Source organism: Gordonia tangerina, from assembly GCF_021556435.1.
GTDB classification, from domain to species: domain Bacteria; phylum Actinomycetota; class Actinomycetes; order Mycobacteriales; family Mycobacteriaceae; genus Gordonia; species Gordonia tangerina.
The window spans coordinates 1-57,070 of the sequence record NZ_JAKGCU010000022.1; the positions used below are offsets into that span (position 1 = coordinate 1).

Below are 57,070 nucleotides of genomic sequence, written 5' to 3' on the forward strand. Positions count from 1 at the left end.
GGACCCTGACCACCGCCTGACCCCGCGGGGCAAGCGCCCGAGCAACACTCGCCCGTGATCAACAGACCCAGCATTACCGACGGCCAGCCGCACACAGACCACTTCTTCAGCAGCCTCCTAGGCGAGCGGCGTATCGAGACCACGTGAGCCGCAAGCGATCTCGATACGCCCTCGCCTAGCGGCTCGGGCTACGCGATCAGCGGGAGTGGTGCCAGCGGCTCGGACTACGCGATCAGCGGGGTTCTGCCTTCGCGCGTGCCAGATGACCCCGCATTCGCCAGACTTCACGAACGATCGCTCGGTCGTCGAGTACGTTGAGTCGGTGACCTCTCCGACCGAGCAGACCGCCGAACAGCACATCGTCCTCGAACGCGACGGTGACGTCGCGATCATCCGCCTCAACCGGCCCGACCGGCTCAACGCCTTCACCCACCAGATGGGGGAGGAGCTGATCGCGGTTTTCGACGAGACCGACGCCGACGACACGGTGCGGGCAGTGGTGATCACCGGGACCGGCCGTGTCTTCTGCGCCGGCGCCGACCTCGGTGGCGGCGCCACCACGTTCGAACTCGAACAGCAGGAACCGGGTGAGGTGCCCCGTGACATGGGCGGGCAGGTCACCCTGCGCATCTTCGAATCACTCAAACCGGTGGTGATGGCCGTCAATGGTGCGGCCGCCGGCGTCGGGGTGACCATGACCTTGCCCGCCGACGTTCGCATCGCCTCCGACGACGCGAAGTTCGGTTTCGTCTTCGCCCAACGAGGATTGGTGCCCGAGGCGGCCTCGACGTGGTTCCTGCCGAAACTGGTCGGACTGCCGACGGCCCTGCAGTGGACGATGGGCGCCAAGATGGTGCCCGTCGCCGAGGCGCATGAGCGGGGGCTGGTGCAGCAGGTGGTGCCCAAGGACGAGGTGCTCTCCACGGCGATCGCCACGGCGCGTGAGATGACGTCGACGACGGCTCCGGTCTCGGTGGCGTTGACCAGGCAACTGCTGTGGCGGATGGCCGGCGCGCCCAGCCCGTGGGACGCCCATCGCGCCGACTCCAAAGCGATCTACTACCGCGGCACGATGGACGATGTCGCCGAGGGCGTCACCTCGTTCTTGGAGAAGCGGCCCGCCACCTTCACCGACCGCGTCTCCACAGACCTGCCGGACATCTTCTGACGGTTCGGGGTGTCACGTCGGCAGGGGCTGTGCGTCACGCTCCCGCAGCATCAGTGTCATCTGGCCGATCTCGTCGCCCTGCTCCCCGATCATGGTGAGCGCGAGCTGTTTGGTCGGCGAGCTCGACCGAGGGTCGTTGTATGCCGCCTGGGCCATATCCAGCCCTCCACGATGATGTCGGATCATCAACTGCAGGAACAGAATCTCCGCGTCGCGGCCGTGTGCGGCGGCCAGTCGGTCCAGTTCGTCGATGCTGGCCATGCCGGGCATCGGCGGTGCGTCGGCGGTCGGCGCGTGGGAGTGCCCGTCGGTCGTGGCCATCCAGGACATCGGTTGCTCGGTGGTCACGGGCAGTGAGAACCAGGTCAGCCAGCCGCGCATGGTGGCGACTTCCGCGGCCTGCGCAGCCGTCATGCGGTCGGCGAGTCCGCGAATCCGCGGGGCAACATCACGGGACAGGCTGGTGCACATGAGAATCGCCTGATCGTGGTGTGTCGACATGTCCTGGGCGAAGCCCACATCGACGACGCTCGGCGCCGGTGGCTGTGCGTCGGAATCACGGTGGGTTTGCCAGGCCATGCCGAACACCACACCCACCGCGACCAGCAGTGAGGCGACGCCCAGGGCGCCGACGATCCGTACCGCAGAACTCATCCGAGATACGAGTCCTGGTCGGGCGGCGGGGTGTACACCCGGGGGCTCAACGTCATGGCATAGAAACCGCCGTCGGCGCAGGTGGTCCAGATTTGATTGCCGCGCCACTCCGGTGGTGAGAAGCACCAGTCGGTGGCCATGTCGCCGCCGACCAGCATGCCTGTGCGCGGCCCGATCATCTCCTCGAACCGGACCTTCCCATTCAGGATCGACATGCCCAGGCTGAGAAACTCGACGGCGGGCACACCCGACGCCGACGCCAACACATGCGGAGAGTTGGGTAGGTCGACGACGGTCGCGTTCTTCTGGGCCGGCGGATTGAAGTAGCCGATCTCCTTGATCTTCTTGATGTTCTGGATGTCGAACACGCGAATGCCCGACGACTCCCAGGAACAGGCGAGTGCGGTGGGGTTGTCGCGTCGGTCGACCGCGCAGTAGTGCGGGTTGCTGCTGAAGACGCCGCCGCCCATCGACGACCGCAGGTTGGTATCGAGGTTTTCGGGCAGGTTGATCTCGAGTTTGATCTGGGCGACGTATCCGGGCTTGTTCACCCGGCTCACATCGAAGAATTTCACACCGCCGGAACCGAGTTCGTCGACGGTGATGATGTGCGGGCGGCCCCGGTAGGTCACCGGGATGGTGTGCTGATTCACCTGCCCGTCCGGCCAGAGGTATGCCGCCTCGTGCGGCACCTGCGGGTAGGGCGCGCGGCGCTGTACGTCGCTGATGTCGAGGACGGTGACACCGGCCGCGTTGGACAGGAACATCCGGTTACCGTCAGGGGTGATTCCGAACCCGTGTCCGACGAAGCTGTGCAGTCCTTGCCAGATCACGTGTGGTGCAGCCGGATTAGAGATGTCGATGGCGGTCAGATGGCCGGGGGAGATACCCGAGGCCCAATAGGTTCGGCCATCGGGGGAGAACCCGCCCTCGTGCGAGGTGAACGGCAGCGGTGTGGCCGTGCCGGGGCCGTGGTTGAGCAGTTTCGGGTGCGCGCAGTCGGAGATGTCGTAGACCGAGAAGAATCCACCGCCCCACAGCAGCGGAACGGAGGTGGCGGCCAACAGTTTGCGTTCCTCGTTGACCTTGAGCGTCTCCCAGGTCCCGCCGCGCATGGCGGGTTCGGTCAGCGAGCCGACGATCCTGGGATTGCGGGGATTGGCGACGTCGACCACCTGCACGCCCGGCTGCGGCACCAGGTTGGTGCCGGGGAACAGGCTTCCGGTGTAGCTGCAGTGGTCGAATGTCGCCGAGACGATACCGCCGCCGGAGCCACGCACCTGACCGACTTCTGTCATGTTGCAGCGGTAGCCGAGGCGTGTTCGACCCGAGTTGCGGTCCTCGGCGCTGACGTCACCCTGCAGACCACGTTCGGGCAGGTCGCCGGGGCCGCATTCCGCTCTCGCGACCGACTTCTCCGAGATGTCGGGGAAGTAGTGGGTCGCGGCGCTCGCGGCAGCGGCGCCCATCGTCGCGAGCGTCACGGCAATGGCGAACAGTGCGCACGACACCAGCGCCCGGTGGCCGGGCGAGGATCGATGCGCGTCGATGAGTAGCGATCGGTGGGACACAGCCGACTCCCCCCCAGAGTAGGACAGTTGATCCGCTCAACCTAACTGCACGAGTCGGTTTCCATGGGCGGTTTCGTCGATATCGGCACGACCGGATGACAGGTCATTGAGAGCACCGGGAGCGTGCGAGCGTCGCGAAGGGAGTCCCTTCGTGACGGCCCTCCGCAGGCTCCGGGCCTCCTCAGGGATCAGAGAATTCTCACCTGGTCCCTGAGGCGCCTTCCTGAGGTGCGAGCTTGCGAGCCTCGGAGGGAGCGAGCTTGCGAGCGTCACGAAGGGCCACCCTCCGTCGACCGCATCCGCACCGGTCGACGACGATTCCCGCGCCGCCACACCGCGGCACCGAGCGCGGCCGCGACGAAGCACGAGACCGCGCCCACTCCGAGACCCACCCGCGCATCGGTAACCTCACAGATGGCGCCGATGATCGGTCCGCCGATCGGGGTCGACCCCATGAACGCCACCGACCACAGCGACATCACCCGGCCGCGCATCCGCGGATCGGCGTTCAACTGCAGCGTCGCATTTCCGGTGGACATGAAGGTGACGCTGAGCCATCCGACAAAGAACAGTGCGGCGATGGCGATCGGCAACGACGGGGCGATCGCGGTCGCGGCGATGGTCACGCCGAAACCGGCCGCCGCAATGGTCAGCGGGCGCAGGCCGGTGGTGCCACGTGCGGCGACGAGCAGGCCCCCGACCACAGCGCCCACCCCCATGGCCGAGGTCATGAACCCGAGGGCCTGCGGTCCGCCGTCGAACGTGTCCGCTGCAGCGGCCGGCAGCGACACCTGGAACTCGTAGGCCAGCGTGCCGACGAGGGCCATCATCACCAGCGGGATCCAGAGGGCGGGAGAGCCGCGAACGTAGCGCAAACCCTCGCGGAGCTGGCCCTTGGCGCGGGCGATGGGCTCCTCGTGTTCGATCGTCGTGGTGTTCATCGCGACGAGCGAGACGACCACCGCGACGAAGCTCAGCGCGTTGATCGCGAAGCACCATCCGGCGCCCACGGCCGCGAGGACGAGACCGGCGACGCCGGGGCCCACGGCTCGGGCCGCGTTGACCATCACCGAATTCAAGGTTACGGCGTTGCGTATCAACTCCTCGCCCACCACCTGATGGATGAACGCCTGGCGGGCCGGGTTCTCGAAGGCGTTGTTGAGGCCGACGAGCAGAGCCAACACCGCGACATGCCAGATCTGCACCCACCCGCCGAGTGTCAGTGCCGCGAGGATGCCGGCGAGAATCCCCATGATGGTCTGCAGCACGATCATCAACCGGCGGCGATCGACCCGGTCGGCAATCACACCCGCGTACGGGCCGAGCAACAGGATCGGCAGCGCCTGCAGGGCGACGATGGCACCGAGCACAGATGCCGACCCGCTGAGCGTCAGCACGAGCCAGGCCTGGGCCGTCATCTGCATCCAGGTACCGGTGAGTGACAGCGTCTGCCCGGCGAAGTACAGCCGATAGTTCGGATTGGACAAAGAGGCCAAAGCGCCCTTCGGTGCCACGCCGTCCGTACTCACTTCGGGCGTACGACGGAGGGACACAAGGATCCATCCTATGCCGCCGAATGCCGGTCACCCGATCCGCGGATGAGTGCGGTCACCGTGCCGACGCACCCACCCAGGGCGTCGACGAACGTCCGGTCCAGTTCGCCAACCGTTCGGTCGGCCCGGCCTCGGGGCGAGGCTCGACGACCGGTCCGAACGGTACCTCGGGGTTCTCGCGGATCTCGGCCGGGATGAACTGGCGCGCGATGGCCAGTACCGGTTCGACCACGGCCGGATCGGTTTCGGCCGATTGGCCGGTGGCGACGGCCAGGTCCCAACCGTGTACCAGGGTCTCGCTGACGTAGCCCCACAGCGCACCTGCTCCCGGGACCTCACCCCACGGGACAGTGACGGGGGTAGTCAGGGTGGCGTCGTCGGACCACAGCTCGATGGCTTTGCCGACGGTGACGGCGTATGAGTGTGCGTCATAGGTGTCGGCGAGGCGGGGCAGTGCGAGGGCGTCGGCGCCCTCGGCGAGCGCGACCGCTCGGTTGGCCGTGGCGATCAGGTGTGCGGCGAGCGTGCGGACGTCGAACTCGTCGCACGGTGTGGGGGCCGACCATTGATCTTCGGACACACCGATGAGCAGTTCGGTGACCCACGCGGTTGCGGCGGCGTAGGCAGGGCGAGGGTCACCGATCGTGGCGTTCGTCATTGTGGTTCCTTCCTCCTGATGCGTGTTCGGTGATCCCAGTCAAGCTCCTAACTACGACACCCTCTGTCATGTTTCTGCGTGATGCTCCAACTCGTTCGAGTCGAATGCTTGCGCGGTCTGCGCGATGGGCACGGGTGCTGGTGGTCCTCGTCGGATGCCGGTGATCGTCGTCGAGACTGCCGATAGCCGACGGACGAGTCGCAGGCGGCGACGGCCTCGGTTGATGCATCGTCGGCCACCGGCGCCAACGCCACTACGGGCTGATGGACCCAGTAGGCATGCTGAAATGTGATGTGCCATGTCGCGGCTGCGTCGTGGAAATCATCGAACGTGACGACGACGGGTCCGGAATGTGTCGTCGTCCCCGCCGGATCTGTGATAACTGGGCAGGTTGCGGTGTGGGTCAGTCGATCAATGACGCCGGTGCCGAAGCGTCGTAGACAACCGTGGCCTCGCCGACGGCCGACAACGAGGGCATCGATACCTGCCGAGACCCGTTGGAGCAGAGTTAGAACCAGGGCGGATTCTGAAATGTTCGTAGCCGGACGTCCGGATGATCGCGCTGGATGGCTTCAGCGATCGAATCGAGGAGCTAAGGGTTTTGTGCATGACGTCCGGCGAAGTCGGTGTCGGCGTACGGCACCCGTGAAACCGAGCGGTAACCATGGACGAGCAACAGCTGCCCCTGCGCCTGAGTCAGACTCGTGGCCGTCCAGCGAACGGCTCCGGTGAGCGACGTCGGCGTCGCTCACCGGAGCGCAGCCGGCGCACAGTCGGTGAGGTCCTCCGGTGTCACACCAGCGATGCGGTCAGGCCGCCGTCGAGGACATAGCTGCTGCCGGTCACCCAGCTCGCGCTGTCTGATGCCAGGAATGCAACCACGTGGGCGATATCCTCCGGTGTGCCCAGCCGGCCCTGTTTGGCAGCGACCAGGTCACCGAATGGGACCTGGGTGGCGGCCTCGAAATCCGGTACGAGCCTCGAGACCATGGCGGTGTCGGCAAAGCCCGGACACACTGCGTTCACCCGGACTCCGGCGTCGCGCATCTCGATCGCCGCCACCCGCGTCAGCTGGATGAGCGCGGCCTTGCTGGCGCAGTACGACCCCAACAGCGGGCTTCCCCCCAACCCGGCGACCGAGGCCATGTTGACGATGTTGCCCTTGGATGCGACAAGGTGTTCGGCTGCCGCCTTCATCGCCACAAACGGCCCACGGACATTGATCTGATGGATCAGGTCGAAACTCTCGGTCGACTGTTGCAGCAGCGGTGAGGAGATCTCGATTCCGGCGTTGTTGACCAACACGTCGAGACCGCCCAAGATCCGGACAGCCTCGGCGATCGCGGTCTGGACTTCCGGTTCGCTGGTGACGTCGCAATTTGCGATTCCGGCCGCACCGATCTCGGCGGCGGCCTTCTCGGCTGCGTCCTTGTCGCGGTCGCTGACGACCACACGCGCGCCGCGTTCGGTGAACAACGTGGCGATGGCTTTGCCGATGCCGGCGCCTGATCCCGTCACGAAACCCGCTTGCCTTGCAGTTCGGACATGGTGTTCCTTTCAGATCTCATACCGTGAGAACAGTGATTTCCAGGTGATTGGTGGTCGGATCGGTCATTTCTGCATCGACGCGCGCACCTCGTTCTTCAGGATCTTGCCCACCTTCGATCGCGGCAGGTCGTCCCAGATCTCTATCTCCTTTGGTGCCTTGACACTTCCGATTCGCTTCTTGACGAAGTCGATGAGCTCCGCATCGGTCACTGGTCGACCGGGGCGAAGTTGCACCGCTGCGGTGACGCGCTCGCCCCATTTGTCGTCGGGTAGACCGATGACCGCGCTTTCCTTCACCGCCGGATGGGCCAGTAGGGCTTGTTCGACCTCGGCGGAGTAGACGTTGAAGCCGCCGGTGATGATCATGTCCTTCGCGCGATCCACCACGAAGAGGAAGTTGTCTTCGTCGAGGTATCCGATGTCGCCGGTGTGATGCCAGCCGAAACGATTCGATTCCTCTGTTGCAATGGGGTTGTCGTGGTAGCCGTCCATGACCAGCGGTCCTTTCACGACGATCTCACCGCGCTCCCCGCGAGGCAGCAGGGTGCCGTTGTCGCCCATGATCGCCACCGTGGTGAGTGGCGTCGGACGACCGGCAGAGCGTAGTCGTTCCGTCGCCACCGAACCGTCCGGTAGGAAGTGCTCGGCCGGCGCCAGGGTCGCAATCATGTTGGGCGCCTCGGTTTGACCGAACAGCTGTCCGAGGACCGGACCGATTCGCGTCAATGCCTCTTCGAGGCGTGTCGGTGACATCGGCGCGGCGCCGTACCAGAGGCACCGCAGGGAGGAGAGATCCGTGTTGTCGAGCGCAGGATGATCGAGCAGTCCGTAGATCACGGTCGGGGGCAGGAACGCGTGGGTGATGCGATGCCGCTGCGCAAGCGCCAAGAATTCCCCCAGGTCCGGCCGAGGCATGACGACCACTTCGCCGCCCAGACTCAGGATCGGGAAAGTCAGCACACCCGCCGAATGGGTCAGCGGAGCAAGTGCGAGGTAGCGGGGACGCTCCCCGAACGGATAGCTCATCAGCGCCAGTGCGGTGGACGTCATCAGGTTGTCCGCGGTGAGACGCACCCCCTTCGGCTTGCCGGTCGTGCCCCCGGTGCCGGCCAGAAGGCACAATCCGTTCGGTGGGTGCCTCCCCTCGTCCGGTTCGCCGCTGTGCTTCGAGAGCCAGGTGTCGAAGTCCATGGCGTCGTCGAACTCACCGTCGAGACAGACGAGCCATTCGAGCTGCGGCAGGTCGGTTCTGATACGGGCCACGAGTTCGCCGAACTTCTTTTGGAAGAACAGGAATCGACAGCCGAACAGGTCGAACAATTGCCGGTTCTCCTCGGCTTCGTTGCGAGGATTGACCGGGCACCACACGGCACCCGCCCGCGAGATTCCGAACACGCACGTCAAGGCCAGGGGATCGTTCGTCGACAGCACCGCGACGCGATCGCCGGTCTCGATCCCGGTGCGCTGCAACGCCCCGGCGACCGCGATGGTCTGCTCTCGGACCTCGCCGTAGGACCGGGTCACGCCGTCGGCGGTCAGGCATGGGCGGTCGAGTCCCAACGACGCGCCCTTGTCGAGGTAGTCCGCTAGTCGCATCGCCGAACTCAACTGTGCGCGGTCACGATCGGATCGAGCACGAGGCCGAAGGCCTTCAACACTCCGAGCAGTTCCCGGTACCCGAACGCCTCGCAGCTCGATGCGAAACCGACCGCTCGCGGTGGTGCCTTCAACAGGTGGGCGGCGGCGTGCACGTTGAGCAGCGCGGTCTGCTTGTAGTTGCAGTTGCCGTGAATCACGCAGTGCACGCGGCCAAGTGGGCCGGAAGCGTACACCGAATCCAGTGAGGTGTTGATCCGCGGGTTCTCCCGCGGCGGGGTCTCGCTGCGGATGGAACCGGAGATCGCGTCGATGATCTGGTACTTCTCGGTCTCCGTCTTTCCTTCCATCTCGGCCAACGCGGCGGCCACCATCTGGGGGACGCCCTCCATCAGCGGGCGATTGAACACTCCGCCGAGTGCACGGGCATTCGCGACGCGGGGATCATTCTTGAACCACACGGGGTGCGAGGTTCCGCCCCACGGCAAAGCCAGTCCCAGTTCGTGCTGCCCCGGCACGACGACCTGGGTCAGGCCGTCGTCGGCAGGCCATTCGACGTACTCGTTCTGCTCGAGGTAGTACGCCTTGGAGAAAGCTGCGTTGGTCAGGATTGTGTTGGTGGATGCGACGGTTGGATGGCCCTTCCAGAACACCTCGATGTCCAGCGTGTCCAGACCGGGGGTCTCGAGGCAGATATTCGCGGCGATCTCGCCGATCGAGTACATCTGGGCCAGCCCCGGAGTGAGGACGAGGCCTCGGGAGGAGAACTCCGCGGAGTACTTCGCCTCCACGTCGATCATCCAATTCTGTTCGCCGTTGCTGTCGGTGTAATGCGCGCCGATCTCCAGGCAGGCCTCGACGACCGGATGACCCCACCGCGCGAACGGGCCGACCGTATTGAGCACGACATCAGCACCGCGAAAGGTCTCGACCAAGGCATCCTTCGAGTGCTCGACCTCCACGATCTCGTGGTCGACGGTGTCGATGCCGGGTACCGCCTCGACGACACTTTTGAGGCGACTGAGGCTTCGGCCTGCAGCAAGGAACGGAATGTTGTATTCGCGCAGGTACTCGCAGATGAGACGGCCGGTGTAGCCCGAAGCGCCGTATACGACGACGCGCTTGTCGGTTGCCATGTGAGTGTTCCTCTCGTCTTCGGAGCTCGGCCGCGACCCGGCCGGAACCGTAGATGCGCACAGGGGAGTGATGCGCCCTGAAGTCGACATCGGATGTGCCGTGGCTCACACTAGTGATAGAGCTTGACAGTCGTCAAGAAAAATCTTGACGACTGTCAAGATGTCCCGCCGGCGGGTGGAGCTAGACTCGCTGCCAGGCACGAGGTGGATAGGCAGTGCAGGACGGAGTTCGGTATGACGCAGGTCGTCGACCCCAAGGCGCGAGTTGAGGAGCGTGCGCGCGACAAGTTTCACGCCAAGCGTGCGGAGTTGGCCGCAGCCACCCTCAACACGCTCGCCGAGCTCGGCTACGCGCGCACAAGTCTCCGTGAGATCGCGCAGAACTCCGAGTATTCCCACGGGGTCTTGCACTATTACTTCTCCGACAAACTCGACCTGATAGCGGAGGCGGTGCGTCAGTTCGAGACGCTATGTGTCACTCGCTACGACGAAGTCGTCGCCGATGCGGAGACCGCGGAACAGCTCCATGAGGCGTTCCGGGACAAGTATTTCGGCACGCTCGTCATCGATGCGCCCGTTCATCGCCTCTGGTATGACCTGCGTAATCAAAGCTTCTTCGATGACGCTTTCCGGGCAGATGTGCTCGAGATCGAGGTGCGCCGGGAAGAGATGATCTGGCGGGTTGTCGCACGATACTGCGAGCTACGACGCGTCGAACCCGCGATCGACTCGTCGACCGCATATGCGGCGCTCGACGGCATCTTTCAGCGCGCTCTCTTGCAGCATTTTGCAGGACGTGCGGCCGGGGTCGATGCGGCGAGAACGCAACTCGATGCGGTGTTCACCGCGGCCGTGGGTGGAGCCACACGCGGACAATGAGGCTCGCCGGGGTTGCGAATCGCTGCGCGATGTCAGCTGCCGCTCTGCGTCGCGTCGCGCTTGGCACGCGGACCCATATTGCGGGAGAACACGACCCCGGCCAACAGGAGCGTGGCGACCACGATGATGAACACACCGGTGCGGTGTAACCCGGCGTCACCCAACCGCGCCGCCTGCGGTGAGTTGAAGGACCGCCACCACGAGGGTGGCGCCGACGAATGAGACGGTTCGGTACATCCCGATCGCGGTGCCCACCTCGCCGACCGGGGTGACCTCGTTGAGTAGGTTCTGATCGCCGAACTGCAGCCGCTGCGGGATGCCGAAGTACACGCAGTAGAAGCACATATACGTCAGCAGGGTCGTGCAGCATTACCTCCTCTGATACGTGACACTACTTGTCGTGATTTTCTGGACAATGGCTACATGCGAGCCGAACGTCTCATCGCGGTGCTGATGCTGTTAAAGAAGCATGAGCGGCTCACCGCTGCGGCCATCGCCGAAGAACTCGGAGTCTCGGAGCGGACGGTGCTGCGCGACATCGACGCGCTGTCGTTGTCCGGCGTGCCGGTGTATGCCGAGCGTGGTCGGCACGGTGGTTTCGCGTTGCTGCCGGGCTATCGCACGGATCTGACGGGGCTGACGGTCGACGAGGCGACATCGTTGTTGGCCGGCACCGGGCGACTGGATTCACCGGCATTCGCCAGCGCGATGCGCAAGGTGGCCGCCGCGCTGCCCGAGGCTCATCGTAGCCGGGCGGTCGACGCGGCTCAACGTGTCCTCGTCCGGCCCGAGGGCTTCGTGCGTGAACCAGAAGAGGTGAGCGCGTTGGGGGCCGTCCAGCAGGCGGTGTTCGATGGTCGACGACTGCGGGTCGGCTATCGCAGACGCGGCGATGATGAAGCACGCAAACGCGTTCTCGATCCCATCGGTCTCATTGTGGCCGGCGACACCTGGTACCTCGTCGCGACAGTGGACGGTGACGAACGCATGTATCGGCTGTCGCGGATGTCCGCCGTCGAGGTCCTCGACGAGCCGGCTCAGCGGGACCATCAGGTCGACCTCGACGAGATCTGGCAACGACATCGGAGCGCGTTTCGGGCATCGTTCGAACCGGTCGATGTGGTGATCGACTGTGCTGCCGAGGATCTGGATCGGCTCGGGCGTGCCGTGGCGATTCACGACACGACGATGCCCAGCGCGGCGACCGTGCGAGCCCGGCTACGGTACGGCGACCGGACCCGCGCATTGAGAATGGTGTGGGCTCTGCTGCTCGAGCACTCCTTTGAGGTCGTCGAGCCCGACTGGATGCGCGACGCCATTAATGCGCGGGCGCGCAATGTGTTGCGGAAGCCGTGACCCGCCGACGAGGTCGGCGGCAGATGTCGATCAATTACGCGACGCGTGACGCATCCGATACCGAATAGGATCTGGCAAGCATCTGTCCCGCCTGAAAAGGAGATCGACTCATCATGCCGAGACGGCTGATCGTGTGTTGCGACGGCACCTGGAATGTGTTCGGGCAGAAACACCCGACGAACGTGGTCAAGCTGTATCAGGCGATCGCCGGCACCGACGATGCCGGCGTCATCCAGGACTCCGTTTATGTGGCCGGAGTCGGGACCAAGCCATGGCACAAGGTTCGCGGGGGAGCGCTCGGTCTGGGACTGTCCAAGAATGTGAAGAACGGGTATCGCGAACTCGTCGAGATGTACGAACCCGGCGACGAGATCTTCCTGTTCGGGTTCAGCCGCGGCGCGTACACGGCGCGTAGTATCGCCGGTTTCATCCGCAACGCCGGCCTGCTGACGCGAGAGCACCGCGGCCGTCTCGACGAGGCCTTCGCGCTGTACCGCGATCGGGACCGGTCGTCGGCGCCGAGCGGCGAACGTGCCGTCGAGTTCCGTGAGCAGTATTCACATGAGGTGCCGATCCGCTTCATCGGGGTGTGGGACACCGTCGGCTCGTTAGGAATTCCACTCAGCGGCAAGGTCTTCGAATGGATCAATCGACGGTGGGCATTTCACGACACTCAGCTCAGTTCCACCGTCGCGGCCGCTTATCATGCGTTGGCCATCGACGAGAAGCGCGGACCGTTCAAGCCGACGCTGTGGCGGGCGCAGCCGGATGCCCCGGACAGCCAGATCATCGAGCAGGTCTGGTTTTCCGGAGTGCACTGCAACGTCGGCGGTGGCTATGCCGACAGCAAGATCAGCAACATCCCACTGGTGTGGATGATGGATCGGGCGCGGCGTCACGGACTCGCGTTCACCGACGACAAGGAAGCACCGGCATCGGGACCGGCGACCGTCGGGGTAATCAGCGCGATCAGCCAATTCCTCATCGACACCGACGCGTTCGCGGTCCCGCTGCAGGAGTCGCGGAAAGGTCTCTACCGCTTGATCGCTGGACTTTCACGCCCTATGGGGGCCGTCGACTCCGGGCATGAGTTCGTCGCATCGAGCGCGGCCCGCCGGATGGACACCGTCGCCGCCTACGGTCCGGCGAACCTCGCCGCCTATCGGGAGAATGGTGGGCCAGAGCTGAAGGTCGATTTCCACCTGACGGCGACCTGAGCCAGTCTGGTCGGAATTTCCGGCCGCAGTTCCAGGTTCCGGCTTGGAGTCGGAACTGCGGCCAGAACCCGCAGGTGCGGCCAGAACCGTTGCGCCGCAGACGGCGGGCGACTCCGGCTACGACGTGGTGGCGATGAGGCGTGAATCAGCCAGTGCTGCAGTGCGATGGCGCGACAACGACTGGTACTCGGGGTCGGTGACCATGTCCAGGAACGCTTTCGGATTCGGGTAGCGCACCATCAGTATCGAATCCCACGTTTCGTCGGCCGGGCCGATCACGGTGGGACCACAGTCGCCGTGGTACACCACCTCGGCGCCCGCCTTCTCGATATGGGGCGTCGCCGCCGCACCGTAGCGGCGATATGCCTGCTCGCCCGAGATCGGCTGCTCGGGGGCGAGATCATCGGCGGCCGAGTAGTCGGCCACATCGCGATACCGCAGCAGATTGAGCATCGTGACCGGCTGATCGGCAGGCAACTGCATGACCTCGGCGAGCTGGTGACGGCGCGGATCGAGGGTGCGGCGGTCGGTGGGTGGGAGGTCCGTGCTCATTGGTCCACTGTAGGTTGTCGCTCCCCGGCGATTGCGACGAATAGGTCGCCAAGGCTGGCACGGCCAACCCGCCTCCCGCGCAGTAGCGATCTACCACATGGAGAACTGACATCCACACAGGGTTGTAACCGCCGTGGATGTCAGTTCCCCGTGTGGTTGGCGTCGGGTCCGCACACCGGTGGAAACGACGGACCACCATCGACGTGGCGTCGAACGCGCCGAGCGGTTACCGAAGCACCGAGGCTTCCTCCTGCGTGAACATCGTGACTCCGCCGGTGGCGAAATTTGCGACGTCGGCGCCGGCGGCGGCCATCTCCTCGGAGCCCGCAGCCGCCATCAAGGCCTCCTGATCGGCGAAGTAGAGGTTCGCAACGGCGTAGTACGGCGGCTCCGAACCGTCGAGCGTTGCGACCTTGCCCCAGGTGTAGTCGGTCAATCCGGGCACCTTCGACGCGAGGGGGATGTGGACCTGCTCGTAGTACTCGTCAAATGCGGCGGGATCGTTGGGTTGGCAGTAGCAGACGGCGACGCGGATGGTCATGTGGGTACTCCTTATCGACGGTGGGACCTCGTGGCACTGTCCCGGTGAGCTCACCGTAGGTGGGTGGACTGAGTGACAGGGCCGGGATCGTCGGAAGAGATCGGCGGCAAGCGCATCGGCGGCCACGTCGGTGCGAACGAGGCCACCTGCGTGCGGTCTACCCGGCCGCTCGCATCCCATCCGGCAACGCCCGATAGCGTTACCGCGGTGACCACGGAATCCCGCGCCTCTGCCGACGACCTCGAAGTGGGCCGTCGTCACGAGTTCGAGACCTTCACCATCAGCGAAGGCGACCTGGTGGACTTCGCCGCCCAGTGGGACCCGCAGAGCTTCCACGTCGACCGAGAGGCAGCCGAGTCGGGAGCCTTCGGCGGACTCATCGCCAGCGGCATCCACACCTTGGCAGTGTTCCAGAGGTTGGCTGTGAGTGCGGTCTTCGATCACTGGCAGGTGATCGCCGGACGCCGCCTGGTCGACGTCGCCTTTCTGCGTCCGGTCCGGCCGGGCGACACCCTCACCGGGTCGATGACCATCGACGCTGTCACCTTCGACAAGCCCGGTCGTGCGCTGGTGGTCTGCGCCGGACGCCTGGTGAACGGTGACGACCGCGAGGTCCTGTCGACGACGATGGAGGTGTTCGTTCGCGCCCGCGTCTGAGGGGCCCGGGACCTGCCCTGTACTCCTTTACTAGGATATGCAACTATCTGATGGGTAATCGGACGAATCTGCGCGAGGGAGATCTGGTCATGGTGGACGAACCGTCGGTGCTGTCTGTGATCGACGACGGGGTCGCGACCCTGACGTTGAACCGGCCGAAATCGATCAATGCGCTCGACCATCCGATGGTGACCGCCATGGACGAGCTGTTGCGCGATTGGGCGGCCGATGCGCAGGTCGGCGCGGTGGTGCTGGTCGGTGCCGGCGAGCGCGGCCTGTGTGCCGGCGGCGACATCGTGGCCATTCACCGTGACGCCTCGGCGCTGAGCAGCTCCGGTGCCGGTGACGCCGAGGCCGCAGCGTGCCCATCCGCACTGTTCTGGGCCGACGAGTACCGGCTCAACGCCGATATCGCGCGCTACCCCAAGCCCTACGTCGCCATCATGGACGGCATCGTGATGGGTGGCGGTGTCGGAGTCTCTGCCCATGCCAACACCCGGATCGTCACCGACCGCACCCGGCTCGCGATGCCTGAGGTCGGCATCGGATTCGTGCCCGACGTCGGCGGCACGCATCTGCTCGCCCGCGTGCCGGACAACCTCGGTGTCTACGCCGGGCTCACCGCGGGGCAACTATCGGGTGCGGACGCACTCGAGCTCGGTCTCGCCGACCACTACGTGCCTGCCGGCGATCTCGACGCGTTCCGACGGGCCATCGGGGAGACCTCACTCGCCGATGCGCTCGCCAAATACGCACAAGAACCCCCGGAGTCGAAGATCGCCGGGCAGCGGGAGTGGATAGCTCATGCGTTCGCCGCCGACTCCGTCGCCGCGATCATCGACCGATGCCGGGCCGTCGGCACCGAGGATGCCGTGAAGACCGCCGACACCGTCGCCGCGAAAAGTCCGCTGGCGCTGGCCGTGACCCTGCGATCGCTGCGTCAGACCGAACCCACGCTGGCCGACACCCTCAAGCGGGAGTTCCGGGTGTCGATGCGCAGCCTGCTCAACCCCGATATGGCCGAGGGGATCCGCGCTCAGGTGATCGACAAGGATCGCAACCCGGCGTGGCGTCACACCGATCACACCGCCGTCACCGTCGCCGAGGTGGACGCCTTCTTCGCGCCACTGCCTGCCGGTCTGGAATTGACCATCAACCCTGCTCCCCGGGAGGATTCGAGTGTCTGAGCACGAGACCATCATCGTCGAGCGTGAGGGGCGCGTCGGCGTCATCACACTGAACCGGCCGAAGGCGCTCAACGCGCTCAACACCACGCTGATGACTGAGGTCGTCTCCGCTGCAACCGGGTTCGACAAAGATCCGGACATCGGTGCGATCGTCATCACCGGTTCGGAGAAGGCATTTGCCGCCGGCGCCGACATCAAGGAGATGTCGTCGAAGTCCTACAGTGACGTCGTTGGCGAGCAGTTCTTCGCCGCCTGGGACGATCTGGCCCGCCTGCGCACGCCGATGATCGCATCGGTGACCGGGTACGCCCTCGGTGGTGGCTGCGAGCTGGCGATGCTCTGCGACATCCTGATCGCCGGTGACAACGCGGTGTTCGGTCAGCCGGAGATCAATCTCGGTGTGATCCCGGGCATCGGCGGCTCGCAGCGCCTGACCCGCGCGGTCGGCAAGGCCAAGGCGATGGATCTGATCCTCACCGGCCGGAACATGAAGGTCGACGAGGCCGACAAGCTCGGCTTGGTGTCGCGGGTGGTTCCAAAGGAGAACTGCCTGACCACGGCCAAGGAAGTGGCCGAGACCATCGCATCGAAGTCGTTCATCGCGGCCTCACTGGCCAAGGATGCGGTCAACCGCGCTTTCGAGTCCGGCCTCGGCGAGGGGATCCGCGCCGAGCGGGCACTGTTCTACTCGACATTCGCCACCGACGACCAGACCGAGGGGATGGCGGCGTTCGTCGAGAAGCGTGAGCCCAAGTTCACCCACTCCTGACAGATACTCCCAATCGCCAACGCCACCTTGCTTCCGAAGCAAGGTGGCGTTGGCGATTCGGGGTGGCGTCGCCCAACCGGGCACCAGGTGACGGCGTGGGACATCCTCACCGTGCGAACATTGTCCGTAGTGCCGGCGCAACATCGTGATCAGTGCGCACCGGGATGCACCGTCCGTGCCCGACGGCGGCAAGGTCTCGACCGAGGTCGATGTCGTGCTCACCGGAGATGTCGAGCAGGACGTCGAGCCGCGGCATCGAGGCGGCAACCGAACGCGGGTCTGGCCCCGCGTTGTGCACACAGTCGCTGAGCAACAGAACTCGGGAGTCGCGCGCCGGGGTTGCGCGCAGTTCATCGGCGGCCGTGGCCAACGCGAACGAGATGTTGGTCAGTCCTCGTGCGGGCAGGGACAGTAGTTGGTCGATCACCTGGTCGGGCTCCACCGGTTCGCCGAGTGGAGACAGGATGGCTGCCGCCGACCAGAAGGCGATGACGCCGACGGCATCCCGGTTGAGTTCGCCGACCAGGGCGCCCACCGTTGCGGCGGCCGCGCGAACTTGTTTGCCACGCGTCGAACCCGAGAGGTCGACGACCAGCACCACCGATCGTCGGCGCCGAACGCGTTGCCGGACCAGGATGTCGTCGTCGGACGGGATCGGGTTGGCGGCCACCGCCTCAAGGGTGGCGTCTAAGTCGATCTCGTCGGAATCTCCTCGCCAACGCCGGGTGGCCAATAGGCCGGTGGCCGATCTAGGTGTTTCGGAGGTGGCCAGCACCTGGGACAGGGCCAGCTTTCGAGCGATTCGGCGCGCGCGGGCGCGCGCGTCCGCATCGCCGTCTGCGGTGCCCGATTGCGGCTGATCGAGGGTGCCGTCCTCCTCGGTGGCACCGGCCGGTCCGGTCGGTCCGGAGGGCGCGGCGCGGCGACCGTCGCGATGGCTCGGCGATCCGGCGAGCACCAACCCGCCCCCGCCGTGAGCTGCGATGAACAGTTCAGGAGCTTCGTCGAGCTGTTTGGGTTTGCGACGTAGGGGTTTGAGTTGTGCTCGAGGCGACTGGTGCAACGCGTGCCGGGTCAGCGGCGAATCAGCCTCGACGGCTCTTCAACCCGGCTCCGCGGCCGCGGGTGATAGGAGGAAGTGATCCTGCCAGATCTCGGTTAGAACGCCTTCTGCGGTGGTGAATGCGGTGTCGTCCAGATGGATTCGTCCCGACAAGGTCACGAGCATCGCGTCGAGGAAGGCGCCCGTGTAGTCGGTGGGTAGATCTCTCGATGGTGTGGCCGAAGGGTCCTCGGGCACCTCGACGCGACGCATCGCGCACAACTGTGTGGCCACCAGCGCGAGGTCGATTGCACCGCGTACGCTGCTGCCTTGCGCGATGTCGTCGCGCTTGCGGGTTGCCCGCGTGACCGCCACCGCATCGGCGCAGACCCGAACCGAGGCAGTGTCAGCCCGGCGGACGACGATCTCGCGCTCGGCGTCCGCATCCTGATAGTCGACAACCAGGCGGCACATGCGGTCGTGCACCGATGTGGACAGTCGCGTGGTGCCGACGTTGTCGTATGGGTTCATCGACGCCACGACGCGAAAGGTCGGATGTGCGTCAACCGCGCCCACCCGCGGCACCGTGATGACCCGTTCGGCCATCGCGGTCAGCAAGGTGTCGATGGTGTCCTCCGGTGCACGATTGAACTCCTCGACATACAAGAAGCCGCCGACCCGCATGGCCTGCAGCAGCGGGCCATCGACAAAGTTGTCCGGGCTGTAGTCTTCCCGCAGCACGCGAGACGGGTTGTGATGACCGACGAGTCGGCTGGGAGTGAGATCGGCATTGCCTTCAACCAGTACAAAGGGCACATCCCATTCCGAGGTGATCGCGCGCAGCAGGGTGCTCTTCGACGTCCCGGGTGGTCCCTCCAGAATCAGATCCCGCCCTGCCGCAACGGCGGCGAGGATCAGATCCAGTTCACGCTCGCGACCCACGACCCGCGCCGCGATCCGGGATCTGATCGCGGCGAGGTCGGTGATCGGGGCCACCGTACTCGAGGTCGCCGAAGTCACTGCACCGGTTCCTGATTCACACCTGTCAGCAACATGTGGCCGGCGTCGACGGGAATGGTTACGCCGGTGACGGTGGCAGCGAGATCGGAGTTCAGATACAGTGCCGTGTTCGCGATGACCTCCGGCGGCATGAACGTGGTTCCCTTCAACGCGTGGAAACTGTAGCCTCCGGCGATCAAATCGTCGCGAGTGCCGCCTTCGTGTCCGGCAAACATGTCCCAGGCGGCCTGCTGATTGGTCATCGGGGTGAGGATCGCACCCGGATTGATCGAGTTGCAACGGATTCCATGCGGTGCCAGTTCCAGCGCGATGTTCTTCATCAAGCCGATTACGCCGTGTTTGGTGGCCACATAGTGGGCGTAGTTCATTCCGGGTTCCAGACCGTTGACCGACGAGGTGATCACAATCGATCCGCTCTGTCGGTCGATCATGTGTGGGGTAACCGCCTTGGCCGACCTCCACACGCCGGTGAGGTTGACGTCCACCATGTCCTGCCACATCGCATCGGTCATCTCCCAGAACGGCGCTCGGGTCCAGATGCCGGCATTGGCGATCAGGACGTCGATCTTGCCGAACTCGGCTATGCCCGCCGACACCACTTCATCGAGCTGCTGCTGATCGCGGACGTCGGCGTCGAAGGGCAATGCTCGCCGGTCGAGTTGCTCGACCTGACGAACGGTTTCGGCCATGTCGTCCGCAGTGGCGAGGGCGTAGTTGGCCGAGTCGATCTGCTCGGTGATGTCGAGCAGGATGACATCGGCGCCTTCACGTGCCGACGTCACCGCATGTGCGCGGCCTTGGCCGCGTGCTCCGCCTGTGATCAGTACGGTCTTTCCATCCAAGAGGCCCATCGATACTCCTTGTCGTGTGGTCCGGGCTCGTCGTGGCGTGCGGCCGAGAACTCAGAGGCGTCCGCCGGCATCGACGACGTGGGTGGTGCCGGTGACATAGCGACCCGCGTCGGAGACGAGATAGAGGATGGCGTTGGAGATGTCGACGGGTTCGACCATGGCGACGGGCATGGTGTTCATCTCCCGTGCGGCTTCCTCATAGTCGGCTCGCGTGGGATGGTCCAAGTCGGGTCGGAAGAGTTGATAGGTGGCGTCATTGAGCACCATGTCCGTGGCGACCGTGGTGGGGTGGACGGTGTTGACCCGGATATTCTGTGGGCCGAGCTCTTTGGCAAGTGTGCGCATCAATCCGATGAGTCCGTGCTTGGCTGCGGAGTAGTGGGCGATGTTCTCGTATGCGATCACTGCCGCGAGTGAGCTGGTCAACACCACAGAACCGCCGCGCCCACCCTCGACGATGTGGGGAACGGCGGCCCGCACGGTCTTCCACACGCCGGTGAGGTTGATCCCGATCATCGTGTCCCACATCTCCTCGGACATCTCGAGTGTCGGTGCCATTGTGCTGATTCCGGCATTCGCCAGCACGATGTCGAGGCGACCCAGCGCCGCGACTCCGTCGCCTGCGGCCTTCTGTAGGGCGCCGAGATCGCGGACGTCGACCTCTGAGGCGATGATTCGACGGTCGAGTGCCTCCACCTCCTTCACGGTCTGCTCAAGGTCGCCCGGACGCGCCGTGTCGTAGGGGACGGTTGCAATCTGCTCGCTCACGTCTACGGCGATGATGTCCGCCCCCTCTTGGGCGAGGCGGATGGCGTGGCTGCGGCCCTGTCCACGCGCAGCTCCGGTGATGAAGGCGACTTTGCCCTCGAGTGTGCCCATCAGAAACTCCCTCCGAATATATGATGTGGATCTCAAGTCGAGGATATGTCACCGAGTGTCACAACGCCAGGCCTCGTTGTTGCGATGCCGATGCTCGGGGAGTGGGACCATTGCCAGATGGTGGAGGATGCGGGGGCTTCGGCGAATATCGAACTGGACCGGGGCGGTCGGCCGGCCAGTACCAGTGCTCATGCGTTGGCCGCGGCAGCGCAGCGCTTGTTCCTCAGGAACGGGTTCGACCAGACAACCGTCGAGGACATCGCCGCGTCAGTCGGTGTCAGTCGACGCACGTTCTTCCGATACTTCGCAACGAAGGCCGATGTCGTCTGGGTCGAGTCCGACACGGAGATGGCGCATTTCTGCGAGTTGTTGGCTACGGCGCCCCGATTCGCGGATCCCGTCGACGTTGTCGAAGACGCGTTCATCGCCGCCGTCGATCACCGCGGTGATGAACTCGAGTGGGCTCGTGGGCGGGCCGAGTTGATCCTCTATGCCCCGGCGGTGCAAGCACACGCCAACGCTGTCTACCGGCAGTGGCGCGTGGTGATCGCTGATTTCATCGCCGAGCGCACAGGTGTTGCGGCCGACTCGGACCATCCCCGTGCTGTTGCCTACGCGGTCCTCGCTGCTTCGATGGCCGGGCATGAGCGCTGGTTGTCGGATCCCGGCAGTGATCTGGCGGACTGTCTCCGAGCCATGTTCGCCCTGGTCATTCCGCGAGGGTCGGGCTCGACGGGCGGTTAACCGTCACGAACGCCTAACGAGAGGCGCCCTTCGGCTGTTGGTTGAGCTGTTCAACGGTTAGCATCTGTGACAATTGTGGCGGGTGAGGCTGAAGGGACTTTTCGTGAACAATGTTGGACGACGTCGGTGGCTGGCCGGCATCGCCGCTGCGACGGCGGTGACCGTAGGGCTCACGCTTGGCGCGGCCGCCGCCTCGGCCTTGCCTGAGCCAGACCGGGCGATCTCCCGCATCGACACCGTCATCCACGACAACCCACAGCACACGACGCTGATCGTGTGGTCGGCGTCGATGCAGAAGATGATTCCGATCACCGTGCTGCGCCCGCGCAACACCAGCAAGCCGCGTCCGACGCTGTACCTGCTCAACGGGGCCGGTGGTGGTGAGGACTCCGCCACCTGGACGGCCAAGACCGACTATGTGAAGTACTTCGCCGACAAGAACGTCAATGTGGTCACCCCGATCGGTGGCGCGTTCTCCTACTACACCGACTGGCAGCGCGACGATCCGGTGCTGGGTCGCAACAAGTGGCAGACGTTCCTGACCAAAGAGCTTCCGCCGCTCATCGACAAGGAGTTCGAGACCACCAAGGTCAACGCCATCGCCGGGATCTCGATGGCCGGCACGTCGGTGCTGAACCTGGCGATCGCCGCTCCCAAGTTGTATCGGTCGGTGGCCGCCTACAGTGGCTGCGCGCGGACCAGTGATCCGCTGGGACAGGCCTACATCCGGATGGTGGTGGCCGACCGCGGGCAGGGCAACCTCACCAACATGTGGGGGCCGGTCGGTGGACCGGGTTGGCGAGCCAACGATCCCTACCTCCGGGCGGCGAAGCTGCGCAGCACCAAGGTGTACATGACCAGCGGTACGGGTCTGCCAGGAAAGTACGACCAGATGAATGCCGAACTGGTGCAGGGAAATCCGCTGGTACTGGCGAATCAGGTGGTGCTCGGCGGCGCGATCGAGGCGGCGGTCAACCAATGCACCCAGGACATGGCGGCGCGGCTTCGGTCGCTGCGCGTGCCGATGAAACTGATTGCGCGACCCAACGGGACGCATTCCTGGCAGTACTGGGAATCCGACCTCAAGCGCACGTGGCCGATGATCGCGGCGGATCTGCGGCGGTAGGAAGCGGCTGATCTCGATACGTTCTCGCCTAGCGGCTCGAACTACTCGATCAGCAGTTGGGTTCGGGCTCTAGCGAATAGACCGGATGACTCCGCAGACCTATTGAATCCGATCCTTCAACAGCAGCCGAACCGTCAGCTCGAGGCGGTTGGTGACGTCGGTGGCCGAGGCGCGGCGGGTCAACCACTGCACCAGATTCGACATCCACACATCGGAGATGACACGGGCGATCGCCAGATCCTCTTCGCCGGGCTCACCGTCGTCGACCATCGCGCCCGCGAGGAGCCGATCGATGATGCCGGCGACCTGATCGACCTCCGCAGTGGCCGAGGCGTCGGCGAACATGAACGCCCGCGTCATGGCCTCGGTGAGCAGCGGATCGCGTTGCATCGCATAGGTGATCATGTCCAGCACATGACGCAGCCGCTCGATTGCGTTGTCGCCGCGCAGCTGTGAGCGATCCACTCGCGACTCGACGCGTTCGAACTCGCGCGCGAGGGCGGTGACCAGCAGATGCACCTTGGAGGGAAAATATCGGTAGAGCGTACCCACGGCGACGTCGGCCTTGTCGGCGACGGTGCGCATCTGGACCGCGTCGTAACCACCTTTGGATGCCAACGCCAGCGTCGCATCCAGGATGCGACGACGCCGTTCGCGCTGCGCCGCTGAACCGGTCTCGGTGCCGCTCGACGCTGAACCAGCTGCCGAGGCGGTGGGGGCCGCGGGCTCGACGGGCGCCTTGGCCGCTGCAGATCGTGCCATGTGCTCGAAGACATCCTCACGTGGTCGGTTCGAACGGTGCCTACCGGTTGGCAAACACCCATGGCATATTAGAACAGGTTCTATTTGCCCGTCACAACCTGACATACAGAGGATTCACGTGACAATCGCCACGTCAAGCGAACAGATCGCCGTCTGCGACGCGATCGATACCTGGGCGCGCAGCGTCTCGACCACCGAACTGGTCCGTGCCGACATCGACAAGCCTGCCGACCAGTGGACCGGTCTGTTAGCGCAACTCGCCGAGTTCGGTGTCTTCGCGGGCGCCCTGCCCGAGGACTCCGGCGGCTTCGGTGCGACCTTCATCGATGTCGCCGCCATGATCGAGCAGTGCGGTATCAGCCTGGTGCCTGGCCCTATCGGTCCGATGGTCGCTGCCGCGCTCGGGCTCTCGCGGTCCGATGACGCGCGCGCCGGTGACCTGCTTGCGCGGGTCGCCTCCGGGGCAGTGGCCGTGGTCGCTCCGGCAGCGGCGTACGCCGAGATGGCGGCAAATCCTCCGCACGACGGTGCGCTCGACCTGGGCCTGGTGCCCGGTTACGTCGACGGCTGCGCGGTGGTGATCCCGTTCGAAGACGGAGGCGACGGGGTCTCCTGGCGAATCCTGCCCCCGGGCGTTGGTGCCACCACCGCCGAGGCACACGGCGTCATCAGCGGCACCGTGTCGGTGTCGCGGGTGCAGGTCACCGGCGTGCAGGGTGGGGACCTCATCGACCTGCCGGACGGTGATCTGGTCACCGCGAGTCTGTCGGCCGCGACCGCCGCCTACCTGAGCGGCATCGCTCGGTGGTCGCTGGACACTGCCGTCGACTACGCCAGGGTGCGCACCCAGTTCGGTGCACCCATCGGCTCGTTTCAGGCGATCAAACACATCTGCGCCGACATGCTCTGCCGCAGCGAAGAGCTCACCGCGGTCGCATGGGATCTGGCGCGCGCGGTGGACGAACGTCTCGCGACCGACGACGAGGAGGTCATTGCCCAGCTCGCCGTCAGCAGGTGCGCGGCGGACGTCATCGCGGCCGAAGCCGCCACGACCAATGCCAAGGACTGCGTGCAGATCCTCGGTGGCATCGGCTTCACCTACGAACACGACGCTCATCTCTATTTGCGGGCAGCGCTGACCGCTCGCGCCGCCATCGGCCAGGGAATGTCGTCGGCTCGGGAACTCGCCCGGCTCGGAATGGCGGGGCACCGAAGGAACTTTCGGATCGATCTGTCCGCAGTCGAGGACCGGCGCGCGGAGGTCCGGGCATCAGTGGACGACATCGCCGCCCTCGATCCGTCGCGACGTCGGGCGCGACTGGCCGATTCCGGCTATCTGATGCCGCATTGGCCCGCGCCCTATGGGTTGGGTGCCGGCGCGGCCCTACAACTGCTCATCGACGACGAGTTCGAGCGCGCGCGGATCGAGCGGCCCGACCTGGTGATCGGCGCGTGGGCGATCCCGACGATCCTCGAACACGGCACCGACGAACAGCGGCAACGATTCGTGTCGCCGACCCTGACCGGCGACATCGTGTGGTGCCAGCTGTTCAGCGAGCCCGAGGCGGGCTCGGACCTCGCGGCGTTGCGTACCAAGGCCACTCGCGCCGACGGCGGCTGGCGGCTGCAAGGGCAGAAGATCTGGACCTCCCAGGCGCACAACGCATCCTGGGGGGTGTGCCTGGCGCGCACCGACGCCGACGCACCGAAACACAAGGGCATCACCTATTTCTTGATCGACATGAACACCTCTGGTATCGACATCCGGCCGCTGCGTGAACTCACCGGCCGCGCGAACTTCAACGAGGTGTTTCTCGACGACGTGTTCGTCCCGGACGAGTGCGTCGTCGGCCCGGTCAACGGCGGCTGGCGGCTGGCCCGTACGACCCTGGCCAACGAACGCGTGGCGATGGGCGGTTCGGGCTTGGGCAAGGAGATGGATTCCCTGCTGCGTCAGGCCGAGGCGATGGCCCGCGAGCTGACTCCCGACGAGTTGGCCGGCCTCGGGCACCTGGTGGCCGAAGCCCACACCGGTCGCGTCATCGATGCCCGTGCGGTCACCCGGCGTCTGGAAGGTCACGACCCGGGGGCGTTGTCGAGCGTGCGCAAACTGATCGGCGTCCAGCATCGTCAGTCGGTTCCGGAATTCGCTTTCGATCTGCTGGGCGTCGACGGGGTGGCCGCCTCCGACGCGTCGGACGCATTGCTGCAGAACCGGTGCCTGTCCATCGCCGGGGGTACCACGCAGATTCTGCGGACCGCAGCCGCGGAACGGATTCTCGGTCTGCCCCGCGGCTGACCTGTGACGACGCCCGGAGCGCGCGGGAAATCTGCAGTTGAGAGGCCATTACTCCCACACCGGACACGCCATCTGATACAACTAGAACAAGTTCTAATTTGTGGCAAGGAGGCACCGGGGTGGACTTCGCCCTCGACGACACGGCGGTAGCAGTTCGTGATGCCGCCGCAGAGGTATTCGCGCGGCACCAACCGGACTGGGAATCCACGTTCGGTCGGCGCGATCGGCAGAGCAACGCGCCCGGCGGATTCGACACCGCGTTGTGGCGGTCGGTTGTGGACGCCGGACTCGCCGCGCTCGCATTACCTGCCGATGTCGGAGGCGACGACGTCTCCGTGATCGACCTACTGCCCCTGCTCCGACGCATGGGGGAGTCGGCGGCTGTGACGCCAGCCGTGGGATCACTCGTGTCGGCCCTGGCGCTTGGTGCCGCCGGGCGGTCGGTCCGCGGGACGTGGTCGCCTACGGTGGCGAACGGCGCCTGGCATGCCATCGCCATCGGCGAGCTCGGCGATGCCCTCACCGAGACGCCGCGCACCACCGTGCGCGACGGCCGGCTCACCGGCATCAAGACGGGAGTCCTGCATGCGGAGGGATCGTCGGCGCTGCTGGTGACCACCGACGATGGCGCGGTGTTGGTGGCCTCCGACGCGGACGGGGTGAGCATGACGCGCACACCGACCTCGAGCGGGTGGGGCGAGTACACCGTGCGCTTCGACGGCGTCGCGGTCGGCACCGACGACCTCGTCGCCACCGAAGCCGGAGCCGTTCGCGATCGGTATCGCCTGCTGCTGGCAACGTATGCGCAGGGACTCGTCGCCGGTGCCGCTCGACTCACCGCCGACCACGTCACCCATCGTGAGCAGTTCGGCAAGCCGATCGCGATGTTCCAGGCCGTCGGACAACAACTCGCCGACATCTATGTGGTCGCCCGGTCACTGGATCTATCGACGACCGCGGCTGCCTGGCGAATGAGTGAAGGACTCGACGCTACACAGGATCTGGGAATCGCCGCCTACTGGGTGGCTACCGAGATACCGGCAACCCTGCGGACCATGACCCACCTGCACGGCGGGATCGGTGTGGACGTGACCTATCCGTTGCACCGGTACTTCTCGATCGCCAAGGACCTCGCCCGGCTCGTCGGCGGGCCCGACGCCCGTCTCGACGAGATCGCCGACGATTCCGACGCCCGTCTCGACCCGAAAGGGCAGGCAACAGATGTTCATTGATCTCACCCCCGAGCAGAAGGCGCTGCGGGTCGAACTGCGCGAATACTTCACGAATCTCGTGAGCGCCGAGGACGCGCGGGTGATGCTCACCGAACGTCACGGCGAGACCTACCGCGCGGTGATCCGACAGATGGGCAAGGACGGGTGGCTCGGTGTCGGGTGGCCGAAAGAATACGGCGGCAAAGGTTTTGGTCAGATCGAACAGCAGATCTTCACCAACGAGGCCGTCCGCGCCGACGTCCCGTTGCCCTCGGTGACCCTGCAGACCGTCGGACCCACGTTGCAGGAACACGGCACCGACGAGCTCAAGCGAAAGTTCTTACCCGACATCCTCGCCGGTGAGGTGCACTTCGCGATCGGGTACACCGAACCCGAAGCGGGGACCGACCTGGCCTCGCTGACCACCAGCGCGGTGCTCGAAGGCGACCATTATGTGGTCAACGGGCAGAAGATCTTCACCACCGGCGGCCATGACGCCGACTACATCTGGCTGGCCGTCCGGACCGACAAGGACGCACCGAAGCACAAGGGCATCTCGATCCTCATCGTCGACACCCGCGACCCGGGGTTCAGCTGGACCCCGATCATCACCGCCGACGGTGCGCACCACGTGAATGCCACCTACTACAACGACGTGCAGGTGCCGGTGTCGATGCGGGTCGGCAATGAGGGCGACGGGTGGAAGCTGATCACCACCCAGCTCAATCACGAGCGGGTGATGCTCGGGCCCGCGGGCCGGATCGACGGACTCGCCGCGCGGGTACGAGCCTGGGCTCAGCAGTCCGGCGCGGACGGCACCGTCATCGCCAAGCACTCCGACGTCCGGCGGGCCCTGGCCGAGATCGATGCCTACGCCCGCATCAACGAACTCCTCAACTGGCAGATCGCCTCGACCGGGGAGGCGATCTCCATGGCCGACGCCGCGGCCACCAAGGTGTTCGCCACCGAGCGGCTGCAACACGTCTGCCGACTGATCAACGACATCGTCGGGCGTTACGGCGATTTCACCGATCCCGAGACTGCAGCGTTGGTCGACTGGCTCGACGTGCAGCAGAAGCGAAACGTCGTGATCACCTTCGGCGGTGGCGTCAACGAGGTGATGCGCGACATGATCGCCACCGCCGGATTGGGATTGCCGAGGGCCAAGCGATGAGGGCGAGGGTGTCACGAGGTCTCGATACGCCTCCTCGCTGCCGCTCGTCGGCTACTCGACCGGTGGGGAAGGACTCGTCCCGCCGGAGGGCTGCCCTCGGGTGGTCGGTGTCTCGTCCGGTGGGGACGGGGGCTGTCCTCGGGTGGTCGGTGTCTCGTCCGGTGGGGACGGGGGCTGTCCTCGGGTGGTCGGTGTCTCGACTGGTGCGGACGGGTGCTTCCCTCGGGTGGTCGGTGTCTCGTCCGGTGGGGACGGGGGCTGCCCTCTGGTGGTCGAGTAGCTGCGAGCCGCTAGGCGAGCGGCGTATCGAGACCACCCCCGCCGACCTTCGATTGCGAGGGCGATGATGAGCACACCCACCGACATCCTCTCCGCAGCTGAGGCCATCAAGGCCGACGGACCCAGCGCCCCCAGAGCGGGCCGAGATCCCATCAACCAGCCGATGATCCACAACTGGGTGGAGGCGATGGGGGACCGCAATCCCGTCTACGTCGACGACGACGCCGCTCGCGCTGCCGGACACCCTGGGGTCGTCGCGCCGCCGGCGATGGCGCAGGTGTGGACGATGCGCGGACTGCACGCACAGCGGGCCGCCGACGATCCGCTGGGACGTGCCACCGAACTGTTCGATCAGGCCGGTTACACCTCGGTGGTCGCGACCAACTGCGACACCGTCTATCACCGCTACACCCGGCCCGGCGAACAGGTCACCATCTCGTCTGATCTCACCGACGTCGTGGGCCCCAAGCAGACGGCTCTTGGCGAAGGTTGGTTCTTCACCACCCGCAACGTGTGGTCGGTCGGTGACGAGGTGGTCGCCGAGATGTCTTTCCGCATCCTGAAATTCCGGCCGTCGGCGAAAACCCAACCGGCGGAACCGGCGGAACCGCAAGTACCGGATGATCTCGATCCGACCCGGATGCTCAAGCCGAGCGCATCACGCGACACCGCGTTCTTCTGGGACGGTGTCGCGTCCCATGAACTGCGCATCCAGCAGCTCGACGACGGCACGTTGCGCCACCCGCCGATTCCGGCGACGTGGAAACCGCGCCAGGCAGACGGAACCGTACCCACCACCGACTACCTCGTCGCCTCCGGCCGGGGCACGGTGTTCAGCTACGTCGTACACCACGCCCCGAAGGTGCCCGGTCGGCAGTTGCCGTTCGTGGTGGCGCTGGTGGAACTCGAGGAAGGTGTCCGGATGCTGGGTGAGCTCCGCGACGTCGACCCGGCGGTTGTCACGATCGGGATGGCGGTGGAGGTCACGTTTCTGGACTTCCCGGCCGACACCGAGACAGGAACCGACCCATGGACCCTGTATGCCTGGACCCCTGCGACAACGAAGGGACAGCCGTGACCAGTCTTGCCCCGCAACCGGTCCGGATCGCGGACACGTTGCCACCGCTGACCATCGACGCATCGCCGACATTCGTGGTGGCGACGGCGCTGGCCACTCGCGACTTCCAGGACGTGCACCACGACCGGGACCTGGCACAGGCCAAAGGGTCCAAAGACATTTTCGTCAACATCCTCACCGACACCGGGCTGGTGGAGCGGTTCGTCACCGACTGGGCCGGACCATCGGCACGCATCCGCTCGATCAATCTGAAACTCGGTGTGCCGTGGTACGCCTACGACTCGGTCACCTTCACCGGTGAGGTGTCCGACATTGCCGACGACGTCCTCACGGTGTCGGTGACCGGAACCAATTCACTGGGCAAGCACGTGATCTCGACGGTCACCCTGACGATCGGGGGTGGTGCATGATGGGCGGTTTGTCGGGCAGAGCAGCCATCGCCGGCATCGGTGCCACCGAGTTCTCCAAGAACTCCGGACGCAGCGAACTGCGGCTGGCGGCCGAAGCGGTCCAGTCCGCAATCGCCGATGCCGGACTCACACCGGCCGATGTCGACGGACTGGTGTCATTCACGATGGACACCAACGCCGAGATCGCCGTCGCCCGTTCGGTCGGTATCAAGGAGATGACCTACTTCTCCCGCATCCACTATGGCGGCGGTGCGGCCTGCGCGACGGTTCAGCAGGCGGCGATGGCGGTGGCCACCGGTGTTGCCGATGTCGTCGTCGCCTACCGTGCGTTCAACGAACGATCGGGCTTGAGATTCGGCCAGGTCAACAGCGCGGTGGCCAATCAAGAGAACTCGTCGGGCACCGACAACGCGTTCTCATATCCACACGGCCTGTCCACGCCGGCGGCTTTCGTTGCGATGGTCGCCCAGCGCTATATGCACGAATACGGTGTCACCAGTGAGGATTTCGGACAGATCGCGGTGGTGGACCGCAAACACGCCGCAGTGAACCCAAACGCGTTCTTCCACGGCAAACCGATCACCCTCGACGACCACCAACAGTCGCGCTACATCGCCGAGCCGCTGCATCTGCTCGACTGCTGTCAGGAGTCCGACGGCGGTGTCGCCATCGTGGTGGTCTCCGCGGAGCGGGCCAAGGACCTGCCGCACACCCCCGCGGTGATCGCGGCGGCCGCTGCCGGCAGCGCCGACGACCAGTTCATCATGTCCAGCTACTACCGCGACGACCTCGCCGGCCTGCCCGAGATGGGCCTGGTCGGCCGTCAACTGTGGAAACAGTCAGGTCTCGGCCCCTCCGACATGGACCTCGCCATTCTCTACGACCACTTCACCCCCTACACCCTCATGCAACTGGAAGAACTCGGGTTCTGCGCACGGGGCGAGGCGAAAGAGCTGGTGCGAGAGCCGGGTGCGCTCGAGGTCGGTGGGCAACTGCCGCTGAACACCCACGGCGGTCAACTCGGTGAGGCCTATATCCACGGTATGAACGGCATCGCCGAGGCCGTCCGGCAAGTACGCGGAACCTCGGTCAACCAGGTCGACGGCGCCGCGCAGGTCGTGGTCACCGCCGGCACCGGAGTTCCGACCAGCGGCCTGGTCCTCACCCGAACCATCTAACACCGCGCGCAGCAAGGAGACGACATGAAGTTCAATCTGGCCGACGTGTTCGAGACGGTCGCCGATGCGGTACCTGACCGGATCGCGTTGAGCTACGAGGGCCGCCAGATCAGCTATGCCGAACTCGACCAGCTGGCCAATCAGGTCGCGCACCTGTTGTCGGAGTCGGGAATCGGCGCGCACGACAACGTGTCGCTGTTCCTGAAGAACAGCGTCGAGCATGTCACCAGCCTGCTGGGCCTGCTCAAGATCCGCGCCGTTCCGGTCAATATCAACTACCGGTACACCAACTCCGAACTGCACTACATCTTCGACAATTCCGACTCGCGGGCGATCATCGTCGAGCTGGAAGAACACCAGCGCAGTGTGGCGCAACTCCTGCCGGAGCTGCGCAATGTGCGGGTGGTCTTCGTCATCGGCGAGCTGGCTCCCGAGTTGTCCGACGCGGCGGTGGACCTGCCCGGCGACCGGTCGGTGGAGATCGTGTCTTTCTCCGACGCGGCGACGACGCCCACGCAGCGTGACTTCGAACCGCGCACCGGCGAAGAGCTGTACCTGCTCTACACCGGAGGCACCACCGGGTACCCCAAGGGGGTCATGTGGCAGCACGATGACTTCTTCCGCAAACCTCTGTCCGGGGGTAACCCCTACGGTGAGGCACGCAAGGACCTCGCGGAGATCGCCACCGCGGTCAAGGATTTCCCCTCGATGGCGTTCCTGCTCGCTGCACCGCTGATGCACGGCGCGGCGTCGTACTCGTTGTTCACCTTCTTCACCCTCGGTGGTCGGCTGGTCATCCAACGTGACTTCAAACCCTCGGCCATCGTGTCCGAAGTCGAGCGGGAGAAGGTGCAGATCATCCTGATCGTCGGCGACGCGATGGGCATGCCGCTCGTGGAGGAGTTCGAGCGACGCCAGGGCGAGGTCGACCTGTCGTCGTTGTTCTCGGTCACCTCCGGTGGGGCGATCTGGTCCCAACACGTGCGGGACCGGTTCCTCGCGGTGAAGCCGGATCTGGTGCTGCGCGACAACTTCGGTGCCTCGGAATCGGGAAACGACGGCGAGATCATGATGGATGAGAACGGCAACCTGCGGGTACCGCCGACCGACAAGATGATGGTGGTCGACGAGCGGCTCAACAAGATCGAGCCCGGCTCGGGCGACGTCGGCTACATCGCACGGATCGGGAACGTGCCGCTGGGTTACTACAAGGACGAGGCCAAAACGGCAAAGACCTTCCCGACCCTGCCGGACGGAACACGGATCTCGATCCTCGGCGACATGGGCACCGTCGAGGCCGACGGAACCATCGTCTTCCTCGGCCGAGGTTCACAGTGCATCAACACCGGTGGCGAAAAGGTGTACGCCGAAGAGGTCGAGGCGGTTCTGCACGCCCACCCCGCCGTGGCCGACGCGCTCGTCGTGCCGGTGCCCGACGCCAAGTACGGCCAACGGGTGGCAGCGGTGGTGGCAGTGGCTGAGGATGCGGTGGAACCGTCCATCGATGACATCGGCGCCCACTGCCGGGAATCGCTCGCCGGGTACAAGGTTCCGCGCACCGTGGTGTTCGTCGAGGAGGTGAAGCGCACCCCGGCCGGCAAGGCCGACTACAAGTGGGCCAAGAATGCCGCCGCCGAAGCCACCGAGCCCGCGGCCGCCGCGAACTGACGTAGCTCGCGCCATTTTGCTGGTCGAGTAGCTGCGAACGGAGTGAGTGGCGTATCGAGACCCTGGTGCGTGTGTGATCTCGATACGCTCGCTCGCCTGGGGGCTCGCGGGCTACTCGATCAGCGGTTGGTGGGGTTAGCGGTGGCCCGGTGGCCGCGTGCCCTTTCGCTGGTCGAGTAGCTGCGAACGGAGTGAGTGGCGTATCGAGACCCTGGCGAGATCACAACCCGCCGAGGCGCACAGATATCCACAACGCCACCACCGCGACCAGCAGCGTCGGCGGCACGGTCAGCGCGCCGAGCCGCAGGTAGTCCCGGGATCTCGGGGCCGCCGTCGAGTCGCGGCGCATGATGTCCCGCCACAGCAGGTTCGCGAGCGATCCGAAGTAGGCGAGGTTGGGACCGATGTTCACGCCGAGCACCACCGCGAGCACCAGCGCCGGCTGATGGGCGGTGAGTGGGACGAGCAGGAGGGTGGCGGGCAGGTTGTTGACCACATTGGCCGAAATCGCGGCGAGCACGGCCACCGCGACCATGGCGAGGAAGCCGGAGCCTGTAGGGATCAGATGACTCACCGCGTCCCCGATCGCGCCCTCGCGGACCGGCAGGATGATCACTCCGAGAGCTGCCACGAATGCCAGGAAACCGACGTTGAGCGCGCGGGCTGTATGCCGCGCGGTCACTGTTGGGTCGCGAAACGCCATCGGGGCCAACATGACCGCTGCGCCCACCGCCGCCGTCGCGGCCAGCGGCACGCCCAACGGTTCGGACACCACGAAAGCAACGAACAGAAGTGCCAGACACGTCAACACCCAGCGCGGTGTGTGCGGTGGCGTTGCGGGATCCCTGTTACGACGTGGTGATCTGACCGTCAGGTCGTCGGCGAAGAACCACCGGAAGATCAGATACTCCACCACGATCGCCGCTATCCACGGCGCCGCCATCACACCCGCAAACCCCAGGAAACTCAAGCCGGTTGCACTGAACGCCAATAGATTCGTCAGGTTCGAGACCGGAAACAGGGTGGAGGCGGTGTTGGCAAGATGATTTCCGGCGTATGAGACCGGCGTGATACGCGCACCGAGTCGGCGGGCAGTGATCACGGCGACCGGCGTCAGCAGCACGATCGTGGTATCGATCGACAACACCGCGGTGGTGACGGCGGCGACCACGAAGACGATGCGCAGCAGTCGATTCGGTGACCCGTGGCTCCAGCCTTCCACCACCCATCCGACCCAGGTGAACACGCCCGTCCGGGCGCAGACGTCGGCCACCACGAGCATGGCAGCGAGAAAGGCGATCGTCGGTGCGATGAAACGGATCTCATCGGCTGCAACGGGCACGTCGGTCAAACCCAGCGCCACCACCGCCACAGCCGAGGCCACAGCGATGACAGTCGCGACACCGCGCCGCACGGTGACCGTTGTGACGACAACGAGCGCCAGAACGGCGACGGCGAGGACGGTGCCGACGACGCCGTCAGACGACAGCACCCTCAGTCCGGGCGGTTGGTCTCAGGGCGCGCCGAGGTCTCGGTGTCGATGGCTGCGCCGACGGAGATCTCATCGGTCGAACGGGTGGCATCGACACCGTCCGGCTCTGGGACCACGCGACGCGGCGCGAGCCACAGTAGCGCCACCGCGCTCGCCATCAGCACCGACCCGAGCACGATGTAGCCCTGCCGCATCGGTTCCAGGAACGCGTTCTGGGCGTCGGCGGCGATCTGCATCGCCAGCGGCGCGGCCTGTTCGCTGAGTCGTTCGACGACGGCGGTCGCCTCGGCCAGCGATCGCCGGATGTATTCGGCGGCTTCGCCGGCCTGCTGCACCAGCATCTGACCGACGATCGGGTCGCCGGCGGCGATGCGTTGTTCACCAGCTGCGGTCAGCTGAGCCTGCGCGTTGTCGGCGACCGGCCCGATCCTTGACGAGTAGCCGGCGGCCATGATGCTTCCGGCCACCGCGATGCCGATCGCTGCACCGAGTTCGCGCGCGGTGTCGTTGACCGCCGAACCGACACCTTGGTTGTCGGTCGGGGTGTTGGACATGATCGCCGTCGTCGACGACGCGGTCGCCAGGCCGATACCGATTGCGCACAACACGATGATCCACAGTGCAGCCCAGTAGGAGTCGTATTCGACCGTGCCCAGCAGCACGATGCCGATCCCGCTGAGCATGATGCCGCCGGCCAGTACGAACCGCAGGGCATGAAACCGCACCGCGATCCAGTTGCCGATCAAGGCGAACACACCGACGCCCACCACCATCGGCATCAACGCGAACGCCGACTGCAACGGTGTATAGCCGAACACCAACTGGAGTTGCTGCAGCATCAGGTAGAACACGCCGAACGACGCGAAGAACTGCATTGCGATCGACAGCGAACCGGAACCGAAAGCGCGGTTGGTGAACAGCCGGACATCCAGAAGTGGAGAGGAGCGCCGTAATTCGAGGACGACGAAGGCGACCGCCAGTGCGATGCCGCCGACCAGGCTGATGAGTACGAGCGGGTCGGCCCATCCCCGATGCGGGGCCTCCAGCAGGCCGAGGACGACACCGGTGACGGCCAGGATCGACGTCACCGACCCGGCGATGTCGAAGCGTCCCGGGTTGCTGTCGCGCGAGGTGCCGATGGTGAGGCTGAGCAACGCGGTGAGCAGTGCCGACGATGCGAAGGTGATGAAGATCGAATGCCAACTGAAGAACTCGAGCAGGACACCGGTGACCAGGAAACCGGCGATGGCGCCGCCACCGGCGACGGCTGCCCAGATGCTGACGCCGATGGCGCGGCGATGCTCGGGCACGCCGGAGGTGATCAGCGAGAGCGTCGCGGGCATGATCAGCGCGGCGGCCGCACCGGCCAGGACGCGAGTCACGACCAATTGCACCGGATCGTTGATCCAGATCGGCAGCATCGACGCGACCGCGAAGGCGAAGAGTCCGACGATGAGTACACCTCGTCGGCCGAACCGATCACCGATCGCTCCGGCCGGCAACAGCAACGCCGCCAACGCGAGGGTGTATCCGTCGACAATCCAGGTCATCTGACCGGAATCGGCGCCGGTGTCGACGGCGATCTCCGGTAGGGCGGTGTTCAGCGCGGCCATCGCGGCCACCACCATGCTCACGGCCGCACACGCGATGGCGATCAGCCATACCGAGCGAAGGTCGAAGCCACGCGTGGTCGTCGTTGCCGTCTGCACCATCTGTCCTCCGACCTGTTGCCTTTTCGTGATCATGACACGCGTCGTCGGTGAGCGCGATCACCACGAAACATGTGACACATTTATCACTGCAGTACCAAGACCGGTGATCGCCGTCCAGTTGGTCAGCGTTGACCCGGACTACTGAAAGTGAGAAGTCATGGCGTCACCACAAGTCGCCTCTTCCCAACGTTCCGACTACACACCGGCGCGGGTGCATGTGTGGCGGGTGTTGTCGATGCTCGGCGCGTTGATCGCCGTCGTCGTCGGCCTGCTGCTCATCGTCACCTCGGCCGCCTGACCAGCCGCCGCTGGGCGCAAGCGCATACGACAGCGCCCACCGATCAACCGTCACGGCTGGTCGATGGACGCGTGGGTCGGATTCGTGACGTGCTAGCCGGCGTGCTTCTCGATCGCCGCGCCTACCCGCGGAAGTGACGCCGCGACATACCCCTTGGCCTTTCCGCGTAGCGAGCCGTAGGCCTTGGCGAGTGCAGGGCGGGCCGTGGCCGTTTGATCGTCGGTGACGGTCAACAGCGCTTCGGCGGCCGCATCGCTGTTGGCGGCCAGATGGTCGGCGAACGATACGTCGGCCGGCTTGTTATCCCAGAACGGCTGCAGCGCGGTCAGGAAATCGGGTAGCAACAGGTTGGTCGCCGAGGTGACCACACCCGGCTTCACCTTCTGCGCGGCGGCGTAGGCGGTCTTGACTGCAGCGCCGCCGAGTCCCTTCTGATCCGCGACCTCGGCGTCGATGACGTCGACGAGGTCGGCCACCACGGCCGGGCGGTTGGTGTCGAGTAAGGACTGCAGCGAATCACTCATCAGGTCTCCTCGCGGGATCGCCCGGTTCGGGCGGGGTTTGACTGCGGATGGTCCGCGTCGAGACTACTGTCCGATTCGTCGTTCCGGGACGACGCCCACCACGGTGTGGTGAGAACCACGGGAGGTGTCGGGGGTCAGTACTTCTCGGACTGTCCGCCGTCGATCGGAATGGTGGTGGCGTTGATGAACGAGGCGTCGTCGGACAGCAGGAACGCGACGAGGTGGCCGACCTCCTCTGGGCGTCCGAACCGCTGCATCGGATTCGCGCTGACGAACTGACGGCCAGCCTCTTCCCAGTTGTCCGGGTCGATCTGCTTGAGTGACCCCCTCGACCATGGGGGTCATGATCGCGCCGGGAGCGATGGCGGTGACTGTGATGCCGTACTGGCCGTACTCGATCCCGGAATTGCGGGTCAGGCCCACCACGCCGTGCTTGGCGGCCGCGTAGCCGGACTGGTTCCCCACACCGCGGATGCCTCCGACGGACGCCGTGTTGACGACATGTCCCGCCCCCTGATCCTTCATCACTGCCAGCACATACTTGAGGCCCAGGAATACGCCCCGCAGATTGATCGACACCACCTTGTCGAATTCCTCGGACCCGAAATCCTCGGTCAGGTTCTGCTTGCCCTCGATGCCGGCGTTGTTGAAGAAGCCGTCGATACGACCGAACGCCTCGACCGTCTTCTGCACGTAGGACTCGACATCGGACTCGTTGCTGACGTCCGCGACTAGCTGCAGCACTTTGGTGCCCGAGGCGATCTCGGTCACCTGCGCAGCCGTGTCGGCGAGTCCGGCCTCGCTGACGTCGATCAGTGACAGTGACGCGCCTTCGGAGGCGAGTTGGAGGGCCGCGGCGCGGCCGAGGCCCGAACCGGCGCCGGTGATGAGAACGACCTTGTCGGTGAAACGTGTGGTCATGGAAAGTCCCTTCCTTCGCGAAATCGGTCCGTCGCGGTGGCGGGCCGCCTACACCCACAATAACGAGACGTAGCGTTCCGATATTTCCGGGTGTTGAATACGAGGGTGACGTCCGGAACGAGCAGCGAGTCTGCAGACTGCATCGGCGGTGACGCCGTCGGGGCCCAGCGCGGACGCGGGCGCCCGCGCGACCCGCACGTCGACAACCGGGTACTGGCCGCAGCGCGTGAACTGGTGGGTGAGCTCGGCTATCACCAGGTGACAATGGAATCGATCGCGCGGCGTGCGCGGGTGGGCAAGGCGACGCTGTATCGGCGTTGGCCCAATCGGGCATCGGTCATCACCGATGCCTTCGCCGACGAACTGGCCGAGCCGCCGACGCCGGACACCGGTGAGTTGCGCACCGACGTGCTGGCCTACCTCCGGGAGATCGTCGAGACACTCACCCTGCTCGGCGATCCGTCGGTGGTGGCCAGTGCACTGGCTGAACGTGGGCAGGAGGGAGAAGCCGGCCTGCGGGACATCCTGCGGGCCCGACGTGGCCCGGGCCTGCGCATGCTGCAGCGCTGGGTTGCTGCCGGGTTGCTGCCGGAGTCGTTGCCGGTGGACGTCGTGGTCGACGGGTGGGCCGGATTTCTGCTGTACCGCATTGTCTTCGGGCAGCAGGTGCCCGGCGACGGCGAATTGGGGGAGTTGGTCGATATGCTGCCGCGAGGTGACTGATCTCGATACGGTTCCTCGCCTGGCGGCTCGGAGCCTACTCGATCAGCGGTTGAGGCGCCTGATCTCCTTGTGTGGGAGCCTATCTCGGGGTCGATTGTTCGGGTCGGCGGGCGTTCTCGGTGGCCGGTGTGTGCGGGGCGGCGGGCTTTCCCGGTGGCCGGTGTGTTCGGGAGGGCTGGGCGTTCTCGGTGGTCGATTTGTGCGGGGCGCCGGGCTTTCCCGGTGTCGATTTGTTCGGGTCGGCGGGCTTTCCCGGTGGCCGGTTTGTTCGGGAGGGCTGGGCGTTCTCGGTGGGCGATTTGTGCGGGGCGCCGGGCTTTCCCGGTGGTCGAGTAGTCCGAGGCGCTAGCCGAGGGCGTATCGAGACCACGTCACCTGGTCTCGATACGCTCCTCACTCCGTTCGTCGCTACTCGACCTGCGGTTGGTCACTTGGGTTGTCGCTACTCGACCTGCGGTTGGTCAACCCGTTACCACTCGACCAGCGGGCTCACGCTCAGAGCGCCAACACCACATTCCCGAGTGCAGGCGCGTCGTCGCGGTCGGCGACGGTCGCGGTGATCAGCAACTCTCCGTTCTCATCCCAGACCTTGACATTCAATGTCTCGCCGGGGAACACGACGCCGGCGAAGGTTGATGAGTAGTCACGTACCGCCGCCACGTCGCCGTCGAGCACGGCGTCGGTGACCGCACGGCAGACGGTGCCGTAGGTGCACAGGCCGTGCAGGATCGGTCGTGGAAAGCCTGCCGCGGCAGCGAATTCCGGATCGCTGTGCAACGGATTTCGGTCACCGCAGAGGCGATACAGCAGCGCCTGTTGCGGGAGCGTCGGCACCGAAAGACGATGGTCCGGTTCGCGATCCGGATACGCGACCTTGTTCGACGATCCACGTTCGCCGCCGAAGCCGCCCTCGCCCTTGGCGAAGATTGATGAGCGCGAAGTCCACAGTGGCTGGCCCGAGTCGTCGGTGGTGACCGACTCCTGGATGACCACCGCAGCCGAACCCTTGTCCTGGACCTCGGCGATGGTGGTGCGGGTGGTGGCCTTCCCACTCGCCGGCAGTGGCCGGTGGGCGGTCACCTGCTGGCTGCCGTGCACCACCTTGGCCAGGTCGATGTCGATGCCGGGGAATGCGACCTTCGGCGGTTCGGTCGCATGGAATGACGCGGCCACGGTGGCGAACGATGGCAGCACCTTGGGTGAGACATCGTCGACGTAGGCGAGCCCCGCGGTGTCCATCGGATCGGCGGCCGCACCGACCGCGAGATGATAGAGCGCGACATCTGAGGCCGACCACTGGAAGCTGATCTCGGGGAGTTCGGCGCCGATCGCGACGGCGGGGTCGATGGGCATGGTTCAGGCTCCTGTGCTGTTCGCGGGCGTGCTGGTGGCCGTGGACTTCGACGCAGCGTCGAGCGCGGCGAGATAGCCGAAGACCAGCGCGGGGCCGATGGTGGCGCCGGGCCCGGCATAGGTGTGGCCCATCACCGGCGCGCTGGTGTTGCCGGCGGCATACAAACCCTCGATCACCGAACCGTCGGCCCGCAGTGCGCGGCCGCTGGCGTCGGTGTCGATGCCGCCCTTGGTGCCCAGGTCGCCGGGCACCATCTTGACCGCGTAGAACGGTGCCTTGGTCAACGCGCCCAGGCTTGGGTTCGGCTTGTTGGTGATGTCGCCGTAGTAGTGGTCGTAGCCGCTCTTACCGCGTCCGAAGTCGGCGTCGACCCCGGAGCGGGCGAAACCGTTGAACCGCTCGGTGGTGTTCGCCAGGGTGTCGGCCGGGACGCCGATCTTGTCGGCTAGCTCACGGATCGACCCGGCTCTGACCACAACCCCGGCCTCGAACCATTTCTTCGGGAGTGGCTGGCGCGCATTGACGCCCGCGAACAGGTACCGATTACGGCAGGTCTGATCCATGATCAGCCACGACGGCACGTTCTCACCCGGGCCGTCGCCCTGTCCGAAGTCGCCGCCGTACATTTGGTGCACGGCCTCCACATAGGGCAGTGATTCGTTCATGAACCGCTCGCCGCGTTCGTTGACCATGAACGTGCCCGGCACGGCTCGTTCGGACAACGCGAACCACGGTCCGCGCGGCAGCGGGATCGTCGGGCCCCACCAGGAGTCGTCCATCAATGACACCGCCGCACCGACCTTGAGCCCCGCGGTGATGCCGTCGCCGGTGTTGGACGGGGCGCCGGTGGTCCAGTCCGAGCCGATCGGCTCGCGCTGATACTTCTGCCGCATCTCGGCATTGTGCTCGAAACCGCCGCAGGCGAGGATCACGCCGTGACGAGCGTGGATGGCGAATTGGGTGCCCTCGGATTCGGCCAGCACCCCGACCACCCGGCCGTCCTCGGTGAGCAGATCGGTCAGGCCGGTGTTGAGCTTCAGCGGCACACCGAGCTTCCGTACCCCGAGCAGCAATTCTGCTGCCAGAGCGGCACCCATCGCGATCAGCTTCTTACCGCGGGAACGGGCCCAGAAGAATCGGCTACCGACCTTCGCCATCCGCAACGGGCCACGCCAATGCCGCAGCCCGGTGTTGAGCCAGCGGTAGTCCGACTGCAGCACCACCATGTTCAGTGGCGCCTTGGTGTATTGCGGATGCAGTGTCTGCAGATCATCGCCCAACGCCCGGGCGTCGAAGGGACGAGGCTCCACCGATCGTCCGCCGAGCCTGCCACCCGGCGCCTCCGGGTAATAGTCGGAGTAGTTCTTGACCCATTCGAGTTCCAGTGGCGCGTGCTTCATCAAGAAATCGAGCGCCTCGGGGCCGCGATCGATGTAGGCGTCGATCTTCTCCGAGGGCGCGTGTTCGCCGATGATCGTGTGCACGTACTCGCGGGCCCGGTCGACGGTGTCGTCGACGCCGTCGCGCTTCAGTACCGAGTTGTTCGGAATCCACACGCCGCCACCCGACCGTGACGTCGAGCCACCCCAGTACGGGGACTTCTCGATGATCACGGTTTTCAGGCCGCTCGCAGCCGCGGTGATGGCCGCGCTGAGTCCGGCCGCTCCGGCGCCCACGACGATCACGTCGTAGGCCTCGGTGTTGGTCTGCGGGGAGGTGGTGGTCTCTGTCGGTTCGGTCGCGCCGGCCATGGAAGTCCCTTCATGCGCCACGGGTGGAACGTGTTCTCACCTAGAATTAGAACACGTTGCAGAAATGTGGCGCCAGAGGCCGCGGCCGGCACCCGCCGCAGACGTAGCGGGAATCGTCGGTGGGTGCCGATTCTGGCTACGTCTGCACAGCGTGCCGGGGCGGGGAACCGGTCGGTGGGCTGGTGCGTCAAAATCGGGTGAAGTTGAGCAAGCAACTCCGCCAGTTCGCGCTCGAACGTGATGGGGTGGTGACCGCGGCAGAGGCCGATGTACACGGTCTCGACAACTCGGCGCTGCGCAGGCTGGTTGGGTCGGGCGATTGGGTGCGGGAGGCCTACGGCATCTACCGTCTCGCCGATCACCCGGTCACCCCGCGCAGCACGATCCGTATCGCGGTTCTCAGAATGGGTGGCACCGCGATTCTGTCCGGACTGGGTGCCGCCTACTGGCATGGCGTCGCCAACTCGCCGCCGGCGACCGTCACGGTCACCGCCACTCCCGGTGGCCACGTGAAGCGTGTACCCGGCGTCCGGGCTGTTCGTCGTCGTCTCGATGGTCGTGATGCGGTCGAACGTTCCCACCTCATGGTGACGGGATTGCCGTTGTCCGTTCTCGAGGGCGCAGTCGAAGGCGACGTATCCGTTCTAGATCGGGCACTGCTCCTGCGCCGTGTGTCCGAGCGGCAACTTCGGGCCGTGTACGACAGGAGGCGCGGGACCGTCGGGGCGACGGCGATGGGACGCCTGCTCGAGGGCGTCGGCTCGGGCGCGCGCTCCTCGGCCGAGCGGTTGACGGTCGGTTTGTTCGAATCGGCCGGCATCACCGGTTGGATCGCCAACTATTCGAGCGGGCGGTACATCATCGATTTCGCGTTCGTCGCCGAGCGTGTCGCTGTCGAGATCGACGGAATGGCCTATCACCGTGACGCCGATGCATTCCAGAACGACCGCACTCGCCGCAATGACCTCATCGCCGCCGGCTGGACGGTACTCAACTTCACCTGGAACGACCTCGTCAACCACCCCGACGACGTGATCGCCAGGGTCGTGGCTGCGCTCTCGGCCGCTGCCTCCACGCAGGTGTAGCGGGAATCGTCGCCGGGAGCCGATTCCCGCTACATCTGCCGCGTGGTCAGAACGGTGTTGGCTCCCACTGAGTGGTCGGGGACGGGCGAAGGGTGCCCGTTGTCTGGTGGGGTTGATGGCGGGGCATGTCGCACAACTGCAACATGTTCTAAACTAGAACCCGTTCATTCTACCGAGAAGGAGACCACGTGGCGGTCGACCAGGCAATACGCGAGCAGATCGCGGCCGATCTGTGGAACGCGGAGCAGTCGGCGGTGGCGATCGATCGGCCTACGGACTCCCACGCGGGCCTCGACGTCGTCGACGCCTACGAGATCCAGCTGATCAACATCCGCAAACGCCTGGACGCCGGCGCGAAGGTCGCCGGGCACAAGGTGGGCCTCGCGTCGGAGGCCATGCAGAAGATGATGAACGTCGACGAGCCGGACTACGGGCATCTGCTCGACGAGATGCAGTACTTCGAGAAGACCCCGATAGACGCCGCGAAACTGTGCTTTCCGCGGGTGGAGGTCGAGGTCGGGTTCATCCTCGGCAAGGACCTACCCGGTGCGGGATGTACCAACGACGACGTGATCGACGCCGTGGAGTGGGTGGTGCCGTCGATCGAACTGATCGACTCGCGGATCACTGATTGGAAGATCACGCTGTGCGACACGATCGCCGACAACGCGTCGTCGTGCGGTTGGATCCTGGGGGAGCAGCGTGTCCCGATCAGCGAGATCGACACCGGCGACATCGACGCGGTGTTGCACCGTAATGGGGAGATCGTGGCGAAGGGCAATTCGTCGGCGGTGCTCGGCCACCCGCTCAATGCTGTGTCGTGGTTGGCGCGCAAGGTGGAGAGCTTCGGGGTGCGGCTGCGCAAGGGAGATGTGATTCTGCCTGGTACCGCGACCCGTGCGATCGATATCAGCTCGGGTGACCATTTCGTGGCCGAGTTCGCCGGCCTCGGGTCGGTCACTCTCGATTTCGACTGACCATCAACGACTTTCGACATGTCAAGAAACAGGAGGCGCACGTGGCAGCCAAGCTGACCGCAGCCATCATCGGGTCGGGCAACATCGGCACCGACCTGATGTACAAGCTGCAACGCTCCGAGGTCATCGAACCTCGCTGGATGGTCGGCATCGACGCCGACTCCGAGGGGATGAAGCGGGCCGCCGACCATGGGCTCATCACCATGAGTGGTGGTGCCGACGAATTGCTCGGGTCGTCGGACAAACCCGACCTGATCTTCGAGGCGACCTCGGCGTACGTGCACCGCGAGTATGCGCCCAAGTACGAGGCGGCAGGTATCACCGCGGTCGATCTCACCCCGGCGGCGGTCGGCCCCGCCGTGGTCCCGCCGGCCAACCTGCGCGAGCACCTCGACGCACCCAACACCAATATGATCACCTGCGGCGGTCAGGCCACCATCCCGATGGTGCATGCGGTGTCCTCGGTCGTGCCGGTGCCGTATGCGGAGATCGTCGCGTCGGTCGCATCGGTCTCGGCCGGGCCGGGTACCCGCGCCAACATCGACGAGTTCACCAAGACCACGTCGAAGGGTATCGAGACCATCGGCGGCGCCGTGCGCGGCAAGGCGATCATCATACTGAATCCGGCCGATCCGCCGATGATCATGCGCGACACCATCTTTTGTGCGATTCCTGAGGACGCCGACACCGACGCGATTGCCGAGTCGATCCACAAGCGTGGGAAAGAGATCCAGTCGTACGTGCCGGGCTATCGGCTGTTGCAGGATCCGCAGTTCGATCCGCCTTCGGCCATCAACGGCGGACATGCCCGGGTGTCGATCTTCGTCGAGGTCGAAGGCGCCGGCGATTTCCTGCCGCCGTACTCGGGAAACCTCGACATCATGACCGCCGCCGCCACCAAGGTCGGCGAGGAAATCGCGAAGACCAAGTTGGGAGCCTCGGCATGAGCACTGCCACCACAGATCTGATGGCCAACGCCCGCAAGTACTCCGACACCCTCGACATCCGCATCACCGATACGTCGTTGCGTGACGGCAGCCACCACAAGCGTCATCAGTTCACCGAGCAGGAGGTGCGTGACATTGTCGCCGCGCTCGACGCGTCGGGTGTGCCGGTGATCGAGGTGACCCACGGGGACGGACTCGGTGGGTCGTCGTTCAACTACGGCTTCTCCAAAACCCCGGAGCAGCAACTGATCAAAGCCGCCGCAGAGACCGCGAAGCAGGCCAAGATCGCGTTCCTGATGCTGCCCGGACTCGGCACCAAGGACGATATCCGGGCTGCGCAGGACAATGGTGGGCAGATCTGCCGCATCGCCACCCACTGCACTGAGGCCGACGTGTCGATCCAGCACTTCGGGCTCGCCCGCGATCTCGGGTTGGAGACCGTCGGATTCCTGATGATGAGCCACTCGCAGCCACCGGAGAAGCTGGCCGAACAGGCACGCATCATGGCCGACGCCGGCTGTCAGTGTGTATATGTAGTGGATTCGGCGGGCGCACTGGTGCTAGAGGATGTCAGCTACCGCGTGCAGGCGTTACGCGCCGAACTCGGCGACGACGCGCAGATCGGCTTCCACGGCCACGAGAACCTCGACATCGCGGTCGCCAACTCCATCAACGCGATTCGCTCCGGCGCGCAGCAGATCGACGGTTCGATCCGCCGGTTCGGTGCCGGCGCCGGCAATACACCGACCGAGGCCTTCGTCGGCGTGTGCGACAAACTCGGTATCACGACCGGTGTCGACTTCATGAAGATCGCTGACGCCGCCCAGGACGTCGTGCGCCCGGCCATGCCATCCGAATGCCTGGTGGATCGATCATCGATGATGATGGGATACGCTGGCTGCTACTCCAGCTTTCTCAAACACGCCGAGGGCCACGCCGAACGCTACAACGTCTCTGCCGCCGAGATCCTCATCGAGGCCGGCAATCGCAAACTCGTTGGTGGGCAAGAGGACCAGCTGATCGACATCGCGCTGGAGCTCAAGAAGAAGCAGGACGCGAACGCGGGGGTCTGACGCTTCGGCGGCCTTGCGCGGGCCGTCTTGGTCGCGCGGGTCGGTTCGGTCCGCGCGGGCCGTCGACGGCTTGCGTTCTCCGAGCCGACCCGCGCCATCCGAGCCGACCCGCGTTTCCGGCCGACCCGCGCCCTTCGAGCCGACGATCGCCCGTCGTCGGGCCGCGATGGCCAGTCGGGCGAGCCATTCCCGAATCATGCCCACCACTCGGCCGTTCTCGAGGTCGTCCCACATCCAGCGGACCACGAAGATGTTGCGTCGTCGCAGCGCGTTCTCGCGGTCTTTCTCACGGATGACCGCTTCGGTGGCAGTCTCGCCGGGACGTAAATGCTTCTGGTACTTGACCTTGCCATCGAACTCGCCGGCCAGCAGGCCCGCCCAGTCGTAGTCGGTGCGTGCGATGAGAGTGCCGTCCTCGGCGACGACCTCGTGCTGAAGCCGCGGAATCGGGAGCCCGGCCTCGATCATCTGGACGCGTCCCCACGATTCGCCCGGGTTTTCCGGCAATCCGTCGGCATGGTGCAGAGCACGTCGTGCGTGCTGTGCTCCACGGCGCTTTCCGCGGAGCATCCCAGCCATCACCTCACCATCGGCTCCGTTGCGTATCGCGGAGTCGAAAATGGCGAGCGCACCGGCGAAACCCATGGAACTCGTGCACGCCACGTCGACCGCGGTGCGGTCGATCGACGTCACACGGATGCCGTCGACCTCGACGATGTGGTCGTCGTTGAGTGTGCCGACGTGTCGATGCTGGGTGGCGGTGCGGTAGCCGCCGTCCGGGTTGCCGGTGGTCATGTGCACGCGTCGTAGGTTGGGTTTCAGCATCTCCAAACCGTGGACGGTGGCCGCCGACTGATGGCTCAATACGGGCGTGACCTCGCTCGTGACGGCCGCCGCGATGGCCTTGAGTCTGTGCCACTCGCTCGGTGTACGCGTGGCTGCGGGCACACAGACGCCCCGTGCTATCGACACCGTCTCCTTCTGTCGCAGTGAGTGTCGGTAGTCGTCGTCGGAGAACTGGGCGGCGAGGACGGCGGCGCGGTGAATCAGGCCGTGGCGATCGGTGGGGAAGGGTGCCATAGAAGTTGGACGCAGCACAGCACGGATCGGTGCCATCGTATTCACAACGCGGGTGGACCTTGATGGCGCAGGTCGGCGCGGTCCGCGCAGGCCGTCGACGACTCGCGCCCTCGGAGCTGACCCGCGCAAAGCCTGCGCCGATCGATAGCCCGACGGCTACCCCTCCCAGCCGGCGGGCGGATGCCCCAGACAGAACACCGCCCCGAACGGGTCGGTCACTGCTGCAAGAGTGCCGTAGGGGGTTTCCTCGCCGGCCATCATCACTCCGCCGCCGAGCGACTCGACCTGCTTCACGGTCGCGTCCACGTCGTCGACGGTGATGTAGACCTGCCAGAACGACGGTACCTCGGCCGGAAAGAGCTTGGACGCGTCCATGATCCCGGAGTATGAGCTCTCGCCGACGAACACCTGTCCGTAGAAGTCAGGGCCCACCGCGTCCGGGTCCCCGCCGGTGCCGACCTCTTCGATCCTCGCGCCGATGACGTCGGTGTAGAACTCGATGGATTTCTTGTAGTCCTTGCTCTGGCACTCGAACCAGTACGGTGTCCCGTGGGTGCCCCATTCCAGGAAGCCGGGATGGGTGTTGGGCTTCCACCAGCCGATCACCGCACCCGCGCTGTCGGTGGCGACCATCATGGTGCCCATGTCGCCGACATCTATCGGCGGCACCATCATCGAACCGCCCGCCTTTTCCACGGCCGCGACGGTGGCGGCCGGATCGGCGCTGTGCAAGTACACCGACCAGATGTCGGACGGACCGGACGGGTCCATCACAGGTCCACATCCGGCGACCCGTTTGCCGTTCTTGAGGAAGTTGCGATAGCCGGCGAAGTCGGGATTGGCCGCCTCCGCTTCCCACCCGAAGATCGCGCCGTAGAACTCGGCGGCCTTGTCGGGGTCACTGCTCATCAGATCGAACCAGATCGGTGCGCCGATCGGTGCCGAGTAGTCGCTCATCATGCATCCTTTCGAGGATTCGGGATAGAACACCACTGCTGACCTCAAGCGTGACCGAAAGTCATCGCAGGCACGCTGCGAACCGGCAGACCGATGAAAAACGGCCCGCCGATCGGTCGACACCGATGAGTGGAACCGACGTGAGGAGTACCGACATGCCCAACGACACCACCCACGCCCGGCAGATCTCGGTGGCCGCCGACGAGATGATCGCGATGACGGACCCGATCACCGATGCGATGCTGCGCCGCCCGAGTCCCTGCGCCGAGATGGACCTGGCCGCGTTGCTGGGCCACGTCGACGGGTTGTCGCAGGCGTTCGCCGCGGCCGCAAGAAAGGACTTCGGCCCGCTGACATCGACGCCGCCGGACCCGGCGCACAGCGAGCTGGCACCGGACTGGCCCGATGCGCTGCGTCGTCATGTGCGGGATCTCGCCGACGCATGGAACACTCCCGAGGCCTGGGACGGTATGACACAGGCCGGCGGTGTCGAGGCCCCGGCCGAGGTCATGGGCACCATTGCCCTGTCGGAGCTGGTGCTGCACGGCTGGGATGTGGCACGCGCGATCGGCATCGACTATGCGTTGCCCGAGGAAATCCTCCAGGTTGTGTTCGACTTCCACCATCCGCCGGGCCCGCAGAGCGAGCGGGACGGAATGTTCGGGCCCGTCGTCGCTGTCCCCGACGACGCCCGTCTCATCGACCGACTGGCCGGTCTGACCGGCCGCGATCCGTTCTGGCCGCATGGCACCCTGGAGGAATGAGCGACGGAGCCGACCGGGCACGAGCCACGATCCGTCGATTCACCTGGCCGATCGCTGCACTCGGTGGATTGCTGTTGATCGGCTTCAGTCTCGTCCCGTGGGGGATCTCCGACGAAGGAGTGCAGCCGTCGATCACCGGACTCGGCCGGGTTCGGGTGCCCGGCGCCACCGCCGAGGATGTCGCATTTCTCGAGGAGCACACCCTGCGTCCCGGGCTGTGGACGGTGACGTTCGGGGCCGTCATCACGGTCGTGTCCCTCCTTGCGTGGTGGCGCCCGCGACTGCGGTGGCCGGCGGTGGCGATCGTCGGGCTCGGTGCCGTCGCGACGTTGGCGGTGACGATCCCGGCACTGGCCGATCCCGGGGGTCATCTGTTCGACCAGCAGGTGCAGGATGCGATTCGGGTGGAGTCACCGTTGGTGGACGTGGGCTACGGCCTGCTCGGCATCCTGATCGTCGCGATAGCGCTCATCGGACTGGTCGCGGCGGCTGCCCTCACCCCAGCCGACGGATCGTCTTGATGTACGACCAGTGATTCAGCGGGGTGAACCCGATCGGTGCCCCGTTGGGCCCATAGGCGTTGAACACCTGACCGAAGCCGGCGTAGATGCCGACGTGGCTGGCGTCGCGATAGAAGATGATGATGTCGCCCGGGGCCAGCGCCGACAATGGGATCGCATGGCCGACCCGCGCCTGCTCCTGACTGGTTCGCGGTAGTCGGATGCCGGCGGTGGAGAACGCCCACTGCATCAGACCGGAACAATCCCATGACCACGGGCCCGTCCCACCCCATTTGTAGGGTCGCCCGACCTGGGTCATGGCAGCAGAGAGCGCCTGCATACCTGCCGGTGTCGGGATGGGGAGATAGATCTCGACGGAGCCGGAGGAGCCCGAGGACCCGGTGTCGGCGAGAGCCGGGATCCCTGCTCCGAAGCCGACGCCCAGCGCGACGGCTGCCGCGCACAGCGCACCGACGAGGCGGCGTCGGATGTTGTGCATGCCAACAGAGTGACGGACGATGCTGCGCTTGTCTCAAGTTTCGATTGAGATTGGTGAAGATGGTTGTGAACGCATGTGCTCGGTGCCGCCCCCAGCTGTGGTCTCGGGTCCGAAAAGCGCCCCATAAAAACGCCCGGGTGAACGAGTCCGTCGACATAATGTTCGCGGCGGCTCTGGCGGGGGCGCATCTGTGGGGCGCTTCCCGGAGGGCGGGGCGATCACGCCGGGCGCGGGAGATCGCAGAGCGCGGGGGAACGGCGGCGTGGGCTCACCAGTACCCGTCGGGATCGCTCTCCGGAGACTCGGGCGGGATGATGCCCTCGGCGACGCCGTGGTCGATACTGGCCGACAGTCGCGGGCACGTCGGCATCATCGCGCCCGGTAACAAGGCCTTGCCCCCATCGTCGGCTTGCTCGAGTTCGTTGCAGCGCTCGCGGGCGTCGGCGGTCCACTGCACGCTGGTGTGGAACGTGCTGGTCTTCTTGACCAGCACGCACGCATGACACGACCGGCACTCGATTTCGCGCATCCCGCCACGTAGATAGTGTGCGCGATCGCGTTCGGTGGCGGCGTGCACGGCAGCCAGGCGCTCGGGATCGTCGTCGAAGTCGGGGGCCTTGGCCCAGCCACGACCTCCCGACGCCACCTTGCGCGCGGCTGCCCGTGTCATCGCCTCACACCTGCGCCTTCTCTGTGGGCGCGGCCGCCGGCGCCCCGGACTCTTCGGCAGCCTCTTCCTCCTGGCGCCGCAGGTTCTCCTGGATCTCCACGCCCCAGCTCTCCAGGGCCTTCGACGTGTCGATCTCGTATTCGAAGCGCTGCGTCATCTCCTCGTCGACATCGGCCTTGTCGACGTAGAACTGCTCGTACCAGCGGCGCAGCTGATAGACAGGTCCGTCCTCCTCGACGAGGAGTGGATTGTCGATGCGCGTCTTGTTCTTCCAGATCTCGACGTCCTGCAAGAATCCGACTTCGACGCCGGCGGTGATCTTCGACGCCATCTTCGCGGCCTGTTCGGCGGTCAGGCCCTCGGGCACCTTGGCCATCACGCCGTACATCAGCACGAACGAATTCTCGTCGATGGGGTAGTGGCAGTTGGTCAGGATCGTCTCGATCGCGAAACCGCCGTAGTACTGCACCATCGGGTTGAGCATGTACGACGGGCCGTAATACGCGGCGATCGACTCCAGCCGGCTGTCACCGTAATTGGTGCCGAGTGTGACGTCCGGTCGCCCGTGCGAGTTCATGTACTGCGCGGCGACCTCGCCCTCGAACACGTTCTTGAAATAGTCGGGCAGGGCGAAGTGCACATAGTAGAAGTGCGCCATGTCGACGACATTGTCGATGATCTCGCGGCAGTTGGAACCCTCGATGACGATGCGATTCCACGTCCACGGAGTCCACTCGTCGGAGCCGACCTCGTCGAGCTCGGGGATGATGCACTCCTCTGGCGGCGGATTGCCCTCGGGATCGTTGTAGACGAACACCTGACCGTTGCGGGTCATAGTCGGCCACGCTCGGGTCTTGGCCAGCTTCGGGTTGCGCTTGGCGTACGGCACGCCGGCGCAGCGGCCGTTGCCCTTCCACAACCAGCCGTGGAACGGGCATGCCACGTTGTCGTCCTTGACGCTGCCCTGCGAGAGGTCGCCGCCCATGTGTCGGCAGTAGGCGTCGAGGACGTTGATCTCGCCCTTCGAATCGGCCCACACGACCAGCTTGGTGCCGAAGATGTGCACGGAGTGCGGCTTGCCGTCGGTGAAGTCGTCGATGAGGCCGAGGCAGTGCCAGCCGCGCGCGAACCGGGTAGGGGGCGTGCCGGTGTCGATCTCGCGAACGGCGACGTCGTCGCCGTGGGCTGTGACGCCTGCGGTCGCCTCGGGGGTCGCTGACATCCGTTACTCCTGTTCTGGCGTGTGATTCGCTCGTTCCGCTCGAATCGGTACGAACCCAATACTAGAACATGTTACAAAAATGACGAGTCGATCGCTGCATGTGGTGATGATCGGACCAGGAAATGGGCCTAAAGTCCCAGTGCTCGACAGAAATGAGAACGTGTTCTAATCTCATCAACAGATGGGAACCAGGGGCGGCCGCCGAGGTCGTCGAGCAACGAGTAGGAGCGGGCGAGATGCCAGCACATCAACGTAGCGAAGCGGCCGAACAGGTCCTGGAGAAGATCAATGCTCTCCTCCCCGAGATCGAGCAGCGCGCGCAGCAGACCGAGGATTTGCGGCGTATCCCGGACGAGACGGTGTCGAGCCTCGAGGGTGCCGGCTTCTTCAAGCTGATGCAGCCCGAGCAGTGGGGTGGCCATCAGGTCGACCCGGTGACTTTCTACGAGGCGGTGCGTCGGATCGCGTCCGCATGCGGTTCCACCGGCTGGGTCTCCGGCATCATCGGCATCCACAACTGGCATCTGGCCCTGTTCGACCAGCAGGCGCAGGAGGACGTGTGGGGCGCCGACACCAACGTCCGCATCTCGTCGTCGTACGCGCCGATGGGGATGGGCGAAGTGGTCGACGGTGGCTACAAGGTCAACGGCTCGTGGGCGTGGTCGTCGGGCTGCGAGACCGCCGATTGGGTGTTCGTGGGTGGCCCGGTCATCAAGAACGGCAAGCCGGTCGATTTCGTCAGCTTCCTGATCCCGCGCAGCGATTACACGATCAAGGACGTGTGGAACGTGGTGGGCCTGCGGGGCACCGGATCGAACACCATCGAGGTCAAGGATGTGTTCGTGCCGCGTCACCGGATGCTGAGCATGCGGACCATGAGCATGGGGCAGAGCCCCGGACTCGAGCAGAACACCGCACCGGTCTACAAGATGCCCTGGGGCACCATTCATCCGAGCACCATTGCCACTCCCATCGTCGGCATGGCCTACGGTGCCTACCACGCCCACGTCGAACATCAGGGCAAGCGGGTGCGTGCCGCCTACGCCGGTGAGAAGGCCAAGGAGGATCCGTTCGCCAAGGTGCGGATCGCCGAGGCGGCCAGCGACATCGACGCCGCATGGCGGCAATTGTCGGGCAACCTGCAGGCAGAGTACGACCTGATCCTCGCCGGTGAAGAGATCCCGATGGAATTGCGGTTGGCTGCGCGCCGGGATCAGGTGCGGGCCTCGGGCCGGGCGATCTCGGCAATCGACCGCCTCTTCGAGAACTCCGGAGCGCACGCGTTGGAGAACGGCACCCCCATCCAGCGATTCTGGCGCGACGCGCACGCCGGCCGGGTACATGCCGCCAACGATCCGGAGCGGGCGTATGTGGCATTCGGCAACGGCGAGTTCGGGATTCCCGTCGGCGACACGATGGTGTGACTCCTCGTGAGGTGGAGGAACACGTCCCGCTGGTGCGTGACAATCTAGAGGAGTCAACAGATGAGTGACAGTCCGATCCGATCCCTGGGATACATGCGGATCGAGACGACCGACGTCGACGCCTGGCGCGAGTACGGCCTGAAAGTGCTCGGCATGGTGGAGGGCAAGGGGCTCACCGAGGGTGCGCTCTACCTACGGATGGACGACTTCCCGGCGCGGCTGGTGATCGTTCCGGGGGAACACGACCGCCTCGATGTGTCCGGCTGGGAGTGTGCGAACGCCGCAGCGCTTCAGGATGTTCGAGATCGCCTGTCGACGGCCGGGGTGGTGTTCCGCGAGGCGAAGGATTTCGAGCTCGCGGACCGTCGGGTGGTCGAGATGATCGTGTTCGACGATCCCGCCGGCAACACCCTGGAGGTGTTTCACGGTGTCGCACTGGAACATCGGCGAGTGGTGAGCCCGTATGGCCACAAATTCGTCACCGGCGAGCAGGGTTTGGGACATGTCGTGCTGACCTGCGACGACGACAAGGCCGCGCTGGCCTTCTACCACGACGTGCTCGGCTTCGCGCTGCGCGATTCGATGCGCCTGCCGCCGCAAGCCGTCGGACGCGAGGAGGGCGAGGAGGCGCCATGGCTACGATTCCTGGGCTGCAATCCGCGACACCATTCGCTGGCCTTCCTGCCGATCCCCAACAGCACCGGCATCGTGCACCTGATGGTGGAGGTGGAGAACTCCGACGACGTCGGCCTCTGCCTGGATCGCGCGCTGCGCAAGAAGGTGAAGATGTCGGCGACCCTGGGTCGCCACGTCAACGATCTGATGCTGTCCTTCTATATGAAGACGCCCGGTGGGTTCGACATCGAATTCGGCTGCGAGGGAAGAACAGTCGACGACAGCGAGTGGATCGCCCGGGAGAGCACCGCGGTCAGCCTCTGGGGTCACGACTTCACCGTCGGGTTCAAGTGAGATGACCAGCACCGACATGACCCGCACACCGTACGGTTCGGCCGACTTCGACAGTCGTCAGTTCCGCACCGCGATGGGTCAGTTCTGCACCGGTGTCACCGTTATCACCACGACCGACGCCGACGGCGGCCCGGTGGGCTTCGCCTGTCAGTCGTTCGCCGCGTTGTCGCTCGACCCGCCGCTGGTGCTGTTCTGCCCCAAGAAGTCGTCGCGCAGCTGGAAGGTCATCGAGGAGACCGGAAAGTTCTGCGTCAACGTGCTGTCCAACCGGCAGCAGGACGTGAGCGCGGCCTTCGGAGCTCCCGGCGACGACAAGTTTCGCCATGTCACTTGGGACCCGTCGCCGGCCGGTCTGCCGGTCATTCGGCACGCCCTGACCTGGGTCGAGTGCGACGTGGAGCGGGTGACCGACGGCGGCGACCATCACATCGTCATCGGTCGCGCGCTGACCCTCGGTGAAGTGTTGCAGGACAAGCCGTTGCTGTTCTATCGCGGCGGCTACCTGTCGACCGAACACCCGCGCGTGACACCGGCACAAGCCGAACTGGAGAACTTCCTCACCTGGACCGGAGGCGATACCTGGCTATGATCTCGATACGGCTCCTCACTCCGTTCGTCGCCTACTCGATCATCGGGTTGGGGTACGAGTGACCGATCAATCCGAAGTTGTGTCCCATTCGATTACCCCGCCGGTCGGCGTCACCGCGCCGCTCACCGACGCCATCGCCGAGGCCGAGCAAATGATAGCGTCGGCAGACTTCGTGAACAGCGAACAAGACCTCGCCGAAGGGTATGACTACCTCGCCGGCAGCATCGCAGCCATCGTGCAGCTCGTCCGGTCGCGACAGAAGAGCCACCCGAACTTCATCACGTCGACGGGCCCGACCACCAAGATGGGGCTCGACAACCCGGACACCCTCTACTATCACGCCGACCTGGAAGACGGTGGTACCTACGTCGTCCGCGGACATCGTGGCAGCACAGCGGATCTCAGCTTTCAGGTGCTCACCGGGGACTACACGCCGTCGTCGGTCCCCGGCGGTGACGACGCCTTCGACGACCGGCGCATCCCGATCGACGCCAATGGCGACTTCGAGATCACCTTCGGCCCGCCCATCGAGGGCGAGCGGCCGGACTACTTCGTACTCGCCGACGGCTCCTCGATGCTGTCGGTTCGAGAGGTGTACAGCGACTGGACGCAACGCAAGGGCGCCATCTGGATCGAACGACTCGACACCGCGGGCACGGCACCGACCGAACCCGACCTCGCGCGGGTGACGAGACGTTACGCCACCGCAGGCAAGATGCTCACATCGCGGATCAACACCTGGTTCAACTTCCCCAAGTGGTTTTACCTCGACGAACCGGTCAACACCTTCACCACGCCACGGCTCACGCCAGGCGGATTGGCGACCCAATATTCGTCGGTCGGGCACTTCCGACTCGCCGACAATGAGGCAATGGTCATCACCGTTCCGAAATCGTCGGCCCCGTATCAAGGTTTCCAGCTGGGCAGCATGTGGTACATCTCGCTGGACTACGTCAACCACCAGACCAGCCTCAACTCGGCGCAGGCACAGGTGGACCCCGACGGCATGATCCGGATGGTGGTGTCGCGCCGTAACCCCGGCATCGCGAACTGGATCGAGACCACCGGACGCACCACCGGCATCATGCAGTTCCGGTGGCAGCGGACCGATCACCCGATCACGACCGACGACGGCCCGAGCGCTCAGGTGATCGACATCGGCGATGTGGCGCAGCATCTGCCTTACCTGTCCCGCAACACTGTCGACGCGGCCGGCTGGGCCGAGCGTATTGCGGCGCGTCAGCGTGCGTTCGCGGAGAGGATGCTGCTGTGAGCGGTACCGGATTGCTCGCCGACAAGGTCGTCGTCGTGTCCGGGGTCGGACCTGGTCTGGGTCGGTCGATCTGCCTGCGCGCTGCGGCGGCGGGCGCACATGTCGTCCTCGCCGCACGCACCGAGTCCCGGCTCAAAGAGGTTGCCGCCGAGATCGATGCGCTCGGCAGCGGCGGGCGATCCTTCGTGGTGCCGACCGACATCTCCGACGACGACGCGGTCGACGCCCTGGTGTCATCGACGAACGACGAGTTCGGCCGCGCGGACGTGCTGGTGAACAACGCCTTCGCGCTACCGTCGATGAAGCCGCTCGCGCGCACCGACTTCGATCAGATCAGCGCCAGTCTCGAACTGACTGTGCTCGGCACGCTGCGAGTCATCAAGGCTTTCACCGACCCGTTGGCGACGTCGTGCGGGTCGATCGTCAACATCAACTCGATGGTGATCCGCCATTCCGAACCCCGATACGGTAGCTACAAGTTGGCGAAGTCGGCGCTGCTGGCGATGTCGCAGACGCTGGCGACCGAGCTGGGCGACAAGGGCATCCGCATCAACACCGTGGCGCCGGGATACATCTGGGACGACCAGCTGAAATGGTACTTCGGCGAGATCGCGAAGAAGTACGAGATCACGCCCGAGCAGGTTTACGAGCAGACCGCAAGCAAGTCGGACCTGAAACGGCTGCCCGAGCCCGACGAGATCGCCGAAGCCGTCGTATTCCTCGCCTCACCGATGGCCAGCGCCATCACCGGACACACCCTCGACGTGAACTGCGGGGAATACCATGACTAGTGTCGCACCCCGGCGCGACGTCGGGACCGTCGACGATCTGCACGAGGCGGCTACCCGCGCAACAGGGCTCGACGACTTCGGCGACCAGGACTACCTCCCGGCCCTGGAAGTCTTGCTGGAATCGTATGCACGCGACGCCGACCTCACCGAGATCGGCAGCAAGATGTTCCGCTTCTTTCTCAAAGGCGCACTCATCGCGCGCCTGCTGTCGGAGTCGTCGTGGAAGAACAATCCTGGCTATGCCGATGTGGCCGTCACCCGACCGATCTTCGTCACCGGGCTGCCGCGCACCGGAACGACCGCGCTGCACCGCCTGCTGACCGCAGACCCCGCACACCAGGGTTTGGAGATGTGGCTGGCGGAGTTCCCGCAGCCGCGTCCGCCCCGCGACAGCTGGGCGTCGAACCCGGTGTACCAGCAGATCGACGCCGGACTCGAACAGCATCACGTCGACAACCCCGAGTTCATGGGGTTGCACTACATGACCGCGGCCGAGGTGGAGGAATGCTGGCAGCTGTTGCGCCAGAACGTCATGTCGATCTCGTATGAGTCGTTGGCGTACCTGCCGACCTATTCGCGGTGGCTGGCCGAGCAGGATTGGACCCCGGCCTATACGCGACACCGTCGCAATCTGCAGATGATAGGACTCAACGACCCGGACAAACGCTGGGTGCTCAAGAATCCCAGTCACATGTTCGCCCTCGATGCGCTG

55 protein-coding genes and 1 pseudogene (1 of these 56 cut by a window edge) are annotated in these 57,070 nt (G+C 65.3%); 30 read left to right on the forward strand and 26 right to left on the reverse strand.

Annotated elements, in window-relative coordinates; translation table 11 throughout:
* Positions 1–322: 322 nt before the first annotated feature.
* Positions 323–1,168 carry an enoyl-CoA hydratase-related protein gene (locus tag L1892_RS19005; RefSeq protein ID WP_235725210.1) on the forward strand — a complete coding sequence of 282 codons (846 nt, stop codon included), beginning with the start codon at positions 323–325 and terminating at the stop codon, positions 1,166–1,168.
* Between the two features lie 12 nt (positions 1,169–1,180).
* Here the strand turns inward: L1892_RS19005 and L1892_RS19010 are convergent, their stop codons facing one another.
* The 7 genes and pseudogenes from L1892_RS19010 to L1892_RS19040 form a co-directional block, all read right to left on the reverse strand.
* Positions 1,181–1,822 (reverse strand): DUF305 domain-containing protein, encoded by a 642-nt coding sequence (locus L1892_RS19010; RefSeq protein WP_235725211.1) that lies wholly within the window; start codon positions 1,820–1,822, stop codon positions 1,181–1,183.
* Positions 1,819–3,291 (reverse strand): LVIVD repeat-containing protein, encoded by a 1,473-nt coding sequence (locus L1892_RS19015; RefSeq protein WP_235725283.1) that lies wholly within the window; start codon positions 3,289–3,291, stop codon positions 1,819–1,821. The genes L1892_RS19010 and L1892_RS19015 overlap by 4 nt, the downstream gene beginning before the upstream one ends.
* Positions 3,292–3,662: 371 nt before the next feature.
* Positions 3,663–4,907 carry an MFS transporter gene (locus L1892_RS19020; RefSeq protein ID WP_235725212.1) on the reverse strand — a complete coding sequence of 415 codons (1,245 nt, stop codon included), beginning with the start codon at positions 4,905–4,907 and terminating at the stop codon, positions 3,663–3,665.
* A 94-nt stretch (positions 4,908–5,001) separates the two neighbouring features.
* On the reverse strand, positions 5,002–5,604 hold the full coding sequence (locus tag L1892_RS19025) for a TIGR03086 family metal-binding protein (protein WP_235725213.1): 603 nt from the start codon (positions 5,602–5,604) through the stop codon (positions 5,002–5,004).
* A gap of 792 nt (positions 5,605–6,396) precedes the next feature.
* Positions 6,397–7,151, reverse strand: a pseudogene (locus tag L1892_RS19030) (SDR family NAD(P)-dependent oxidoreductase).
* A gap of 64 nt (positions 7,152–7,215) precedes the next feature.
* On the reverse strand, positions 7,216–8,748 hold the full coding sequence (locus L1892_RS19035) for an acyl-CoA synthetase (RefSeq protein WP_235725215.1): 1,533 nt from the start codon (positions 8,746–8,748) through the stop codon (positions 7,216–7,218).
* Positions 8,749–8,756: 8 nt separating this feature from the next.
* Entirely contained in the window at positions 8,757–9,884 is a 1,128-nt protein-coding gene (locus tag L1892_RS19040) for a DUF5938 domain-containing protein (RefSeq protein ID WP_235725216.1), read from the reverse strand.
* Positions 9,885–10,118: 234 nt separating this feature from the next.
* Between L1892_RS19040 and L1892_RS19045 the strand changes: the two genes are divergently transcribed.
* The gene (locus L1892_RS19045) at positions 10,119–10,763 is read left to right on the forward strand and encodes a TetR/AcrR family transcriptional regulator (RefSeq protein ID WP_235725217.1); all 645 of its coding nucleotides are present in this window, start codon (positions 10,119–10,121) and stop codon (positions 10,761–10,763) included.
* Between the two features lie 32 nt (positions 10,764–10,795).
* On the opposite strand, the gene L1892_RS24720 is transcribed toward L1892_RS19045, so the two are convergent.
* Together L1892_RS24720 and L1892_RS19050 are read right to left on the reverse strand one after the other, a co-directional pair.
* Positions 10,796–10,927 (reverse strand): hypothetical protein, encoded by a 132-nt coding sequence (locus tag L1892_RS24720; protein ID WP_268900480.1) that lies wholly within the window; start codon positions 10,925–10,927, stop codon positions 10,796–10,798.
* On the reverse strand, positions 10,920–11,108 hold the full coding sequence (locus tag L1892_RS19050; protein ID WP_235725218.1) for a hypothetical protein: 189 nt from the start codon (positions 11,106–11,108) through the stop codon (positions 10,920–10,922). Before L1892_RS19050 ends, L1892_RS24720 begins: the two co-directional genes overlap by 8 nt.
* 78 nt (positions 11,109–11,186) lie before the next feature.
* On the opposite strand from L1892_RS19050, the gene L1892_RS19055 reads away from it, so the two are divergent.
* Both L1892_RS19055 and L1892_RS19060 read left to right on the forward strand, forming a co-directional pair.
* Positions 11,187–12,119, forward strand: coding sequence for a helix-turn-helix transcriptional regulator (locus tag L1892_RS19055; RefSeq protein ID WP_235725219.1), 933 nt, complete (start codon positions 11,187–11,189; stop codon positions 12,117–12,119).
* 113 nt (positions 12,120–12,232) lie between these two features.
* Entirely contained in the window at positions 12,233–13,336 is a 1,104-nt protein-coding gene (locus L1892_RS19060) for a T6SS phospholipase effector Tle1-like catalytic domain-containing protein (protein ID WP_235725220.1), read from the forward strand.
* Between the two features lie 117 nt (positions 13,337–13,453).
* Here L1892_RS19060 and L1892_RS19065 read toward each other — a convergent pair whose 3' ends face one another.
* Both L1892_RS19065 and L1892_RS19070 read right to left on the reverse strand, forming a co-directional pair.
* A complete protein-coding gene (locus L1892_RS19065; RefSeq protein WP_235725221.1) occupies positions 13,454–13,888 on the reverse strand; it encodes a DUF1330 domain-containing protein in 435 nt (144 codons plus the stop codon).
* Between the two features lie 226 nt (positions 13,889–14,114).
* Entirely contained in the window at positions 14,115–14,429 is a 315-nt protein-coding gene (locus L1892_RS19070; RefSeq protein WP_235725222.1) for an EthD family reductase, read from the reverse strand.
* A 207-nt stretch (positions 14,430–14,636) separates the two neighbouring features.
* On the opposite strand from L1892_RS19070, the gene L1892_RS19075 reads away from it, so the two are divergent.
* The 3 genes from L1892_RS19075 to L1892_RS19085 all read left to right on the forward strand — a co-directional run bounded on the left by L1892_RS19075 (position 14,637) and on the right by L1892_RS19085 (position 17,042).
* Entirely contained in the window at positions 14,637–15,086 is a 450-nt protein-coding gene (locus L1892_RS19075) for a MaoC/PaaZ C-terminal domain-containing protein (protein ID WP_235725223.1), read from the forward strand.
* 89 nt (positions 15,087–15,175) lie between these two features.
* On the forward strand, positions 15,176–16,273 hold the full coding sequence (locus tag L1892_RS19080) for an enoyl-CoA hydratase/isomerase family protein (RefSeq protein WP_235725284.1): 1,098 nt from the start codon (positions 15,176–15,178) through the stop codon (positions 16,271–16,273).
* Positions 16,266–17,042, forward strand: coding sequence for an enoyl-CoA hydratase (locus L1892_RS19085; RefSeq protein WP_235725224.1), 777 nt, complete (start codon positions 16,266–16,268; stop codon positions 17,040–17,042). Before L1892_RS19080 ends, L1892_RS19085 begins: the two co-directional genes overlap by 8 nt.
* A 106-nt stretch (positions 17,043–17,148) precedes the next feature.
* Here L1892_RS19085 and L1892_RS19090 read toward each other — a convergent pair whose 3' ends face one another.
* From L1892_RS19090 to L1892_RS19105, 4 genes are read right to left on the reverse strand one after another with little or no spacing between them, the layout of a single operon-like run.
* The gene (locus L1892_RS19090; protein WP_235725225.1) at positions 17,149–18,105 is read right to left on the reverse strand and encodes a vWA domain-containing protein; all 957 of its coding nucleotides are present in this window, start codon (positions 18,103–18,105) and stop codon (positions 17,149–17,151) included.
* A gap of 39 nt (positions 18,106–18,144) precedes the next feature.
* Positions 18,145–19,080, reverse strand: coding sequence for an AAA family ATPase (locus tag L1892_RS19095; protein WP_372475265.1), 936 nt, complete (start codon positions 19,078–19,080; stop codon positions 18,145–18,147).
* Between the two features lie 20 nt (positions 19,081–19,100).
* Positions 19,101–19,955, reverse strand: a complete 855-nt coding sequence (locus L1892_RS19100; protein WP_235725227.1) for a mycofactocin-coupled SDR family oxidoreductase — start codon at positions 19,953–19,955, stop codon at positions 19,101–19,103.
* 51 nt (positions 19,956–20,006) lie between these two features.
* A complete protein-coding gene (locus L1892_RS19105) occupies positions 20,007–20,834 on the reverse strand; it encodes a mycofactocin-coupled SDR family oxidoreductase (protein WP_235725228.1) in 828 nt (275 codons plus the stop codon).
* A 117-nt stretch (positions 20,835–20,951) separates the two neighbouring features.
* On the opposite strand from L1892_RS19105, the gene L1892_RS19110 reads away from it, so the two are divergent.
* Positions 20,952–21,578, forward strand: coding sequence for an acyl-CoA-like ligand-binding transcription factor (locus tag L1892_RS19110; protein WP_235725229.1), 627 nt, complete (start codon positions 20,952–20,954; stop codon positions 21,576–21,578).
* 139 nt (positions 21,579–21,717) lie between these two features.
* Positions 21,718–22,704, forward strand: coding sequence for an alpha/beta hydrolase (locus L1892_RS19115; RefSeq protein WP_372475267.1), 987 nt, complete (start codon positions 21,718–21,720; stop codon positions 22,702–22,704).
* Between the two features lie 99 nt (positions 22,705–22,803).
* Here the strand turns inward: L1892_RS19115 and kstR are convergent, their stop codons facing one another.
* The gene (gene kstR / locus L1892_RS19120; protein WP_235725230.1) at positions 22,804–23,466 is read right to left on the reverse strand and encodes a cholesterol catabolism transcriptional regulator KstR; all 663 of its coding nucleotides are present in this window, start codon (positions 23,464–23,466) and stop codon (positions 22,804–22,806) included.
* 118 nt (positions 23,467–23,584) lie between these two features.
* Between kstR and L1892_RS19125 the strand changes: the two genes are divergently transcribed.
* From L1892_RS19125 to L1892_RS19155, 7 genes are all read left to right on the forward strand, one after another.
* A complete protein-coding gene (locus L1892_RS19125; protein ID WP_235725231.1) occupies positions 23,585–25,765 on the forward strand; it encodes an acyl-CoA dehydrogenase family protein in 2,181 nt (726 codons plus the stop codon).
* 119 nt (positions 25,766–25,884) lie between these two features.
* Entirely contained in the window at positions 25,885–26,997 is a 1,113-nt protein-coding gene (locus L1892_RS19130; protein WP_235725232.1) for an acyl-CoA dehydrogenase family protein, read from the forward strand.
* Positions 26,987–28,150 (forward strand): acyl-CoA dehydrogenase family protein, encoded by a 1,164-nt coding sequence (locus L1892_RS19135; protein ID WP_235725233.1) that lies wholly within the window; start codon positions 26,987–26,989, stop codon positions 28,148–28,150. The genes L1892_RS19130 and L1892_RS19135 overlap by 11 nt, the downstream gene beginning before the upstream one ends.
* A gap of 346 nt (positions 28,151–28,496) precedes the next feature.
* Entirely contained in the window at positions 28,497–29,507 is a 1,011-nt protein-coding gene (locus L1892_RS19140; RefSeq protein WP_235725234.1) for a bifunctional MaoC family dehydratase N-terminal/OB-fold nucleic acid binding domain-containing protein, read from the forward strand.
* A complete protein-coding gene (locus L1892_RS19145) occupies positions 29,504–29,917 on the forward strand; it encodes a MaoC family dehydratase (protein ID WP_308191726.1) in 414 nt (137 codons plus the stop codon). Before L1892_RS19140 ends, L1892_RS19145 begins: the two co-directional genes overlap by 4 nt.
* Positions 29,917–31,095 carry a lipid-transfer protein gene (locus L1892_RS19150; protein WP_235725287.1) on the forward strand — a complete coding sequence of 393 codons (1,179 nt, stop codon included), beginning with the start codon at positions 29,917–29,919 and terminating at the stop codon, positions 31,093–31,095. Before L1892_RS19145 ends, L1892_RS19150 begins: the two co-directional genes overlap by 1 nt.
* A gap of 24 nt (positions 31,096–31,119) precedes the next feature.
* The gene (locus L1892_RS19155; protein ID WP_235725235.1) at positions 31,120–32,763 is read left to right on the forward strand and encodes an AMP-binding protein; all 1,644 of its coding nucleotides are present in this window, start codon (positions 31,120–31,122) and stop codon (positions 32,761–32,763) included.
* A 220-nt stretch (positions 32,764–32,983) separates the two neighbouring features.
* Here the strand turns inward: L1892_RS19155 and L1892_RS19160 are convergent, their stop codons facing one another.
* Together L1892_RS19160 and L1892_RS19165 are read right to left on the reverse strand one after the other, a co-directional pair.
* On the reverse strand, positions 32,984–34,255 hold the full coding sequence (locus L1892_RS19160) for an SLC13 family permease (protein ID WP_235725236.1): 1,272 nt from the start codon (positions 34,253–34,255) through the stop codon (positions 32,984–32,986).
* Positions 34,256–34,257: 2 nt separating this feature from the next.
* The gene (locus L1892_RS19165; protein WP_235725237.1) at positions 34,258–35,967 is read right to left on the reverse strand and encodes an MFS transporter; all 1,710 of its coding nucleotides are present in this window, start codon (positions 35,965–35,967) and stop codon (positions 34,258–34,260) included.
* Positions 35,968–36,124: 157 nt separating this feature from the next.
* On the opposite strand from L1892_RS19165, the gene L1892_RS19170 reads away from it, so the two are divergent.
* Entirely contained in the window at positions 36,125–36,265 is a 141-nt protein-coding gene (locus L1892_RS19170; protein ID WP_235725238.1) for a hypothetical protein, read from the forward strand.
* A 92-nt stretch (positions 36,266–36,357) separates the two neighbouring features.
* Here the strand turns inward: L1892_RS19170 and L1892_RS19175 are convergent, their stop codons facing one another.
* On the reverse strand, positions 36,358–36,789 hold the full coding sequence (locus tag L1892_RS19175) for a DUF6918 family protein (protein WP_235725239.1): 432 nt from the start codon (positions 36,787–36,789) through the stop codon (positions 36,358–36,360).
* A 63-nt stretch (positions 36,790–36,852) separates the two neighbouring features.
* Positions 36,853–37,710 carry an SDR family NAD(P)-dependent oxidoreductase gene (locus L1892_RS25105; RefSeq protein ID WP_435948559.1) on the reverse strand — a complete coding sequence of 286 codons (858 nt, stop codon included), beginning with the start codon at positions 37,708–37,710 and terminating at the stop codon, positions 36,853–36,855.
* A gap of 105 nt (positions 37,711–37,815) precedes the next feature.
* On the opposite strand from L1892_RS25105, the gene L1892_RS19190 reads away from it, so the two are divergent.
* Positions 37,816–38,433 carry a TetR/AcrR family transcriptional regulator gene (locus L1892_RS19190; protein WP_235725240.1) on the forward strand — a complete coding sequence of 206 codons (618 nt, stop codon included), beginning with the start codon at positions 37,816–37,818 and terminating at the stop codon, positions 38,431–38,433.
* Positions 38,434–38,928: 495 nt separating this feature from the next.
* On the opposite strand, the gene chsH3 is transcribed toward L1892_RS19190, so the two are convergent.
* The gene (gene chsH3, locus L1892_RS19195) at positions 38,929–39,786 is read right to left on the reverse strand and encodes an enoyl-CoA hydratase ChsH3 (protein ID WP_235725241.1); all 858 of its coding nucleotides are present in this window, start codon (positions 39,784–39,786) and stop codon (positions 38,929–38,931) included.
* A gap of 3 nt (positions 39,787–39,789) precedes the next feature.
* Positions 39,790–41,538: a 3-oxosteroid 1-dehydrogenase gene (kstD, locus tag L1892_RS19200; protein WP_235725242.1), complete on the reverse strand. Its 1,749-nt coding sequence runs from the start codon at positions 41,536–41,538 to the stop codon at positions 39,790–39,792.
* A 197-nt stretch (positions 41,539–41,735) separates the two neighbouring features.
* Between kstD and L1892_RS19205 the strand changes: the two genes are divergently transcribed.
* From L1892_RS19205 to dmpG, 4 genes are all read left to right on the forward strand, one after another.
* On the forward strand, positions 41,736–42,623 hold the full coding sequence (locus tag L1892_RS19205; protein WP_235725289.1) for a type IV toxin-antitoxin system AbiEi family antitoxin domain-containing protein: 888 nt from the start codon (positions 41,736–41,738) through the stop codon (positions 42,621–42,623).
* A 188-nt stretch (positions 42,624–42,811) separates the two neighbouring features.
* Positions 42,812–43,600 carry a 2-keto-4-pentenoate hydratase gene (locus L1892_RS19210; protein ID WP_235725243.1) on the forward strand — a complete coding sequence of 263 codons (789 nt, stop codon included), beginning with the start codon at positions 42,812–42,814 and terminating at the stop codon, positions 43,598–43,600.
* A gap of 41 nt (positions 43,601–43,641) precedes the next feature.
* Positions 43,642–44,547, forward strand: coding sequence for an acetaldehyde dehydrogenase (acetylating) (locus L1892_RS19215; RefSeq protein WP_235725244.1), 906 nt, complete (start codon positions 43,642–43,644; stop codon positions 44,545–44,547).
* On the forward strand, positions 44,544–45,620 hold the full coding sequence (gene dmpG / locus L1892_RS19220) for a 4-hydroxy-2-oxovalerate aldolase (protein WP_235725245.1): 1,077 nt from the start codon (positions 44,544–44,546) through the stop codon (positions 45,618–45,620). Before L1892_RS19215 ends, dmpG begins: the two co-directional genes overlap by 4 nt.
* 1,236 nt (positions 45,621–46,856) lie before the next feature.
* On the opposite strand, the gene L1892_RS19230 is transcribed toward dmpG, so the two are convergent.
* Positions 46,857–47,657, reverse strand: coding sequence for a VOC family protein (locus tag L1892_RS19230; RefSeq protein ID WP_235725246.1), 801 nt, complete (start codon positions 47,655–47,657; stop codon positions 46,857–46,859).
* 155 nt (positions 47,658–47,812) lie between these two features.
* On the opposite strand from L1892_RS19230, the gene L1892_RS19235 reads away from it, so the two are divergent.
* Both L1892_RS19235 and L1892_RS19240 read left to right on the forward strand, forming a co-directional pair.
* Positions 47,813–48,421: a TIGR03086 family metal-binding protein gene (locus tag L1892_RS19235; RefSeq protein WP_235725247.1), complete on the forward strand. Its 609-nt coding sequence runs from the start codon at positions 47,813–47,815 to the stop codon at positions 48,419–48,421.
* Positions 48,418–48,942, forward strand: a complete 525-nt coding sequence (locus L1892_RS19240) for a hypothetical protein (protein WP_235725248.1) — start codon at positions 48,418–48,420, stop codon at positions 48,940–48,942. Before L1892_RS19235 ends, L1892_RS19240 begins: the two co-directional genes overlap by 4 nt.
* Here the strand turns inward: L1892_RS19240 and L1892_RS19245 are convergent.
* The 3 genes from L1892_RS19245 to L1892_RS19255 form a co-directional block, all read right to left on the reverse strand.
* Positions 48,917–49,420, reverse strand: coding sequence for a C40 family peptidase (locus L1892_RS19245; protein ID WP_235725249.1), 504 nt, complete (start codon positions 49,418–49,420; stop codon positions 48,917–48,919). The genes L1892_RS19240 and L1892_RS19245 overlap by 26 nt on opposite strands.
* A 268-nt stretch (positions 49,421–49,688) precedes the next feature.
* The gene (locus tag L1892_RS19250; RefSeq protein ID WP_235725250.1) at positions 49,689–50,090 is read right to left on the reverse strand and encodes a hypothetical protein; all 402 of its coding nucleotides are present in this window, start codon (positions 50,088–50,090) and stop codon (positions 49,689–49,691) included.
* Positions 50,091–50,094: 4 nt separating this feature from the next.
* Entirely contained in the window at positions 50,095–51,312 is a 1,218-nt protein-coding gene (locus L1892_RS19255; RefSeq protein ID WP_235725251.1) for a 3-ketosteroid-9-alpha-monooxygenase, oxygenase component, read from the reverse strand.
* A gap of 236 nt (positions 51,313–51,548) precedes the next feature.
* Here L1892_RS19255 and hsaA point away from each other — a divergent pair, with 236 nt between their 5' ends.
* The 6 genes from hsaA to L1892_RS19285 all read left to right on the forward strand — a co-directional run.
* On the forward strand, positions 51,549–52,736 hold the full coding sequence (gene hsaA / locus L1892_RS19260; protein WP_235725252.1) for a 3-hydroxy-9,10-secoandrosta-1,3,5(10)-triene-9,17-dione monooxygenase oxygenase subunit: 1,188 nt from the start codon (positions 51,549–51,551) through the stop codon (positions 52,734–52,736).
* A 60-nt stretch (positions 52,737–52,796) separates the two neighbouring features.
* Positions 52,797–53,705, forward strand: a complete 909-nt coding sequence (gene hsaC / locus L1892_RS19265; RefSeq protein ID WP_235725253.1) for an iron-dependent extradiol dioxygenase HsaC — start codon at positions 52,797–52,799, stop codon at positions 53,703–53,705.
* A gap of 16 nt (positions 53,706–53,721) precedes the next feature.
* On the forward strand, positions 53,722–54,294 hold the full coding sequence (hsaB, locus tag L1892_RS19270) for a 3-hydroxy-9,10-secoandrosta-1,3,5(10)-triene-9,17-dione monooxygenase reductase subunit (protein WP_235725290.1): 573 nt from the start codon (positions 53,722–53,724) through the stop codon (positions 54,292–54,294).
* Between the two features lie 151 nt (positions 54,295–54,445).
* Positions 54,446–55,567, forward strand: coding sequence for a hypothetical protein (locus L1892_RS19275; protein ID WP_235725291.1), 1,122 nt, complete (start codon positions 54,446–54,448; stop codon positions 55,565–55,567).
* Complete coding sequence (locus L1892_RS19280; RefSeq protein WP_235725254.1) at positions 55,564–56,358, forward strand: SDR family oxidoreductase; 795 nt, start codon at positions 55,564–55,566, stop codon at positions 56,356–56,358. Before L1892_RS19275 ends, L1892_RS19280 begins: the two co-directional genes overlap by 4 nt.
* Positions 56,351–57,070, forward strand: the 5' portion of a protein-coding gene (locus tag L1892_RS19285) for a sulfotransferase family protein (protein WP_235725255.1). It continues 426 nt past the right edge of the window; the window shows 720 of its 1,146 coding nt (coding positions 1–720); its start codon is at positions 56,351–56,353; its stop codon lies beyond the right edge, outside the window. The genes L1892_RS19280 and L1892_RS19285 overlap by 8 nt, the downstream gene beginning before the upstream one ends.

What these genes read in the sequence shown, in the direction of transcription:
- L1892_RS19010 (WP_235725211.1), bottom strand. Translation starts at nt 1,822, where the DNA reads ATGAGTTCTGCGGTACGGATCGTCGGCGCCCTGGGCGTCGCCTCACTG.
- L1892_RS19015 (WP_235725283.1), bottom strand. Translation starts at nt 3,291, where the DNA reads ATGGGCGCCGCTGCCGCGAGCGCCGCGACCCACTACTTCCCCGACATC.
- L1892_RS19025 (WP_235725213.1), bottom strand. Translation starts at nt 5,604, where the DNA reads ATGACGAACGCCACGATCGGTGACCCTCGCCCTGCCTACGCCGCCGCA.
- L1892_RS19035 (WP_235725215.1), bottom strand. Translation starts at nt 8,748, where the DNA reads ATGCGACTAGCGGACTACCTCGACAAGGGCGCGTCGTTGGGACTCGAC.
- L1892_RS19040 (WP_235725216.1), bottom strand. Translation starts at nt 9,884, where the DNA reads ATGGCAACCGACAAGCGCGTCGTCGTATACGGCGCTTCGGGCTACACC.
- L1892_RS19045 (WP_235725217.1), top strand. Translation starts at nt 10,119, where the DNA reads ATGACGCAGGTCGTCGACCCCAAGGCGCGAGTTGAGGAGCGTGCGCGC.
- L1892_RS19050 (WP_235725218.1), bottom strand. Translation starts at nt 11,108, where the DNA reads ATGTGCTTCTACTGCGTGTACTTCGGCATCCCGCAGCGGCTGCAGTTC.
- L1892_RS19055 (WP_235725219.1), top strand. Translation starts at nt 11,187, where the DNA reads ATGCGAGCCGAACGTCTCATCGCGGTGCTGATGCTGTTAAAGAAGCAT.
- L1892_RS19060 (WP_235725220.1), top strand. Translation starts at nt 12,233, where the DNA reads ATGCCGAGACGGCTGATCGTGTGTTGCGACGGCACCTGGAATGTGTTC.
- L1892_RS19065 (WP_235725221.1), bottom strand. Translation starts at nt 13,888, where the DNA reads ATGAGCACGGACCTCCCACCCACCGACCGCCGCACCCTCGATCCGCGC.
- L1892_RS19070 (WP_235725222.1), bottom strand. Translation starts at nt 14,429, where the DNA reads ATGACCATCCGCGTCGCCGTCTGCTACTGCCAACCCAACGATCCCGCC.
- L1892_RS19080 (WP_235725284.1), top strand. Translation starts at nt 15,176, where the DNA reads ATGGTGGACGAACCGTCGGTGCTGTCTGTGATCGACGACGGGGTCGCG.
- L1892_RS19100 (WP_235725227.1), bottom strand. Translation starts at nt 19,955, where the DNA reads ATGGGCCTCTTGGATGGAAAGACCGTACTGATCACAGGCGGAGCACGC.
- L1892_RS19105 (WP_235725228.1), bottom strand. Translation starts at nt 20,834, where the DNA reads ATGGGCACACTCGAGGGCAAAGTCGCCTTCATCACCGGAGCTGCGCGT.
- L1892_RS19110 (WP_235725229.1), top strand. Translation starts at nt 20,952, where the DNA reads ATGGTGGAGGATGCGGGGGCTTCGGCGAATATCGAACTGGACCGGGGC.
- kstR (WP_235725230.1), bottom strand. Translation starts at nt 23,466, where the DNA reads ATGGCACGATCTGCAGCGGCCAAGGCGCCCGTCGAGCCCGCGGCCCCC.
- L1892_RS19135 (WP_235725233.1), top strand. Translation starts at nt 26,987, where the DNA reads ATGTTCATTGATCTCACCCCCGAGCAGAAGGCGCTGCGGGTCGAACTG.
- L1892_RS19140 (WP_235725234.1), top strand. Translation starts at nt 28,497, where the DNA reads ATGAGCACACCCACCGACATCCTCTCCGCAGCTGAGGCCATCAAGGCC.
- L1892_RS19150 (WP_235725287.1), top strand. Translation starts at nt 29,917, where the DNA reads ATGGGCGGTTTGTCGGGCAGAGCAGCCATCGCCGGCATCGGTGCCACC.
- L1892_RS19155 (WP_235725235.1), top strand. Translation starts at nt 31,120, where the DNA reads ATGAAGTTCAATCTGGCCGACGTGTTCGAGACGGTCGCCGATGCGGTA.
- L1892_RS19165 (WP_235725237.1), bottom strand. Translation starts at nt 35,967, where the DNA reads ATGGTGCAGACGGCAACGACGACCACGCGTGGCTTCGACCTTCGCTCG.
- L1892_RS19170 (WP_235725238.1), top strand. Translation starts at nt 36,125, where the DNA reads ATGGCGTCACCACAAGTCGCCTCTTCCCAACGTTCCGACTACACACCG.
- L1892_RS19175 (WP_235725239.1), bottom strand. Translation starts at nt 36,789, where the DNA reads ATGAGTGATTCGCTGCAGTCCTTACTCGACACCAACCGCCCGGCCGTG.
- L1892_RS25105 (WP_435948559.1), bottom strand. Translation starts at nt 37,710, where the DNA reads ATGACCACACGTTTCACCGACAAGGTCGTTCTCATCACCGGCGCCGGT.
- chsH3 (WP_235725241.1), bottom strand. Translation starts at nt 39,786, where the DNA reads ATGCCCATCGACCCCGCCGTCGCGATCGGCGCCGAACTCCCCGAGATC.
- kstD (WP_235725242.1), bottom strand. Translation starts at nt 41,538, where the DNA reads ATGGCCGGCGCGACCGAACCGACAGAGACCACCACCTCCCCGCAGACC.
- dmpG (WP_235725245.1), top strand. Translation starts at nt 44,544, where the DNA reads ATGAGCACTGCCACCACAGATCTGATGGCCAACGCCCGCAAGTACTCC.
- L1892_RS19230 (WP_235725246.1), bottom strand. Translation starts at nt 47,657, where the DNA reads ATGAGCGACTACTCGGCACCGATCGGCGCACCGATCTGGTTCGATCTG.
- L1892_RS19235 (WP_235725247.1), top strand. Translation starts at nt 47,813, where the DNA reads ATGCCCAACGACACCACCCACGCCCGGCAGATCTCGGTGGCCGCCGAC.
- L1892_RS19240 (WP_235725248.1), top strand. Translation starts at nt 48,418, where the DNA reads ATGAGCGACGGAGCCGACCGGGCACGAGCCACGATCCGTCGATTCACC.
- L1892_RS19245 (WP_235725249.1), bottom strand. Translation starts at nt 49,420, where the DNA reads ATGCACAACATCCGACGCCGCCTCGTCGGTGCGCTGTGCGCGGCAGCC.
- L1892_RS19250 (WP_235725250.1), bottom strand. Translation starts at nt 50,090, where the DNA reads ATGACACGGGCAGCCGCGCGCAAGGTGGCGTCGGGAGGTCGTGGCTGG.
- L1892_RS19255 (WP_235725251.1), bottom strand. Translation starts at nt 51,312, where the DNA reads ATGTCAGCGACCCCCGAGGCGACCGCAGGCGTCACAGCCCACGGCGAC.
- hsaA (WP_235725252.1), top strand. Translation starts at nt 51,549, where the DNA reads ATGCCAGCACATCAACGTAGCGAAGCGGCCGAACAGGTCCTGGAGAAG.
- hsaC (WP_235725253.1), top strand. Translation starts at nt 52,797, where the DNA reads ATGAGTGACAGTCCGATCCGATCCCTGGGATACATGCGGATCGAGACG.
- hsaB (WP_235725290.1), top strand. Translation starts at nt 53,722, where the DNA reads ATGACCCGCACACCGTACGGTTCGGCCGACTTCGACAGTCGTCAGTTC.
- L1892_RS19275 (WP_235725291.1), top strand. Translation starts at nt 54,446, where the DNA reads ATGATAGCGTCGGCAGACTTCGTGAACAGCGAACAAGACCTCGCCGAA.